This is a genomic window from Pseudomonas sp. EA_15y_Pfl1_P101 (genome assembly GCF_963970835.1).
Lineage (GTDB): Bacteria > Pseudomonadota > Gammaproteobacteria > Pseudomonadales > Pseudomonadaceae > Aquipseudomonas > Aquipseudomonas tritici.
This window is the reverse complement of sequence record NZ_CAXAPA010000003.1, coordinates 397,132-453,472: the sequence shown is the minus strand read 5'-3', so window position 1 is coordinate 453,472 and position 56,341 is coordinate 397,132. Positions and strand designations below refer to the sequence as shown.

Annotated in this window: 51 protein-coding genes and 2 pseudogenes (2 of these 53 running past the window's edge); 34 read left to right on the top strand and 19 right to left on the bottom strand. The window is 60.1% G+C overall.

Annotated elements, in window-relative coordinates; all coding sequences use genetic code 11:
* The 8 genes from recB to AACY36_RS06800 form a co-directional block, all read left to right on the top strand.
* Positions 1 to 1,068, top strand: partial view of an exodeoxyribonuclease V subunit beta gene (recB, locus tag AACY36_RS06835; RefSeq protein ID WP_339420509.1) — the 3' portion only. Its footprint begins 2,607 nt before the window's first position; 1,068 of the gene's 3,675 nt are visible here — the last part of the coding sequence; its start codon lies beyond the left edge, outside the window; its stop codon occupies positions 1,066 to 1,068.
* On the top strand, positions 1,065 to 3,137 hold the full coding sequence (recD, locus tag AACY36_RS06830) for an exodeoxyribonuclease V subunit alpha (protein ID WP_339420510.1): 2,073 nt from the start codon (positions 1,065 to 1,067) through the stop codon (positions 3,135 to 3,137). The genes recB and recD overlap by 4 nt, the downstream gene beginning before the upstream one ends.
* Positions 3,138 to 3,278: 141 nt before the next feature.
* On the top strand, positions 3,279 to 3,854 hold the full coding sequence (locus AACY36_RS06825; protein WP_339420511.1) for a YfiR family protein: 576 nt from the start codon (positions 3,279 to 3,281) through the stop codon (positions 3,852 to 3,854).
* Positions 3,851 to 5,113: a diguanylate cyclase domain-containing protein gene (locus AACY36_RS06820; RefSeq protein WP_339420512.1), complete on the top strand. Its 1,263-nt coding sequence runs from the start codon at positions 3,851 to 3,853 to the stop codon at positions 5,111 to 5,113. The genes AACY36_RS06825 and AACY36_RS06820 overlap by 4 nt, the downstream gene beginning before the upstream one ends.
* A gap of 3 nt (positions 5,114 to 5,116) precedes the next feature.
* Positions 5,117 to 5,608: an OmpA family protein gene (locus AACY36_RS06815; RefSeq protein ID WP_339420513.1), complete on the top strand. Its 492-nt coding sequence runs from the start codon at positions 5,117 to 5,119 to the stop codon at positions 5,606 to 5,608.
* Between the two features lie 345 nt (positions 5,609 to 5,953).
* Positions 5,954 to 6,901 carry a TauD/TfdA family dioxygenase gene (locus tag AACY36_RS06810; RefSeq protein WP_339420514.1) on the top strand — a complete coding sequence of 316 codons (948 nt, stop codon included), beginning with the start codon at positions 5,954 to 5,956 and terminating at the stop codon, positions 6,899 to 6,901.
* Positions 6,902 to 6,956: 55 nt separating this feature from the next.
* Complete coding sequence (locus AACY36_RS06805) at positions 6,957 to 7,805, top strand: EamA family transporter (protein ID WP_339420515.1); 849 nt, start codon at positions 6,957 to 6,959, stop codon at positions 7,803 to 7,805.
* A complete protein-coding gene (locus AACY36_RS06800; protein WP_339427501.1) occupies positions 7,805 to 8,752 on the top strand; it encodes a LysR substrate-binding domain-containing protein in 948 nt (315 codons plus the stop codon). Before AACY36_RS06805 ends, AACY36_RS06800 begins: the two co-directional genes overlap by 1 nt.
* 45 nt (positions 8,753 to 8,797) lie before the next feature.
* Here AACY36_RS06800 and AACY36_RS06795 read toward each other — a convergent pair whose 3' ends face one another.
* Positions 8,798 to 9,088, bottom strand: coding sequence for a DUF3077 domain-containing protein (locus AACY36_RS06795; protein WP_339420517.1), 291 nt, complete (start codon positions 9,086 to 9,088; stop codon positions 8,798 to 8,800).
* Between the two features lie 314 nt (positions 9,089 to 9,402).
* Positions 9,403 to 10,350, bottom strand: coding sequence for a LysR family transcriptional regulator (locus AACY36_RS06790; protein WP_339420518.1), 948 nt, complete (start codon positions 10,348 to 10,350; stop codon positions 9,403 to 9,405).
* 131 nt (positions 10,351 to 10,481) lie between these two features.
* On the opposite strand from AACY36_RS06790, the gene AACY36_RS06785 reads away from it, so the two are divergent.
* Together AACY36_RS06785 and mmsB are read left to right on the top strand one after the other, a co-directional pair.
* Positions 10,482 to 11,999, top strand: a complete 1,518-nt coding sequence (locus AACY36_RS06785; protein ID WP_339437465.1) for a CoA-acylating methylmalonate-semialdehyde dehydrogenase — start codon at positions 10,482 to 10,484, stop codon at positions 11,997 to 11,999.
* Positions 12,000 to 12,013: 14 nt separating this feature from the next.
* Positions 12,014 to 12,901 (top strand): 3-hydroxyisobutyrate dehydrogenase, encoded by an 888-nt coding sequence (mmsB, locus tag AACY36_RS06780; RefSeq protein ID WP_339420520.1) that lies wholly within the window; start codon positions 12,014 to 12,016, stop codon positions 12,899 to 12,901.
* 64 nt (positions 12,902 to 12,965) lie between these two features.
* Here the strand turns inward: mmsB and AACY36_RS06775 are convergent, their stop codons facing one another.
* A complete protein-coding gene (locus AACY36_RS06775) occupies positions 12,966 to 13,310 on the bottom strand; it encodes a cupin domain-containing protein (protein WP_049711538.1) in 345 nt (114 codons plus the stop codon).
* A 299-nt stretch (positions 13,311 to 13,609) separates the two neighbouring features.
* Here AACY36_RS06775 and kynB point away from each other — a divergent pair, with 299 nt between their 5' ends.
* Together kynB and kynA are read left to right on the top strand one after the other, a co-directional pair.
* The gene (kynB, locus tag AACY36_RS06770; RefSeq protein WP_339420521.1) at positions 13,610 to 14,260 is read left to right on the top strand and encodes an arylformamidase; all 651 of its coding nucleotides are present in this window, start codon (positions 13,610 to 13,612) and stop codon (positions 14,258 to 14,260) included.
* Complete coding sequence (kynA, locus tag AACY36_RS06765; RefSeq protein WP_219269019.1) at positions 14,257 to 15,114, top strand: tryptophan 2,3-dioxygenase; 858 nt, start codon at positions 14,257 to 14,259, stop codon at positions 15,112 to 15,114. Before kynB ends, kynA begins: the two co-directional genes overlap by 4 nt.
* Before the next feature lie 82 nt (positions 15,115 to 15,196).
* Here the strand turns inward: kynA and AACY36_RS06760 are convergent, their stop codons facing one another.
* From AACY36_RS06760 to antA, 4 genes are all read right to left on the bottom strand, one after another.
* Entirely contained in the window at positions 15,197 to 16,597 is a 1,401-nt protein-coding gene (locus tag AACY36_RS06760; protein ID WP_339427499.1) for an amino acid permease, read from the bottom strand.
* A gap of 72 nt (positions 16,598 to 16,669) precedes the next feature.
* Positions 16,670 to 17,677 (bottom strand): anthranilate 1,2-dioxygenase electron transfer component AntC, encoded by a 1,008-nt coding sequence (gene antC, locus AACY36_RS06755; protein ID WP_339420523.1) that lies wholly within the window; start codon positions 17,675 to 17,677, stop codon positions 16,670 to 16,672.
* Between the two features lie 41 nt (positions 17,678 to 17,718).
* The gene (gene antB / locus AACY36_RS06750) at positions 17,719 to 18,210 is read right to left on the bottom strand and encodes an anthranilate 1,2-dioxygenase small subunit (RefSeq protein WP_339420524.1); all 492 of its coding nucleotides are present in this window, start codon (positions 18,208 to 18,210) and stop codon (positions 17,719 to 17,721) included.
* Positions 18,210 to 19,601: an anthranilate 1,2-dioxygenase large subunit gene (gene antA, locus AACY36_RS06745; protein ID WP_339420525.1), complete on the bottom strand. Its 1,392-nt coding sequence runs from the start codon at positions 19,599 to 19,601 to the stop codon at positions 18,210 to 18,212. Before antA ends, antB begins: the two co-directional genes overlap by 1 nt.
* Before the next feature lie 311 nt (positions 19,602 to 19,912).
* Here antA and AACY36_RS06740 point away from each other — a divergent pair, with 311 nt between their 5' ends.
* A complete protein-coding gene (locus AACY36_RS06740; RefSeq protein ID WP_339420526.1) occupies positions 19,913 to 20,893 on the top strand; it encodes an AraC family transcriptional regulator in 981 nt (326 codons plus the stop codon).
* 63 nt (positions 20,894 to 20,956) lie between these two features.
* Here the strand turns inward: AACY36_RS06740 and AACY36_RS06735 are convergent, their stop codons facing one another.
* On the bottom strand, positions 20,957 to 21,832 hold the full coding sequence (locus tag AACY36_RS06735) for a LysR family transcriptional regulator (RefSeq protein ID WP_339420527.1): 876 nt from the start codon (positions 21,830 to 21,832) through the stop codon (positions 20,957 to 20,959).
* A 114-nt stretch (positions 21,833 to 21,946) separates the two neighbouring features.
* On the opposite strand from AACY36_RS06735, the gene AACY36_RS06730 reads away from it, so the two are divergent.
* The 3 genes from AACY36_RS06730 to catA are packed head-to-tail and all read left to right on the top strand — an operon-like array spanning position 21,947 to position 24,348.
* The gene (locus AACY36_RS06730; protein ID WP_339420528.1) at positions 21,947 to 23,074 is read left to right on the top strand and encodes a muconate cycloisomerase family protein; all 1,128 of its coding nucleotides are present in this window, start codon (positions 21,947 to 21,949) and stop codon (positions 23,072 to 23,074) included.
* Between the two features lie 12 nt (positions 23,075 to 23,086).
* The gene (gene catC / locus AACY36_RS06725) at positions 23,087 to 23,377 is read left to right on the top strand and encodes a muconolactone Delta-isomerase (protein ID WP_065874670.1); all 291 of its coding nucleotides are present in this window, start codon (positions 23,087 to 23,089) and stop codon (positions 23,375 to 23,377) included.
* Positions 23,378 to 23,418: 41 nt separating this feature from the next.
* Positions 23,419 to 24,348: a catechol 1,2-dioxygenase gene (gene catA / locus AACY36_RS06720; protein WP_339420529.1), complete on the top strand. Its 930-nt coding sequence runs from the start codon at positions 23,419 to 23,421 to the stop codon at positions 24,346 to 24,348.
* Positions 24,349 to 24,465: 117 nt separating this feature from the next.
* Here the strand turns inward: catA and AACY36_RS06715 are convergent, their stop codons facing one another.
* Positions 24,466 to 24,939, bottom strand: coding sequence for an Lrp/AsnC family transcriptional regulator (locus AACY36_RS06715; protein WP_339437464.1), 474 nt, complete (start codon positions 24,937 to 24,939; stop codon positions 24,466 to 24,468).
* 144 nt (positions 24,940 to 25,083) lie between these two features.
* Here AACY36_RS06715 and kynU point away from each other — a divergent pair, with 144 nt between their 5' ends.
* Both kynU and AACY36_RS06705 read left to right on the top strand, forming a co-directional pair.
* Positions 25,084 to 26,334, top strand: a complete 1,251-nt coding sequence (gene kynU, locus AACY36_RS06710; protein ID WP_339437463.1) for a kynureninase — start codon at positions 25,084 to 25,086, stop codon at positions 26,332 to 26,334.
* Positions 26,335 to 26,471: 137 nt separating this feature from the next.
* Entirely contained in the window at positions 26,472 to 27,878 is a 1,407-nt protein-coding gene (locus AACY36_RS06705; protein ID WP_339420532.1) for an amino acid permease, read from the top strand.
* Here the strand turns inward: AACY36_RS06705 and AACY36_RS06700 are convergent.
* Complete coding sequence (locus AACY36_RS06700) at positions 27,824 to 28,720, bottom strand: LysR family transcriptional regulator (RefSeq protein WP_339438156.1); 897 nt, start codon at positions 28,718 to 28,720, stop codon at positions 27,824 to 27,826. The two genes, AACY36_RS06705 and AACY36_RS06700, sit on opposite strands and share 55 nt — an antisense overlap.
* Positions 28,721 to 28,838: 118 nt before the next feature.
* On the opposite strand from AACY36_RS06700, the gene AACY36_RS06695 reads away from it, so the two are divergent.
* The 3 genes and pseudogenes from AACY36_RS06695 (at position 28,839) to AACY36_RS06685 (ending at position 31,558) form a co-directional block, all read left to right on the top strand.
* Complete coding sequence (locus AACY36_RS06695) at positions 28,839 to 29,603, top strand: sulfite exporter TauE/SafE family protein (RefSeq protein ID WP_339496836.1); 765 nt, start codon at positions 28,839 to 28,841, stop codon at positions 29,601 to 29,603.
* Between the two features lie 60 nt (positions 29,604 to 29,663).
* Positions 29,664 to 29,909, top strand: a pseudogene (locus AACY36_RS06690) (LysR family transcriptional regulator); the annotation flags it as partial.
* A gap of 203 nt (positions 29,910 to 30,112) precedes the next feature.
* On the top strand, positions 30,113 to 31,558 hold the full coding sequence (locus tag AACY36_RS06685; protein ID WP_339420535.1) for a SulP family inorganic anion transporter: 1,446 nt from the start codon (positions 30,113 to 30,115) through the stop codon (positions 31,556 to 31,558).
* A gap of 4 nt (positions 31,559 to 31,562) precedes the next feature.
* On the opposite strand, the gene AACY36_RS06680 is transcribed toward AACY36_RS06685, so the two are convergent.
* Complete coding sequence (locus AACY36_RS06680; protein ID WP_339420536.1) at positions 31,563 to 31,943, bottom strand: lysozyme inhibitor LprI family protein; 381 nt, start codon at positions 31,941 to 31,943, stop codon at positions 31,563 to 31,565.
* Between the two features lie 248 nt (positions 31,944 to 32,191).
* On the opposite strand from AACY36_RS06680, the gene AACY36_RS06675 reads away from it, so the two are divergent.
* From AACY36_RS06675 to AACY36_RS06660, 4 genes are all read left to right on the top strand, one after another.
* Positions 32,192 to 33,541, top strand: a complete 1,350-nt coding sequence (locus tag AACY36_RS06675; protein WP_339420538.1) for a GntT/GntP/DsdX family permease — start codon at positions 32,192 to 32,194, stop codon at positions 33,539 to 33,541.
* A 12-nt stretch (positions 33,542 to 33,553) separates the two neighbouring features.
* Positions 33,554 to 34,414: a MurR/RpiR family transcriptional regulator gene (locus tag AACY36_RS06670; protein ID WP_339420539.1), complete on the top strand. Its 861-nt coding sequence runs from the start codon at positions 33,554 to 33,556 to the stop codon at positions 34,412 to 34,414.
* A 1-nt stretch (position 34,415) separates the two neighbouring features.
* On the top strand, positions 34,416 to 35,882 hold the full coding sequence (locus AACY36_RS06665; protein ID WP_339420540.1) for an N-acyl-D-amino-acid deacylase family protein: 1,467 nt from the start codon (positions 34,416 to 34,418) through the stop codon (positions 35,880 to 35,882).
* Positions 35,883 to 35,982: 100 nt separating this feature from the next.
* Positions 35,983 to 36,351, top strand: coding sequence for a glyoxalase superfamily protein (locus AACY36_RS06660; RefSeq protein ID WP_339420541.1), 369 nt, complete (start codon positions 35,983 to 35,985; stop codon positions 36,349 to 36,351).
* A gap of 319 nt (positions 36,352 to 36,670) precedes the next feature.
* On the opposite strand, the gene AACY36_RS28220 is transcribed toward AACY36_RS06660, so the two are convergent.
* The 3 genes and pseudogenes from AACY36_RS28220 to AACY36_RS06650 form a co-directional block, all read right to left on the bottom strand.
* The gene (locus AACY36_RS28220; protein WP_370467837.1) at positions 36,671 to 37,534 is read right to left on the bottom strand and encodes a methyl-accepting chemotaxis protein; all 864 of its coding nucleotides are present in this window, start codon (positions 37,532 to 37,534) and stop codon (positions 36,671 to 36,673) included.
* Positions 37,526 to 38,455, bottom strand: a pseudogene (locus AACY36_RS28215) (methyl-accepting chemotaxis protein); the annotation flags it as partial. The pseudogene AACY36_RS28215 and the gene AACY36_RS28220, both read right to left, overlap by 9 nt.
* A 300-nt stretch (positions 38,456 to 38,755) precedes the next feature.
* A complete protein-coding gene (locus AACY36_RS06650) occupies positions 38,756 to 44,425 on the bottom strand; it encodes a membrane-targeted effector domain-containing toxin (RefSeq protein WP_339427497.1) in 5,670 nt (1,889 codons plus the stop codon).
* Positions 44,426 to 44,629: 204 nt separating this feature from the next.
* Between AACY36_RS06650 and AACY36_RS06645 the strand changes: the two genes are divergently transcribed.
* Complete coding sequence (locus AACY36_RS06645; RefSeq protein ID WP_003176055.1) at positions 44,630 to 45,247, top strand: FKBP-type peptidyl-prolyl cis-trans isomerase; 618 nt, start codon at positions 44,630 to 44,632, stop codon at positions 45,245 to 45,247.
* A 154-nt stretch (positions 45,248 to 45,401) separates the two neighbouring features.
* On the opposite strand, the gene AACY36_RS06640 is transcribed toward AACY36_RS06645, so the two are convergent.
* From AACY36_RS06640 to AACY36_RS06630, 3 genes are all read right to left on the bottom strand, one after another.
* A complete protein-coding gene (locus tag AACY36_RS06640; protein WP_003194088.1) occupies positions 45,402 to 45,659 on the bottom strand; it encodes a PA4570 family protein in 258 nt (85 codons plus the stop codon).
* Between the two features lie 161 nt (positions 45,660 to 45,820).
* Positions 45,821 to 46,162, bottom strand: a complete 342-nt coding sequence (locus AACY36_RS06635; RefSeq protein ID WP_339420544.1) for a zinc ribbon domain-containing protein YjdM — start codon at positions 46,160 to 46,162, stop codon at positions 45,821 to 45,823.
* 167 nt (positions 46,163 to 46,329) lie between these two features.
* Positions 46,330 to 47,298 carry a polyprenyl synthetase family protein gene (locus AACY36_RS06630; protein WP_339420545.1) on the bottom strand — a complete coding sequence of 323 codons (969 nt, stop codon included), beginning with the start codon at positions 47,296 to 47,298 and terminating at the stop codon, positions 46,330 to 46,332.
* Between the two features lie 239 nt (positions 47,299 to 47,537).
* Here AACY36_RS06630 and rplU point away from each other — a divergent pair, with 239 nt between their 5' ends.
* From rplU to AACY36_RS06595, 7 genes are all read left to right on the top strand, one after another.
* A complete protein-coding gene (gene rplU, locus AACY36_RS06625) occupies positions 47,538 to 47,852 on the top strand; it encodes a 50S ribosomal protein L21 (RefSeq protein ID WP_003176051.1) in 315 nt (104 codons plus the stop codon).
* A gap of 34 nt (positions 47,853 to 47,886) precedes the next feature.
* Positions 47,887 to 48,144 carry a 50S ribosomal protein L27 gene (rpmA, locus tag AACY36_RS06620; RefSeq protein ID WP_003176049.1) on the top strand — a complete coding sequence of 86 codons (258 nt, stop codon included), beginning with the start codon at positions 47,887 to 47,889 and terminating at the stop codon, positions 48,142 to 48,144.
* A gap of 193 nt (positions 48,145 to 48,337) precedes the next feature.
* A complete protein-coding gene (gene cgtA / locus AACY36_RS06615) occupies positions 48,338 to 49,561 on the top strand; it encodes an Obg family GTPase CgtA (protein WP_339420546.1) in 1,224 nt (407 codons plus the stop codon).
* 111 nt (positions 49,562 to 49,672) lie between these two features.
* Positions 49,673 to 50,791 (top strand): glutamate 5-kinase, encoded by a 1,119-nt coding sequence (gene proB, locus AACY36_RS06610; protein ID WP_339420551.1) that lies wholly within the window; start codon positions 49,673 to 49,675, stop codon positions 50,789 to 50,791.
* Between the two features lie 15 nt (positions 50,792 to 50,806).
* Complete coding sequence (locus tag AACY36_RS06605; protein ID WP_065874460.1) at positions 50,807 to 51,271, top strand: CreA family protein; 465 nt, start codon at positions 50,807 to 50,809, stop codon at positions 51,269 to 51,271.
* Between the two features lie 101 nt (positions 51,272 to 51,372).
* Positions 51,373 to 51,855 (top strand): glutathione peroxidase, encoded by a 483-nt coding sequence (locus AACY36_RS06600; protein WP_339420547.1) that lies wholly within the window; start codon positions 51,373 to 51,375, stop codon positions 51,853 to 51,855.
* A gap of 193 nt (positions 51,856 to 52,048) precedes the next feature.
* Complete coding sequence (locus AACY36_RS06595; protein WP_339420548.1) at positions 52,049 to 53,152, top strand: NADH:flavin oxidoreductase; 1,104 nt, start codon at positions 52,049 to 52,051, stop codon at positions 53,150 to 53,152.
* Here AACY36_RS06595 and AACY36_RS06590 read toward each other — a convergent pair.
* Together AACY36_RS06590 and cysZ are read right to left on the bottom strand one after the other, a co-directional pair.
* A complete protein-coding gene (locus AACY36_RS06590) occupies positions 53,121 to 54,323 on the bottom strand; it encodes a glycosyltransferase family 4 protein (RefSeq protein ID WP_339420549.1) in 1,203 nt (400 codons plus the stop codon). The genes AACY36_RS06595 and AACY36_RS06590 overlap by 32 nt on opposite strands.
* Positions 54,324 to 54,377: 54 nt before the next feature.
* Positions 54,378 to 55,145, bottom strand: coding sequence for a sulfate transporter CysZ (gene cysZ / locus AACY36_RS06585; protein ID WP_339496835.1), 768 nt, complete (start codon positions 55,143 to 55,145; stop codon positions 54,378 to 54,380).
* A gap of 283 nt (positions 55,146 to 55,428) precedes the next feature.
* On the opposite strand from cysZ, the gene trxB reads away from it, so the two are divergent.
* Positions 55,429 to 56,341, top strand: the 5' portion of a protein-coding gene (gene trxB, locus AACY36_RS06580; RefSeq protein WP_003176041.1) for a thioredoxin-disulfide reductase. It continues 50 nt past the right edge of the window; 913 of the gene's 963 nt are visible here — the first part of the coding sequence; the start codon lies at positions 55,429 to 55,431; the stop codon falls past the right edge of the window.

The following is a 56,341-nucleotide window of genomic DNA, read 5'->3' as shown; positions in this document are numbered from 1 at the left end:
TCCGCGGGTCTGGCGCGCTGGTTGTTGGATCTGCAAGAGGGTTGCACCGCAATCCACTATGCCCACGTGCCCGACGCGCAAGACATCATCTTCCACCCGCCGCGCAACGAAGCCCTGCTTAGAGCGCCCTTGCTGCCCAAACGCAAAGCGGCCGAAAACTGGTGGATCGCCTCCTACAGCGCCTTGCGCATTGGCGACAGCATGAGTGCCGCCAGTCTCGAAGCGCCGGAAAGCGCACAAGCCCAGAAGCTGTTCGATGACGAACGCCTCGATCCGGACGCACCCCGCGAGGTGGCGGCGTCCGGCGGCGACATTCACCGGTTCCCACGTGGCCCGAACCCTGGGACCTTTCTCCACGGTCTGCTGGAGTGGGCGGGGGAGGAGGGCTTCAACGTCACCCCCGAGGCTATCGAAAAAGCAGTAGGGGCTCGTTGCAATCGCCGCAACTGGGAAGGTTGGATCGTCACCCTCAGCAGTTGGCTGGGCCACTTGCTGCAAGCGGCGCTGCCTGTGGACAACAACCACGTCAGCCTGAAAAGCCTGCAGCATTACCAGGTCGAAATGGAGTTCTGGTTCGCCAGCCATAAAGTCGACGTACTCGCCCTCGACAAACTGGTGTGTCAGTACACCCACAACGGCGTTTCCCGCGTCGCCGCCGAACCCGTGCTGCTCAACGGTATGTTCAAGGGCTTTATCGATTTGACGTTCGAACATGACGGCCGCTATTACGTGGCCGACTACAAATCCAACTGGCTCGGCCCCGACGATTCGGCCTACACACAGGACGCCATGGAACAGTCGATCCTCGAGCATCGGTACGACCTGCAATACGTACTTTACCTGCTGGCCCTGCACCGCCAACTCAAGGCGCGCCTGCCGGACTACGACTACGACCGCCATGTCGGCGGTGCGCTTTACCTGTTCCTGCGCGGCACCCAGTCCGTGAGCCAGGGCGCGTATTTCACCCGGCCACCACGGGAACTGATCGAAGGCCTGGACCTGCTGTTCCAGGGCAAGCCTATCCCGCCCAAGGTTGAGCCCGCCTGGGAACAAGGAGTGCTGCTATGAGCCTGTCGCCGTTACCGCTTGAGGACCTGATGCCTCTCAGCCGTGCCAATGACCTGGTGCAACTGCTGGAGCGTTGGGTGGATCGCGGTTGGTTGCGCGCCCTGGACAAAGCCTTCGTCGGCTTCCTGCACGAACTTGATCCGGACGCTGACCCGCTGGTGCTGCTGGCCGCTGCGCTGACCAGCCATCAATTGGGCCATGGTCATGTTTGCCTCGACCTGTTCGAAACCCTCAAGGCGCCGGATTTCGCTCTATCCTTGCCGCCTGAAGGCGACCAGCAAACCGGTGCCATGTTGCTGCCGTCGCAATTGCTTGATGGCCTCGACGGCGCCCATTGGTGCCATGCGCTGGCCGCCAGCCATCTGGTCGCGTTGGCAATTGATGGCAGCGAGGCCGCCCAGCGTCGCCCATTGGTCCTGTCCGGCAAGCGCCTGTACCTGCGCCGCTACTGGACCTACGAGCGACGCATCGACACAGCCTTGCGGCTGCGTCTCGCCAGCCAGGAAAGTGTCGCCGCCGATTTGCCGCAGCGCCTGAACAACCTGTTCGACCAACCCCCGCCCGATGGCGTGATCGACTGGCAGAAACTTGCCTGCGCCCTGGCCACTCGCGGTGCATTCAGTATCGTCACTGGCGGCCCCGGCACTGGCAAGACCACCACCGTGGTGCGCCTGCTCGCGCTGTTGCAGGCGCCGGCGGTGGAAACTGGCAGTCCATTGCGCATTCGCCTGGCTGCGCCCACCGGCAAGGCCGCTGCACGCCTCACCGAGTCCATCAGCCAGCAAGTGCTGTCGCTGAAAGTGCCGGACAACGTGAAGGAAAAAATCCCGACTCAGGTCACCACCGTTCACCGCTTGCTCGGCAGTCGCCCGGGCACGCGGCATTTTCGTCATCACATCGGCAACCCGTTGCCCTTGGATGTGCTGGTGGTGGACGAAGCCTCGATGATCGACCTGGAAATGATGGCCAACCTGCTCGACGCCTTGGCGCCCCATGCGCGTCTGGTATTGCTCGGTGACAAAGACCAACTCGCGTCGGTGGAAGCGGGCGCTGTTCTCGGTGATTTGTGCCGAGACGCCGAAGCCGGCTTTTATAACGCCCAGACCCGCCAATGGCTGCAAGCCGTCAGTGGCGAAGACCTCAGCACCAGTGGCCTGCAGGCAGACCTCGACGGCAACCATCCCCTGGCCCAGCAAGTGGTGATGCTGCGTTACTCGCGACGTTTTGGCGAAGGCAGTGGTATCGGCCAACTGGCGCGCTGGGTCAACCAGCAAAACGCTGAGGAAGCCCGCAAGCTGCTGACGGCACGCAGCCACAGTGACCTGTTCTGCCTCAGCCTGAAGGGCGAGCACGATCACGCCCTTGAGCGTCTGGTCCTGGACGGGCAGGGCAGCGACGGCGCCCAAGGTTACCGTTACTACCTCAACCTGCTGCAAAGCGCGCGTCCATCTCCCGACACCCCACGTGAAGCCCCCGCCTGGACCCACTGGGCGCAACAACTGCTGCAAGCCTTCGACGCTTTCCAACTGCTCTGCGCGGTCCGCAAAGGCCCTTGGGGTGTGGAAGGCCTGAATCTGCGCATCACCGCAGCCTTGCGCAAGGTGCGGCTGGTAGAGGGTGACGAGCAATGGTACGAAGGCCGCCCGGTGCTCATGACCCGCAACGATTACGGGCTGGGCTTGATGAACGGCGACATCGGCATCGCCCTCAAATTGCCCGAAAGCGATGGCGGCCCGCAGGTACTGCGCGTGGCCTTCCCACGTAACGATGGTCAGCGCGGCGTACGCTTTGTGCTGCCCAGCCGTCTGAATGATGTGGAAACCGTGTACGCCATGACCGTGCATAAATCCCAGGGCTCTGAGTTCACCCACACGGCATTGATCCTGCCGGATGCGCTCAACCCGGTGCTCACCAAAGAACTGATCTACACCGGCATCACCCGGGCCAAGCGCTGGTTCAGCCTGATCGAACCGCGTGGTGGCGTGTTTGAAGAAGCGGTAAGGCGCAAGGTCAAGCGCCTGAGTGGGTTGATGCTTGAACTGGGGCACGAATCAGAAAAAGCTGACTGACAGGTCATGCAATATTTCTTATTCAGGCGTCTGATTTTTCTGAAAAAAGAGCGGGCCACGTGAAGACCCATTCCGCTGAGGGGTTCCACCACTGTGCTATCGTTGCGGCATGATCTGAAAAAAAACTGAGAGTGTCTCTGCATGAACATGGCTGTCTCGCCCACAGAGCGCAGTTTGAGCTGGAGACGCATGTTGCTGGTGGCGGCCCTGTGCGTGCTCGCACCACGCGCCTTCGCCCAGGCGCCCGAGCCCATTGACCTTGCCGCCCACCGTGCCCAAGCGGTCACCCAGGTGGTGCTCGGTATCCTCAGTTATGCGCGCTGGCCGGCTGAGCCTGCGCAATTGCGCCTGTGTATCGTCGGCCCGACCCAATACACCGACGACCTGGTCAAAGGCACCACCCAGGCCACCGGCCGTCCGGTCGTGGTGCAGCGCCTGCTGGCCAGCCATCCTGATATCGTCGACGCCTGCGATGCGGTGTACATCGGCAAACTCAGTGCCGACGAGCGCAGCCAGCTGTTTACCTCATTGATCGGCCACCCGGTGCTTAGCATCAGCGAAGGCGGTGACGAGTGCACCGTGGGCAGCCTGTTCTGCCTGCGGGTGAGTGATGAGCAAGTGTCATTCGACGTCAATCTCGACTCCGTCGCCCGCAGTGGCGTACGTATTCACCCCAGCGTGCTGCAGTTGTCACGTCGCCGAGCGCCCGCGCCATGAAGGCCGATAAAGTGCGACCGACGCTGCGCTCGGTCATCGGCCGGGGGCACCTGATCCTGGCGCTGGTCGCGGTGATCCTGGCCAGTGTTTCCCTGACGCTGCTCGGCGTGCTGGCGCTGAGGGTCTACGCCGAACACAACCTGCACCTGATCGCGCGCTCTATCAGCTACACCGTTGAGGCGGCGGTGGTGTTCAACGACAGCGCGGCGGCCACCGAGGCCCTTAGCCTGATTGCCTCCACCGAAGAGGTGGCGCGGGCAGACGTCTTCGATATCAACGGCAGGTTGTTGGCGCAGTGGATACGTCCGGAAACGGGCATGCTTTCGCGAGTTGAATTGGCGCTGGCGCATACCTTGCTCGAACAACCCATCAGCCAGCCGATTCTGCATCAAGGTCGCGCCGTCGGCAGCGTTAATCTCACCGGTCACGGCGGCAGTCTGCTGCGGTTCCTGCTCAGCGGGCTGGCTGGAATTCTCATGTGCACCGCGCTCAGCGCGTGGGTCGCCCTGCACCTTGCGCGACGCTTGTTACGTGGCATCACAGGTCCCCTGCAAAGCCTTGCCGCCGTGGCCCATGCCGCTCGCAGCGAACGTGACTTCGACCGCCGCGTACCGCCGGCGCAAATCGCTGAGCTCGACAGCCTGGGCAGTGACTTCAATGCCTTGCTCGGCGAGATGGAAGCCTGGCAAAGCCACCTGCAGAGCGAAAACGAATTCCTCGCCCACCAGGCCAACCACGACAGCCTCACCGGTTTGCCCAACCGGGCGTTCTTCGAAGGCCGTCTGATTCGTGCTCTGCGCAGCGCCGCCAAGGCCAAAGAGCAAGTGGCGGTGCTCTACCTCGACAGCGACCGCTTCAAAGAGGTCAATGACAGCTTTGGTCATGCCGCCGGCGATGCCGTCCTCGTGGCCGTCGCCCAGCGTGTGCGTGCGCAATTGCGTGAAGATGACCTGGTAGCGCGCCTGGGGGGGGATGAGTTCGCCGTCCTGCTGGCGCCGTTGCACGAGGTGGCAGACGCTAAGCGTATCGCCGACAAGATCATTGCCAGCATGGACCTGCCGATCCCCGTGCCCGGCAATACCGAGGTATTGACCTCCCTCAGTATCGGCATCGCCATCTACCCCGATCATGGTGCCACCCCCGGCACCCTGCTCAATGCGGCCGACGCGGCGATGTACCAGGCCAAGCGCCTGTCCTCGGGCGGCCAGCACACGGCGGAGTCGGAGCACGCCGCCGTCAATCTTCAACACAGGAGTTGACCATTGTTCACCACCGCACGTTTTATGTTTATCTCCCTGCTGATGGCACTGCTCGCCCTCGGCGGCTGTCAGACGCCCCCACCCAAAGGCCTGACCCCGGCGCAGGTCGCGGTCCTCAAGCTGCAAGGCTTTGAAATGACCGACGAAGGCTGGTCATTCGGCCTGTCCGGCAAAGTGCTGTTTGGCAGCGATGTCGAGACCCTCAACCGACCCAGCACCGACATCGTCCAGCGCATCGGCAAGGCCCTGCTTGGCGTAGGTATCGAACGCGTTCGTGTCGATGGCCACACCGATGCGTCTGGCAAGGAAACCTACAACCAACAACTGTCCCTGCGTCGTGCCAAAAGCGTGGCCACGGTGCTGACCGGCGTGGGCATGAAAGAAGAAAACATCCAGCTACGCGGCTTGGGCAGTAGCAAACCGGTAGCCTCCAATGACACCGCTGAAGGGCGCACCGAGAATCGGCGGGTGTCGATTGTTGTGATCGCGGATTGAGCCCGTCCCGCCGACCTCAATGTGAAACCCCATCAACTGTGGGAGCTGGCCGGCGATAGCGGTGTCTCAGTACTGGATGTACTGACGGACATACTGCCATCGCAGGCAAGCCAGCTCCCACAGTGGGTTTTGCGGTGCCTTGCTACAGCGTTCGCTTAGCGGCCCGGTGTCATCGCCTGCGTTGACGCACCATCACCGTATCTCAGCAAAGACCGTCAAGCATGTTTCCTGTAGGAGAAGTCTGCCATGACGAATCTTGATGGCTAGGCTGACGAGGTTTCGCTTTTTCGCAAAGGGTGGGCTTAGTTAAATGGCCGCTCGAACTAACCACCGTAAAGGACTGCGATGAGCATAAACGTCAGTAATTTCCGCCAGGAAGTTTCTAAAACTAGACTTTCAAACATTGCTTTTGACGAGCTGTTGAGCGCAAGAGAGTTGTTCGAGTCTGAGCGTCAGGGAATTCGATTCGATACCAACGCCGCGCACATCAATCCTCTACACTTACCCGTCCTGAATAGGGAGCTAGATAGAATCCGAACCATGATCGATCATGAAAGCCATATCTTGATTCTTGATGGCTTTAAGGTCGACAAGCTTTCGATTTTCAAGTCGCTGATATGGACATTTGGCTCTCTACTCGGTGTGCCAATGGTGCAGAACCATCTCGGTCATAAGGTGATTGAGGTTTATGACAGGGGCGGTAAGAGCATTGAGGACGGTGCGAGATACCATCAAACCCGCCAAGGTGCCTATGTGCACAACGATGGAGTGAGCGACCCGTTGCCTATCGATTACTTGATCCTGGCTTGCGGACAAAAAGCGCTTTTGGGAGGTGAGAGTATTCTGATTGATGCAAGCGCGGTATACGCGGAGCTGATGGCGTTTCCAGAAATATTGGAAGAGCTTAAGTGCGACTTCTTTTTTGAAAACCGCGGTATGTCAGATGAGGAACAGTTGTTCAAAGCACCTATTCTGAGCTTCTCCAATGAAGGTATTCCGCTGATCAGATACTTTCGCGTCTACATTGAGTCCGCTCACCTTAAAGCGGGAGTGCCATTAACAGTGGCCCCATCCCAAGCGCTAGACTTTCTTGACACCGCTCTCGATCAGTCATCGGTTCAGCATCGAGTGTTGCTGGAACCAGGGCAGGTACTCATTTCAGCCGATAACAAGTTTCTCCACACCCGCACGCACTTTATAGATATGAATACTCCACGTTGCGTGATTGATGATGCGAAGTCCTTGAACGATCTAAATCGCTACTTGCTACGGATGTGGTTGCGCAAGCAGTGATGCCCCGATGCTCATAACTTACATCCCCCCCACTATCCGCCATAAGCCGAACCCCATGGACAACTCCGATATCGCGATCACGCTGGTCCTGATCTCTGCCTTTATGCATGCCACTTGGAACGCCGTAGTCCGCGCCGGTAGCAGTCGCTTCATGACCTTGGCCATGGTGGATGGCACCGCGCTGGTGATATGCCTGTTGGCGTTGCCGCTTGTCAGTGTGCCCAGCCTGGAGGTAGGGGGTTATATCCTCGTCTCCGTGGTACTCAATACGGTCTATCGGTTATTTCTGATCAAAGCTTACGAAACGGGTGACTTCGGTCAGGTTTATCCGGTGATGCGTGGGGTACCGCCGGTATTTGTCGCATTGTTTTCCTACTTTCTGTTGCATGAACAGTTGTCACTGCAGGCGCTGGTGGGGGGGGCGCTGATATGTGTGGGAATTATCAGCCTGACCTTTGTGCGCAGGATGACGGCGCAGATGTTCAAGCCGATTCTGATGGCGGTGTGCGCTGGAGCATTTATCGCGTCTTACACGGTAGTGGACGCCAAAGGTGTAAGAGCCAGTGAGACGGTGCTGCAGTACATCATCTACCTGACGGTGTTCCAGAGTATTCCGATCCCACTGCTGGCGTTTTCCAAAGAGCGCTCGGCTTTGGCTCAAGCGATACGTGGGCATTGGCGAGTTGGCCTATTAGGCGGCGTTTTTTACTTGGCGTCCTACGCACTGGTGTTGTTTGCGTTGTCGCTGGACGCGGTGGCCAAGGTCTCAGCGCTGCGGGAAACCAGTGTTATTATCGGCGCCATTATTGCCGCGCTGTTCTTTCATGAACGGTTCGGTTGGCGACGGATGCTGTCGGCATTCGTCATTGTTAGCGGGATCATCTTGATCAAAGTGAGCACCTGATGGCTCAGCGTCCGCCTCCCACACCGATGCTTCAAGCGTTCGTCAGCGCTGCGCAAACCGGTAGTTTTGCGCGTGCGGCGTCTGAGCTTAACCTCACTGCCAGCGCCATTAGTCATCAAATTGCAGGCCTGGAGGAATGGTGGGGCGTGCAGTTGTTTGAGCGGCATTCACGCGGCGTCAAGCTGACCCAGGCGGGGCAAGCCTTGTTGCCGGTTACCGATGGTTTTTTCAAGGCGCTGGATGGGGTACTGCAATCTCTCAACCCCGGTAAATCCCGACCGTTGTACCTCTCATGCACGTCTTCTCTCTGTTCGACGTGGCTAATCCCCAGGATGCATGGGTCGCACACAGAGGCCTCGTTCAACCTTGATCTGGTGTTGACTAGCGCCGATATGAACAGCACCAGCCTGGAAGCTCATCAATACGATGTCGCGGTGGTGATGGGGTACGGCGATTATCCGGATCACCATGTTGAACTGCTGATGTGCGACGCAGTATTTCCCGTTTGCTCGCCGGAATTTCTACGGTTGAAGGGGGATATTTCACTGGAGGATGTCGCCCGGTACCCGCTGATTCATCGGGTGGACGATCAGGTGTGTCCAGGGTGGGAAAGTTGGTTTGCGTTTCAGGGGCTGGCGGCGCCTCCTTATCACCATGGGCCACGATTTCCGGATTCGAGCTTGGCGATCAGCCTGGCGGTGAAGGGCACAGGCATCGCACTGGGCAGGACTGCGTTGGTATACGACCAATTGGAAGACGGCGCGTTGGTTGCGTTGAAAAGCCCCGCGATGATGTCGCCAGCGGCGTACTACATCATTTGTCGAAACGGGCGGCAATTAGAGCCGGATATCGCTCGGCTGATTGAATGGCTCAAGACCAGTGCGAGTAAGTTTCTGCGCGAAGTTCGGGCTCGGTATCCGCAAATTGCCGGGGCTGGTGCGGTTTAAATGTAGGAAGGAGCAAGGCTCCTCCCGCATTCGAACGGTATTTGCTTATCGGCCCGCTGTCATCGCCTGCGTCAGGTCATCCACCACGGCCTTGCCCATTTCACACAGGTAATGCGCAGCCCATGCGTAGTGCTCGCCGCGTACATCCATGGCGGCTTCCATCGCGAGTTTCTTGGAGTAAAAAAGTAGGGTGGAGGCGTGTTCCAAAGCTTCCTCAATCGGCATGCCGGAGTTGACGCGGAACAGGGTTTTTTCGTTTTCGCCGTAGTCGCCGAATGTGACTACGCCGAGGGTGGTGATGGAGGAACGCGGTGGGTCGGGGACGATTTTAGTCATGATTCATACCTGGGAGTTTTAGGAACCACCCATTCATGTCGCTAAACATGAAAGGGTGGCAGCTGTACGCAGGTTAGCGAACCGGACCCAGGACCCGGCAGACCCGAGGGTCTCCCACGCACAGCCGCCATAACACGAGAACGACGAGCACGAAGCTCTTGCCGTTGGAGGCTGTGTCCGGGTTCGGGTCGCTAAACCCGTTCGCTGATGTCAGCGAAGTACGGAGGCTAATGACTCGAACCCTACGGCACAATAGGCCGGAGATTCTCTAGGAAACGTCCTGCAAATTAAAGCGAATCGTCGTTGATGGCGCTTTAATCCGCAAACCTAATCTCCCGCGTCTCCCCCATCAACAACCCCTGATTCTGCTCCGTCACTTCCCTGATGTAATCCCACAACAACGTAATCCGCTTCAGCTTCCTCAAGTCCTCCCGGCAATACATCCAGAACTGCCGCGTAATCGCAATCTGCTCCCCCAACACCGGCAGCAACCGCGGATCCTGCGCCGCCAGAAAGCACGGCAATATCGCCATCGACCGCCCCTGTTGCGCCGCCACGTACTGCGCGATCACGCTGGTACTGCGCAAACTGGCGCTGGCGCCGGGCACCACATTCGCCAGGTAAAGCAGTTCCGAACTGAACGCCAGGTCATCCACGTAGCTGATGAACGGATGCTCAGCCAAATCCGCCGGGCGTTGTATCGGCGGGTGTTGATCGAGGTATTCCTGGGTCGCGTACAGCTGCAGTTTGTAATCACACAGTTTGCAGCACACATAGGGCCCGTGTTCCGGGCGCTCCAGGGCGATGACGATATCGGCTTCGCGCTTGGACAGGCTAATGAAGTGGGGCAGGGGCAGGATATCCACTGAGATCGCCGGGTAGGTGTCGACGAAGTGGCTCAATTGCGGGGTGACGAAAAAGCTGCCGAAGCCTTCGGTGCAGCCCATGCGCACATGGCCGGACAGTGCCACGCCGGAGCCGGACACCTGTTCGCAGGCCATATGCAGGGTGCTTTCGATGGACTCCGCATAGCCCAGTAAACGCTGGCCCTCGGGGGTGAGGACGAAACCGTTGGTCCGGGATTTTTCGAAGAGCAGGGTACCGAGTGACATTTCCAGCGAACTGATGCGCCGTGACACGGTGGTGTAGTCCACCGCCAGGCGCTTGGCGGCGACGCTGGCCTTGCGGGTGCGGGCCACCTCAAGGAAAAACTTCAGGTCATCCCAGTTCAGGGAGCCCAGTGACGTGATGTTTTTTTGCATATTGGTCCGGCTTTTATGTGCGTTCTTATTAGAGATTTGCACATCTATACTCCAAAAACAGTCCGAACGCCTCATTCTTCAAGGCGATTCAACGCCTTGGTTCTCTGCATAAATATAAGATTGGAGACCACATGAACGCATCTGCCGATATTTCCGTGCAACAGGTCAAGTTGCTGATCAACGGCGAGTGGGTCGAGTCCAAGACCACCGAATGGCAAGACATCGTCAACCCGGCCACCCAGCAGGTGCTGGCCAAAGTTCCGTTCGCCACGGCCGATGAAGTGAACGCCGCCATCGACGCCGCGCATCGCGCCTTCCAGACCTGGAAGCTGACGCCGATCGGCGCACGCATGCGCATCATGCTCAAGCTGCAAGCCTTGATCCGCGAACATTCCAAGCGCATTGCGGTGGTCCTCAGCAACGAGCAGGGCAAGACCATTGCCGATGCCGAAGGCGATATTTTTCGTGGCCTGGAAGTGGTGGAACACGCCTGTTCCATCGGCACCCTGCAAATGGGCGAGTTCGCTGAAAACGTCGCCGGTGGCGTCGACACCTACACCCTGCGCCAGCCTATCGGCGTGTGCGCCGGTATTACGCCGTTCAACTTCCCGGCGATGATTCCACTGTGGATGTTCCCGATGGCGATTGCCTGCGGTAACACCTTCGTCCTCAAGCCTTCCGAGCAGGACCCGCTGTCGACCATGCTGCTGGTGGAGTTGGCGCTGGAAGCCGGGGTGCCTGCCGGCGTGCTCAACGTGGTGCACGGCGGTAAGGATGTGGTGGATGCGCTGTGCACCCATAAAGACATCAAGGCTGTGTCCTTCGTTGGTTCGACCGCCGTGGGCACTCACGTCTACGACCTGGCCGGCAAACACGGCAAGCGCGTGCAATCGATGATGGGCGCCAAGAACCACGCGGTGGTGCTGCCGGATGCCAACCGTGAACACACCCTCAACGCCCTGGTCGGCGCCGGTTTCGGCGCGGCAGGCCAGCGTTGCATGGCCACCTCGGTGGTGGTGCTGGTGGGCGCGTCGAAGCAGTGGCTGCCGGATCTCAAGGCGCTGGCGCAAAAGCTCAAGGTCAATGCCGGCAGCGAAGCCGGTACCGATGTCGGCCCGGTGATTTCCAAGCGCGCCAAGGCGCGAATCCTGGAACTGATCGAAAGCGGCGTGAAAGAAGGCGCCAAGCTGGAACTGGACGGCCGTGACATCAAGGTGCCGGGCTATGAGCAAGGCAACTTTGTCGGCCCGACCCTGTTCTCGGGCGTGACCACCGATATGCAAATCTACACCCAGGAAATTTTCGGGCCGGTGCTTGTGGTGCTGGAAGTCGACACCCTGGATGAGGCCATCGCACTGGTCAACGCCAACCCGTTCGGCAACGGCACCGGCCTGTTCACCCAGAGCGGCGCGGCGGCGCGTAAGTTCCAGAGCGAAATCGATGTAGGCCAAGTCGGCATCAACATCCCGATTCCGGTGCCGGTGCCGTTCTTCAGTTTCACCGGTTCCCGTGGTTCCAAACTCGGCGACCTTGGCCCGTACGGCAAGCAAGTGGTGCAGTTCTACACCCAGACCAAAACCGTCACCAGCCGCTGGTTTGATGACGACACAGTCAACGATGGCGTCAACACCACCATCAACCTGCGCTGATTCGGGAGACGACCATGAAGATTGCATTTATCGGCTTGGGCAACATGGGCGCGCCCATGGCCCGCAACCTGATCAAGGCCGGCCACGCGTTGAACCTGTTCGACTTGAACCAGACGGTGCTCAAGGAGCTGGCCGAGCTGGGCGGCGCTATCAGCGACTCACCGCGTGATGCGGCCAACGGCGCGGAGCTAGTGATCACGATGCTGCCCGCTGCTGCGCATGTGCGCAGCGTCTGGCTGAATGAAGACGGCGTGCTCGCCGGCATCGGCAAAGGCGTGCCGGCGGTGGACTGCAGCACCATCGACCCGCAAACCATCCGCGATGTGGCGGCTGCAGCGGCGAAGCAAGGCGTGGCCGTGGCTGACGCGCCAGTCTCTGGCGGCACGGGCGGCGCCCAGGCCGGTACGCTGACCTTCATGGTCGGCGCCAACCCTGAACTGTTCGCCACCCTGCAACCGGTGCTGGCGCAGATGGGCCGCAACATCGTGCATTGCGGCGACGTGGGCACCGGGCAAATCGCCAAAATCTGCAACAACCTGTTGCTGGGGATCAGCATGGTTGGCGTCAGCGAAGCCATGGCCCTAGGCGATGCCTTGGGTATCGACACGCAAGTGCTGGCGGGAATTATCAACAGCTCCACCGGGCGTTGCTGGAGTTCCGACACCTACAACCCATGGCCGGGCGTGATTGAAACCGCGCCGTCGTCCCGTGGCTACACCGGCGGGTTTGGTGCCGACTTGATGCTCAAGGATTTGGGCCTGGCTACTGAAGCGGCGCGCCAGGCCAAGCAGCCGGTGATCCTCGGCGCTGTGGCCCAGCAGTTGTATCAATCAATGAGCCAGCGTGGGGAAGGGGGCAAGGACTTCTCGGCGATTATCAACAGCTATCGCAAGCCCAAATAAGGTGCCGCTACGCGTAGTGAGCGGGCTTGCCCAGCGCGGGGCAAGCCCGCTCACTACAACAACTTCAAGCAAACACAAAATACTTACGCACCGTCTCGACCACTTCCCACGTCCCCTTCATCCCCGGTTCCACCACAAAGATATCCCCAGCCCGCAAATGAATCGGTTCCAGGCCTTCTGGTGTGATGATGCAGTAGCCTTCCTGGAAGTGGCAGTATTCCCACTTCACGTAGTCCACGTACCACTTGCCCGGTGTACAGATCCAGGTACCCATGATTTTGCTGCCGTCTTCGCTGGTGTAAGCGTTGAGGTTCACGGTGTGCGGGTCGCCTTCGAGCTTTTCCCATTTGCACGCGTCCAGGACCGGCAGGGGGTGGGTGTCGCGCAGTACGGTGATGGGCGTGGACATGATGACTCCAGGGCAGGGAATGGACAGATGAACCCTAAGGCCTCTGGCGTTGCGCCAGTGGTCTGAACTCGACATTGGGATGCTCAGAAGCGCAGGCGAATGCGATCCCTCTGGCACCCTGCGCTCCCACATTGGATCTTCAGTGGCTGATCCACCGTGCCGGAATGATATATCTAAGCGCCAATCCACCCATTCCTCGCAGTAAGTGCGAAAGATTTCCCGCTTCGCGCCAGAATTCGCAAGAAAATTCGCAGCAGGCCCTCGTATCATTCACCCCAGTAACCGCCGAGAGCCTTCAAATGAACCCAATAAAAACGTGGTGGGACATCAGCCCACCCTTGAGCACGGCGACCCCGACCTGGCCGGGCGATACGCCGTTCCAGGAAGAACGCGTGTGGCAGTTCGGCCCGGAGTGCCCGGTGAATGTCGGGCGCATTACCCTATCGCCGCACACCGGTGCCCATGTGGATGCACCGCTGCATTACAGCGCAGACGGCGCGCCGATTGGCGAGGTGTCGTTGGAGGTGTACATGGGGCCGTGCCGTGTGCTGCATTGCCTGGACAGCGTTGCGCTGGTGCAGCCGCATCAGCTGGAAGGCCGTGTGGATAACGTGCCGGAGCGTGTGTTGCTGCGCACTTATCCAAAAGCGCCACTCACCGAATGGGACTCGAACTTCACCGCCATTGCCCCGCAAACCATCGAGCTGCTGGCCAGCCTGGGTGTGCGTTTGATCGGTATCGACACCCCGTCCCTGGACCCGCAGCAGTCCAAGACCATGGATTCCCACAACGCCGTGTTCCGCCATGGCATGGCGATTCTGGAAGGCATCGTGCTCGATGACGTGCCGGAGGGCGACTATGAGCTGATCGCGCTGCCGCTGCGTTTCGCCAACCTCGACGCCAGCCCGGTCCGCGCTATTCTCCGTCCGCTCAAGGAACCCACGCGATGAGCCAATGTCCTTTCTCGCCTGATTACCAACCCCCGGAAGAATGGCATAACGCCGAACTGAATTTTTCCGAGTCCATGAGCTACGGCGATTACCTGGACCTGGGCAAAGTCCTCAGCGCCCAGCATCCGCTGTCGCCGGACCACAATGAAATGCTCTTCATCATCCAGCACCAGACCTCTGAGCTGTGGATGAAACTGATGCTCCACGAACTCAAGGCCGCCCGCGAGCACGTGCGCCTGGGCGAGTTGCCGCCGGCGTTCAAGATGCTGGCGCGGGTCTCGCGGATCTTTGATCAATTGGTGCACGCCTGGGCGGTGCTGGCGACGATGACGCCATCGGAGTACAAAGCCATTCGGCCGTTCCTCGGGCAGTCGTCTGGGTTCCAGTCGTTCCAGTACCGTGAGATCGAATTTATCCTCGGCAATAAAAGCGCGGCGCTGTTGCGGCCCCACGCCCATCGGCCGGAGCTGTTGAATCAGTTGAAAGTGGCGATTGCTACGCCGTCGCTGTATGACGAAGCGATCAACCTGATGGTTAAGGCAGGTTTGGCGATTGACCCGAAACGTGCCGAGCGCGACCCGACGGCGGCGACGGTTCACGATGAATCCGTGGAGGCGGCGTGGCGCGAGGTGTATCGCGATCCAAGCCGGTACTGGGATTTGTATCAGTTGGCCGAGAAATTTATCGACCTGGAGGATTCGTTCCGTCAGTGGCGCTTCCGCCATGTGACCACGGTGGAGCGGATTATCGGCTTCCAGCCGGGTACTGGCGGCACCGAAGGCGTGGGCTATTTGCGCAAGATGCTCGATACCGTGCTGTTCCCCGAACTCTGGCGAGTTCGCTCCACGCTGTAAACAAAAAGCCCCGGATCACCGGGGCTTTTCAGTTGGAACACATTCAAAACGGTGGGAGCTGGCTTGCCCGCTCCCACAGGGGTTATTGCATCACGGCTACTTTGGCGTTTTTCATCCGCAACCGGTAGGCAATGTAGATAATCCCCACCCACACCGGCATCGCATACACCGACTCGCGAATACCCGGGATCGCCAGCATCACGCTGATGATCATCAGCATGAACGCCAGGCACAGGTAGTTGCTGAACGGGAACCAGAAGGTCTTGAACGACGGCGTCACGCCTTGCTCGCCCATGGCCTTACGGAACTTGATATGGGTGATGCTGATTAGCGCCCAGTTGATCATCAGCGAGGCGACCACCAGCGCAAACAGCAACTCCAGCGCACTCTGCGGCGCGACGTAGTTGACCACCACGCACAGCATCGTCACCAGTGCCGAAATCGCCAGCGCCCGCAGCGGCACGCCTTGCTTGTTGAGTTTCATCAACGCTTTTGGCGCATCGCCTTGCTCGGCCAGGCCGAACAGCATGCGACTGTTGCAGTACACGCCGCTGTTGTACACCGACAGCGCCGCGGTCAGCACCACGAAGTTGAGGATGTGCGCAGCGGTGTCGTTGCCGATCAGCGAGAAGATCTGCACAAACGGGCTGCCGCTGTAGGGATCGCCCGACGCGCCGAGGGTTTGCAACAGTTGGTCCCACGGGTACAGCGACAGCAACACGGTGAGCGCGCCGACGTAGAAGATCAGGATCCGGTAGACGACTTGGTTGATCGCTTTCGGGATCACTTTGCGCGGCTCGCTGGCCTCGGCGGCGGTGATACCCACCAGCTCCAGGCCACCAAACGAGAACATGATGAATGCCATGGACATCAACAGCCCCATGCCGCCATTCGGGAAGAACCCGCCGTGGCTCCACAGGTTGCTGACGGACGCTTGCGGGCCGCCGGTACCGCTGAACAGCAGGTAGCAGCCAAGCACGATCATGCCGACAATCGCCACCACCTTGATGATCGCGAACCAGAACTCGGTCTCACCGAAGAACTTCACGTTCAGGGTGTTGATCAAGTTCACCGCGACAAAGAACACCAGCGCACTGACCCAGGTCGGGATCTCTGGCCACCAGAACTGGATGTACTTGCCCACGGCCGTCAGTTCGGCCATGCCCACCAGCACGTAGAGTACCCAGTAGTTCCAGCCCGCCAGGAAGCCTGCGTAACCGCCCCAGTATTTGTGGGCGAAGTGGCTGAAGGACCCGGCCACCGGCTCTTCGACGATCATTTCACCGAGCTGGCGCATGATCAGGAACGCGATAAAACCGGCAATCGCGTAACCGAGGATCATCGACGGCCCCGCCGACTTGAGCACCCCGGCCGAGCCGAGGAACAACCCCGTGCCGATCGCCCCTCCCAAGGCGATCAGCTGAATGTGCCGGTTCTTCAGGCCACGCTTGAGGCCTACCGGGTTAACCATGTCATCCGCCATTAACATTCCCTTCTACTTGTTTTTCTCAGGGTTGATTGCACGCAGCACCAACCCCTCAGAAGTGCTGAGGGGTCAGATATTACTCTGCGTAAACTTTTCGTAATACAGCTGAACGCCATCAAGTGCCTGATCCGCCAGCCATTGTTGGATGGACTCGACCATTGGAGGGGGGCCGCACAGGTACATATCCGCCGATCTGTCCCGCAATTCAGCCAAGTCGAAATGCTCGGTGAGGTAGCCCCGTTTGCCGGGCCATTCATCTGACGGGGCACTCAATACTTCGGTGTAGCGAAAATCAGCGATTTTTGTGGCATAGCCTTGGATGCGTGCCACCTCACATAAGTCTTCGGCGCCGCGCACGCCGTAGTACAGGTGCACGGGCTGGTTGCAGCCATTGGCAGCCAGTTCATCGAGCATCCCCAGCAAGGCCGAAAGCCCGGTTCCACCCGCCACCAGCACCAGCGGTTGGGTGACGTGGCGCAGGTAGAAGGCACCGAGTGGCGCTTCCATCAACAGCTCATCGCCCACCTGGCAGCGCTCGCGGATGTAGTTGCTCATCACCCCATCGGGCAACAGGCGGATCAGAAACTGCAGTTGATTGCCCGCAAGGTTGGCGAAGGAGTAAGACCGCCAACTGTCCGTGCCAGGCACCGACAGGCGTGCGTATTGACCCGGCAGAAAATCCAGCGCCTGATCCAACTGCACCTGCAGGATCGCCGTACTCGCCGACACCTGCTGCACCGCGCTCACCGTGCCTCGCACCTGCACCGGACCGGGCGCATTGCACAGGCTTGAATCAAAGTCGAAATAGAACGTTGCGTCGGACTTCACCCGCGTCTGGCAACTGAGCATCTTGCGCTGTTGCAGATCGAGGCTCGACAGTGCTTCTTCGTCCACATAATCCTGGCTGTAATCGCCTGACTCGCAACGACCCTGGCAGGTGCCGCACACGCCTTCGCGACAGTCCAGAGGGATCTTGATGCCGTTGCGCAGTGCTGCGTCCAGCAGGATTTCATGGGGGCCTACCGGGAAAAACAGCGTCTTGCCATCGGCAAAACTGAAGGCCACTTTGTGATTCATCTGATTGCTCTCCAAACACCCCGTAGCAGCTGTGGAGGTGTTCACAGGTGATAGAAGTCCAGCACCGAGTTGATGGTGTCGTTGAGCAGCAACGCGTGCTTGCGCGTAATCAACCAACTGTCGCCATGGGGCTTGAGGCTGTAGGTGGCATGCCCGTAAAACTGCTCCGAAGTGGCCAACCGACAAAACAACGTGTGCCAGTTCAGCCGCACTTCCAGCATGCCATCCGCCTGCTCGGCGATGCGTACGTTGTTGATCAGGTGAACGGTACGCGGCATGGGTGTCGCCGACGCGGCTTTGCCCGTGCGCAACCGGAACACGCGGTCTTCCAGGCCCGAACGGTTGGCGTAATAGATCAACGACATCTCGCGCTTGGGGTCGCGGGTGTAGACGTGTTCCGAGTCCCATTGCGGCAGGTGGAATTCACTCTGCGGATCGAACAGTTGCACATAGGCATCCCAGTCCTGGGCGTCGCACAGCTCGGATTTGCGGTAGAAAAACTGCTCTATCTGGTATTGCAGGTGCGCGTTCATCATTCCACCTCCCGCAGTTTCAGCGCTTGCCGGTCCAGGCCATCCAACAGAAATCGCTGCCAGTTGCGGTGTTGGTTCACGTAGAGGCCTTCGTGGGTGAACTCGGTGCCGGTCATGGCCGGCTGGATGCCGATGGCTTCGCTGTTGGGCGTGGGGCCGCTTTCCCAGCGATGGCTGCCGCGCGAGATATCGCTCCAGCGCTCCAGCCGGCCCTGGAAACCGCGCTGGGCTTCGCGAAACTCCACCAGGTCGTCCGGCGTGCCCATGCCCGAAACGTTGAAAAAATCTTCAAACTGACGAATACGGTTTTCGCGGTCGGCGTCGGATTCGTTTTTCACCCCCAGGCACTGGCTGATAATTTCGGTCTTGTTCCAGGCCACCGGCCGGATAATGCGCAGTTGCGAGCTGATCTGGTCGAGGAAGAACAGGCTCGGGTAGATGTTCAGGTTGCGCAGGCGGTGCATCATCCACTCGGCCTTTTGCTGGCCGTGCTCTTCGATCAGGCGCGGCATGATGGTGGCGTAGCCGGAACGTACGCTGGGGTTGGGCATGTCACTGAACAGCAGGCTGTGGCCGTTGTTGAAGGCGAACCAACCGTCGTCGGTATTCGCGTCGCCGGCGCCGAGTTTGCTGTAGTCCAGCGTGGTGCCGGACGCGCTGCCGTTCTCGGTATTCACCTGTTGGCGGTGCTGCACCGTGGCCACGTAGTTGTAGTGCACGGTGCTGACGTGATAACCGTCCAGGCCGTTTTCGTTCTGCAATTTCCAGTTGCCATCGTAGGTGTAGGCGGACTTGCCCGGCAGCACTTCCAGCTCACCGGTGGCGGACTGGGCGACCATCATGTCGAAAAACACGTTCGCATCGCCGAGGAAGTCTTCCAGGCTGTCCGTGCCATTCACGTCCAGGCTGATAAACACGAACCCTTTGTAGCTTTCGATGCGGGCCTTTTTCAGGCCGCGTGTGGCTTTGTCGAAACCTTCCGGGTATTCCCCTGGCGCCTTGACCTTCACCAGCCGGCCATCGCTCTTGTAGCACCAGGCGTGGAATGGGCACGTGAAGGTCGACTGATTACCTTTGCCGACTCGCGTCAACGTGGTGCCGCGATGCTGGCAGGCGTTGATCAGCGCGTTGAGCTGGCCGTCGCCATCGCGGGTGATGATCATTGGCTGGCGCCCGGCACGCATCGTCACGAAGTCGTGGTTGTTCGCCAGTTCGCTTTCGTGGCAGGCGTAGATCCAGTTTTTCTCGAAGATCAGTTCCATCTCCAGGTCGAACAGTTCCGGTTCAGTGAACATGTCGCGGGCGATGCGGAACACTTCATCTGCCGGGCGAAAATCCAGGCAACTGTCGATAAAGCTTTTCCATTGCTCGACGCTTCTTGCACCACTCATGGGAGGCACCTTTTTGATTGGGGCTAAACGGTGGTTCATTAGAGGCAGCGGGGCAGGGCGCGGGCTATCCACTTAATGGGGGAACCTGAGCCGGATAGTTGGGCAGCAAATACCCAACCCGGTGCAGGCCGGTGACGGGATGCGCTACTGTCTGGCAGGGCAAGAGGCGAAAAAAGCCGGCTACTTATCCACATAGTCGACCGTTGCTATCCATCGGGTTGCGATACGGCAGGTGTGGCTTGGAACTTGCCTTGATCGACAGGACGCGCCGTCAGAGCGCGCAAATGCCTAACCGCCGTGGGTGCACCCTGATGAGCAGCCAAACGATTCAACGCTTCGACCTGGAAGGCGCCCGCAGCTGGATGTCCGGCATCTGCGGGCCCCATCGCCTGGCCACCGCCACGCCCGAACGCCTGCGTTTTCATCACAGCGCCAACGTGTTCAAGTCGCGCGCCACTACCTTGGGCATGATCGAATACGGCACCGACGTGACCATCGACATCGAAGACGCCGAGCACTTCAGCAGCTATAGCCTGAGCCTGCCGCTGGTGGGCGAGCAGGAATTGAGCAAGAACGGCGAGCGCCTGAGTTCCAACCGTGACCAAGGGGTGATCATCTCGCCTAACGAGCACCAGGTGCTGGCGATTTCCGGTGACTGTCGCAAGTTGCAGGTGGTGATCACGCGCGCAGCGATGAGCGAGTCCCTGGAAGGGTTGCTGCATCGGCCGATTGAGGCGCCGTTGCGCTTTGAGTCAGTGATGGACGCGGTGGACGGCGCTTCAGCGTCGTGGTGGCGCATGGCGCGTTACTTCATTGCGGAGCTGGAACACGGCAGCGAGTTGTATGAGCAGGCTGCGTTCACCCGCGACCTGGAAAGTTCGTTGATTAAGGGCCTGATCCTGGCCCAGCCGAACAATTACTCCGAAGAACTGCGCGACGTATTGGGCGTGAAACTGCCGCACTACCTGATCCGTGCGCGCCAGTACATCCACGACAACGCTCGCGAAGCCGTGCATCTGGAAGACCTCGAAGCGGCCGCAGGGGTGTCGCGGTTCAAGCTGTTCGATGCGTTTCGTAAGTATTTCGCACTGTCGCCGATGGCTTATTTGAAGAAGTACCGACTGAGTTCGGTTCGCCAGGAAATCCTTGAGCATGGCTCCACTCGCACCATTTCCGAAATCGCTCTAGGTTGGGGGTTCACTCATCTGGGCCGGTTTTCAGCCGAATACCGAAAACTGTTCGACGAGTCCCCCAGCCAGACCCAGCAGCGCAAGCGCATGCGCAGTATCTGAAGGCAATGAACATCAAACTGTGGCTTGCCTGCTCCCACATTGGATTCTCAGTGTTTGGGAGGCTCAGATCAGTTCTTCCACCAGGTGCAGGCAATGATTCAGCCCCGGCGACTGATCATTCACTCGTCGGCTGAGGATGATCGGCGACGTCGCCGTGGCTTCCACAATCGGCGTGTAGCCAATATCCGCCCGGTGCAGCACCTGCACCGAAGCCGGCACCAACGTCACCCCCATCCCTGCCCCGACCAGCCCGATAGCGGTCTGCAGTTCGTTGGTCCACTGCGCCACTTTGAGGCTCAGGCCATGGGCGTCGAACAGCGCAATCACATGGTCGGCATAGCTGGGGCGCGGGTTGCCGGGGTAAAGCACAAACGGCTCGGCGGCGAGTTGAGTGAGGGTGGCGGGCGCGCCCAGCAAGGGGTGACCGGCGGGCAACACGGCGACCAGCCGATCCTGCACCAGCACACGCTGGACGATGGCCGGATCGTCGATACGAATCCGCCCGAACCCCACATCAATCCGCCCGGCCTTGAGCGCCTCGACCTGCTGCAAGGTGGTCATCTCCGAGAGCCCCAATTCCAGCTCCAGCGCCTCATGACTGCGCAATCGCCGAATCAATTCAGGCAGCACGCCGTACAAGGTCGAGGGTGCAAAACCGATACCCAGCCAGGTCTTTTCACCCTGGCCGATGCGGCGCGTGTTGTCGCAGACTTTGTTCAGTTGCTCCAGCAGCACATTGGCGTGCTCATAGAAGAACCGCCCGGCCTCGGTCAGCCGCAGCGGACGGCCACGCTCCAGCAAAATCACGCCCAGCTCATCCTCCAATTGCTGGATCTGCCGACTCAACGGCGGCTGAGCGATGTGCAGACGTTCGGCGGCGCGGGTGAAGTTCAGGGTTTCTCCCAGCACCTGGAAATAGCGCAAGTGACGCAGTTCCATGACGGCTCCTTTCATACCTTTGGGGTATTGGTCGAGACTAATTCTATATTGGAAGCCTCGAAAGATGCGGAACAGAATCGGCTCAACTCTAAAAATAACCCAACGGGTATAGCCATGCCGATTTGCGCCATCGAGTCGATCGACACTGTCATCGTCGACCTCCCCACTATTCGCCCGCACAAGTTGGCGATGCACACGATGCAAAACCAGACGCTGGTGATCATCCGCCTGCGCTGCGCCGACGGCATCGAAGGCATCGGCGAAGCCACTACCATTGGCGGCCTGAGCTACGGCAATGAAAGCCCCGACAGCATTAAGGTCAACATCGACCGCCATTTCGCACCGCTGTTGATTGGCCAGGACGCGAGCAATATCAACGCGGCCATGTTGCGCCTGGAGCGCAGCATTCGCGGCAACACCTTTGCCAAGTCCGGTATCGAAAGCGCCTTGCTCGACGCGCTGGGCAAACGCCTGAACCTGCCGGTCAGCGAGTTGCTCGGCGGCCGTGTGCGTGACGCGTTGCCGGTGGCCTGGACCCTGGCCAGCGGCAACACCGAAAAGGACATTGCCGAGGCAGAAAAGATGCTCGACCTGCGCCGCCACCGCATCTTCAAATTGAAGATTGGTGCGGGCGAAGTCAGCCATGACCTGGCCCATGTGATCGCGATCAAAAAGGCCCTTGGCGAGCGTGCCAGTGTGCGTGTCGACGTCAACCAGGCGTGGGATGAAGCCGTGGCACTGCGGGCATGCAAGGTGCTCGGCGACAACGGGATCGACCTGATCGAACAACCGATCTCACGCAATAACCGTGGCGGCATGGCGCGGCTCAACCTGTCGAGCCCGGCGCCGATCATGGCCGATGAGTCCATTGAGTGTGTCGAGGATGCCTTCAACCTGGCCCGCGAAGGCGCGGCGTCGGTGTTCGCCCTCAAAATCGCCAAGAACGGCGGCCCCCGTGCGGTGTTGCGCACTGCTGCGATTGCCGAGGCGGCGGGTATTGGCCTGTACGGCGGTACCATGCTCGAGGGCGGTATCGGCACCCTGGCTTCTGCACATGCCTTTCTCACGCTGAACAAACTGGCGTGGGACACCGAACTGTTTGGTCCGTTGTTGCTGACCGAAGACATCCTCACCGCGCCACCGGTTTATCGCGACTTTCAGCTGCATGTCTCCAACGCACCGGGCCTGGGCCTGGCCATTGATGAGGAGCGCCTGGCGTTCTTCCGTCGTGACAAACACTAAGAGGCGTCTGCCATGTTGTTCCACGTAAAAATGACCGTGAACCTGCCCGTCGACATGAACCCCGAACGTGCAGCCAGCCTCAAGGCCGATGAGAAAGCCTTGGCGCAACGCCTGCAACAAGACGGCAAATGGCGCCACCTGTGGCGCATCGCCGGGCACTACGCCAACTACAGCGTGTTTGACGTCGACAGTGTGCAAGAACTGCACGACCTGCTGATGCAACTGCCGCTTTACCCCTACATGGCTATCGAAGTGAATGCCTTGTGCCGGCACCCGTCGTCGATCCATGAGGATGACCGCTAGGTCGATTTTCAAACTAATAACTACAAGATGAGGAATGCACCATGTCCATCCGACTGTCCCAGACTGCCCATGCCCAACAGTTTCTCGAAGAAGCCAGCGGCAACCTTAACGACCGCGGCAATCCGCGCACTAAATCGCTGATCTACCGGATCCTGCGTGACGCCGTGAACATTATCGAAGACCTGGAGGTGACCCCGGAAGAGTTCTGGAAGGCCGTCAACTACCTCAACGAACTGGGCAAAAACCAGGAAGCCGGTTTACTTGCCGCCGGGTTGGGCCTGGAACATTACCTGGACCTGTTGATGGACGCCGCCGATGAAGAGGCCGGTAAGTCCGGCGGTACCCCGCGCACCATCGAAGGCCCGTTGTACGTGGCCGGGGCGCCGTTGTCGAAGTACGAGGCACGGCTGGATGATGGCAAGGATGATGCGGTGCCGCTGTTCATGCGCGGGCAGGTGCGTGACATCGATGGCAAGCCGGTGGCGGGGGCGATTGTGGATGTGTGGCAGGCCAACACCGCGGGTACGTATTCGTGGTTCGACCCGACGCAATCCGAATTCAACCTGCGCCGTCGCATCGAGACCGATGCCCAGGGCAACTACCGTTTTCGCAGCATCGTGCCGTCGGGTTACGGTTGCCCGCCGAGCGGGCCGACCCAGCAACTGCTCGATCAACTCGGGCGTCACGGACAGCGGCCGGCGCATATCCACTTCTTTATCTCGGCGCCGGGGCATCGGCACTTGACCACGCAGATCAACCTGTCGGACGACCCGTACCTGCATGATGATTTTGCCTATGCCACGCGGGATGAATTGATTGCGCAGATTCGCTTCAGTGACGACCCGCAACTGGCGCGCGGGTTTGGCGTGGAGGGTCGGTTTGCGCAGATTGATTTTGACTTTGAATTGCACGTGGCTGACGCGCCGGTAGAGCAAAAACGCATGCAACGCGTACGCGCTTTGGAAGATTAAACGCGGTTAAAAATGTGGGAGCGGGCTTGCTCGCGAATGCGGTATCTCAGTCAATATATTCGGCGACTGATACATCGCATTCGCGAGCAAGCCCGCTTGGGTTCTGGGGTGTTACGGTTATTTGCGGATGACCAGATCCAGCACCTCATCCCGATCCTTGATCTTCTGCAACACAATCTCCGAACGGATATCCATCACCCCCGCCGTGCGGTTCAAGTGGTTCACGATAAAGTCGGAAAAGTGCTTCAGATTCCTCGCCTGCACGCGCAGCACATAGTTGCTGGCACCCGTGATCACATAGGCACTGGCGACTTCCGGCCAGCCCTGCACCTTTTTGATAAACGTCTCATGCCAATCCTCCACGTCCTGGCGTAACGACAGGTGGACGATGGCTTCCAGCTCGATTCCCAATTGCTCGGCATTCAGCACTGCGCGATAGCCGCTGACGATTCCCTCACTCTCCAACAGGCGCAAACGGCGCAGGCAGGCGGAAGGCGACAATGCAACTTTTTCCGCCAGCTCCTGGTTGCTGATACGACCATCCTGTTGCAGGAAATGCAGGAGGCGCAGGTCGGTGGCGTCAAGAATCATGGTTAGAATAAATCCGCGTGTTTGGGGGTTAAATTCGAATTTCCTACAGCTTAATTAGCCTGTTACCCACCACTTTGCACGAAAATTCTCTAAAACTTCGTTCATTATTTGGTCCATTCTCACTTATAAAAGCCAGGACAACCCATGACCACTCGAAGCCATTGCCAAGCCCTCGATGCCCAGGATTCGCTGGCAGCGTTGCGTCGTCAGTTCGCCTTGCCTGAGGGCGTGATCTACCTCGACGGCAACTCCCTCGGCGCGCGTCCGGTGGCGGCGCTGGCGCGGGCGCAGGCGGTGATTGCCGAAGAATGGGGCAATGGCCTGATTCGCAGCTGGAACAGCGCCGGTTGGGCGGACTTGTCCCAGCGCCTGGGCAACCGCCTGGCGCCGCTGATGGGTGCGCATGACGGCGAAGTGGTGATCACCGATACCACCTCGATCAACCTGTTCAAGGTGCTCAGCGCGGCGTTGACTGTGCAACGTCAACGCCAGCCTCATCGCAAAGTGATCGTCAGCGAAGCGAGCAACTTTCCTACCGATTTGTACATTGCCGAGGGCCTGGCCGAGCTGCTGCAGCAAGGTTATTCCCTGCGCCTGGTAAACAGCCCGGACGAATTGCCCCAGGCCATCGATGAGGACGTGGCGGTGGTGATGCTTACCCACGTCAACTACAAGACCGGCTACATGTACGACATGCAGTCGCTGACCGCCCTGAGCCATGAAGGTGGCGCGTTGAGTATTTGGGACCTGGCGCATTCGGCAGGCGCCGTGCCCATCGACCTGCATCAGGCGGGTGCCGACTATGCGATTGGCTGCACCTACAAATACCTTAACGGTGGCCCGGGCTCCCAGGCGTTTGTGTGGGTCAACCCGGCGTTGGTGGATGTGGTGCGTCAGCCGTTGTCCGGCTGGTTCGGGCACAACCGCCAGTTCGCCATGGAGTCGACTTACGCACCGAGCGCAGGCATCGCGCGTTACTTGTGCGGCACCCAGCCGATTACCTCGCTGGCCATGGTGGAATGCGGCCTGGAGATTTTTGCCCAGACCGACATGGCGAGTCTGCGCAGCAAATCCCTGGCGTTGACCGACCTGTTCATCGCGCTGGTCGAGGCCCGTTGCGGCGCCCACGGCCTGGAACTGATCACCCCGCGTGAACACGCCAGGCGCGGCAGTCATGTGAGCTTTGAACACCCCGAAGGCTACGCGGTGATCCAGGCCTTGATCGCCCGTGGAGTGATCGGCGATTACCGTGAACCTCGCATCATGCGCTTTGGTTTTACCCCGCTGTACACCAGCTTTACCGAGGTATTCGATGCGGTGGAAATCCTCGGCGACATCCTCGACAACCACACCTGGGACCAGCCGCAATACAAAGTCCGAAACAGCGTCACTTAAGCACAACCCAAATCCAATGTGGGAGCTGGCTTGCCTGCGAAGACGGTAGTGAATTCACCATCGCCATCGCAGGCAAGCCAGCTCTCACAGGGTTCAGCGCCAGCAACAACCCTCACAATAATAAAGGGGCACACCACGTGACCACGCCAGACAACGGCTTTGCAGAGATCACCCACCGCGAACTCGGCCTGCGGCGCCAGCTCACTTGCGGCCAGATGAGCATGATCGCCATCGGTGGCGCCATCGGCACCGGGCTGTTCATGGGCAGCGCCTACGCCATCGGTTATGCCGGGCCCAGTGTGCTGGTGAGCTACGCCATTGGTGCGTTGATCACCTTGCTGTTGATGGGCTGTCTGGCGGAAATGACCGTGGCGCATTCCACCTCGGGCTCCTTTGGCGCCTACGCCGAGTTCTATATCAGCCCGCTGGCGGGCTTTCTGGTGCGGTATGCCTACTGGGCAGCGATAGTACTGGCGGTGGGGGCCGAGGTCACGGCGGTGGCGATGTACATGAAGTACTGGTTCGCCAACGTACCGGAATGGGTGTGGATCGTGTCGTTTTCCAGCGTGTTGATTGTGCTCAATGCGATCAGCGTGAAGACCTTCGGCAACTTCGAATACTGGTTCTCGACGATCAAAATCAGCGCGATCGTCGGCTTCATTATTCTCGCGGTGTACGTAGTATTCGGCTCCGGTAACCCGGACTACGGGGTGCAGAACTACACCGCCCATGACGGCTTTTTTCCCCATGGCTTGAGCGGCATGTGGGTCGCGGTGATCGTGTCGATCTTCAGCTACTTGAGCGTGGAGATGATCGCGGTGGCCGCCGGTGAAGCGGCGGACCCGCAACAAGCAGTGAAGAAAGCGTTCCGCGCCACCATCGTGCGCCTCGTGGTGTTTTACCTGCTGACCCTGGCGCTGATGCTCGCCATCGTGCCGTGGAACCAGGCCGGGCAAACCCAGAGCCCATTCGTCACAGTGATGCAGACCATCGGCATTCCCGGCGCCACCGGGGTGATGAATTTTGTGATCCTGATTGCGGCGCTGTCGGCCATGAACAGCCAGCTCTACATCACCACGCGCATGATGTTCAGTTTGTCCCGCGCCGGCTTTGCGCCCAAGTCCATGGGCGCCTTGAGTAAGAGCGGCATTCCGTTGAACGCGTTGTTGCTGTCCAGCTCGGGCATCGCCCTGGCGACGTTGCTCAATGTGGTGTACCCGGAAAGCTCGTTCACCCTGATGATGGCGATTTCGATGTTTGGCGCGATCTTCACCTGGTTCATGATCTTCCTCACGCACCTGTTTTTCCGGCGCTATCGCACGCGTCACGGCGGGCCGACGTTATCCTTCCAGATGCGGCTGTTCCCGTACAGCACCCTGCTGGGGCTGGTGCTGATGGGCGCGGTGATGATCACCACCTATTTCACCGAGGCGTTCAAGATGACGTTGGTGTTTGGTGTGCCGTTTCTATTGATTCTGTCGGCGGTTTACTACGGGTTTTTCCGCAAAGGCAGGGCCAAGGCGTCGAACAAGGCCTTGGCGTAGCCCGGCAGCTGTTCGAACGAGCGCGCACATAGCAGCAGCTTTCGGCAGGCCCAATCCTCTTGCAACGGTTGGGCCTTGAAGCGACGTTCCGGCTGCCCACGCTCCAGTGCGGCCTGGGGCACGATACCCAGGCCGGCGCCACCGGCGACCATGCGAATGACGCCATCAAAACCCTCGGCACGGATGCGCGTCTGCAAGCGAAAGCCTGCGTGCAGCGCCTGTTCTTCCAGGTACACCGACAGCGCGCTGTTGGCGGCGAGGCCTACGTAGTCGTGTTGCAGGCTGTCGATGAAGCTCACGTGTTGCGTCGTCAGTGGATGATCCAGCGGCATGATCAGCGCCAGCGGATCGTCACGAAACGCCAGGGTCTGCAGGCCGTGGGTGTCTACGGCGTCGGAAATGATCCCAAGGTCCGCCGTGCCCTGACGCAAGGCCTGGGTAATGCGCAGGCTCGGAAGCTCTTGCAGGTCGATATCGAGGTTGGGGTGCTCGCGCAAAAAGTCCGCCAGCAACTCGGGTAAGTATTCGCTGAGGGCGGTGGTGTTGCACAGCAGGCGCACCTGGCCTTTGATGCCGTTGGCGTATTCCGCCAGGTCCTGTTGCAGTTGCTCGGCCTGTTGCAAGAGCAGGCGGGCGTGGCGGGCCAGCGCTTTGCCGGCGGGCGTAGGGGTGACACCCCGGCGCCCGCGTTCGAGGAACTCGATGCCCAGCGAGGCCTCCATTGCGCGAATGCGGGCGCTGGCGGCGGCCAGTGAAAGATGGCTGCGGGCCGCACCGGCGGTGATATTGCCGGTGTCAAGGATGTGCAGGTAGAGGCGCAGGTCGATCAGGTCAAAGTGCATGGCTGTTTCTCGGGTGACTGGACCGGCGTGATCGCAGGCATCAGCCTCACACAAAACAAGAGGCTGCCTCAGTATATGGCGAATTTCAGCCCTCATCGAAAAGCTCCACAATCCCTCCATGAATACCTTTCTCGCCTTCTACCAAACGATCGGCCCAGCCCTGACTCTGCTGGTCATCGGCACCTTCCTACTGGCCGGCACCGTCAAAGGTGTGATCGGCCTCGGACTTCCCACTGTAGCCATGGGCCTGCTCGGCCTGGCTATGCTGCCGGCGCAGGCTGCGGCATTGCTGATCATTCCGTCGACGGTCACCAACCTCTGGCAATTGGCGGTCGGCGGCCACTTGAGCGCGTTGGCCGAACGCCTGTGGCCGATGCTGCTGCTGATATTTCTCGGCACCGGGTTTGGTACTTTGTGGCTGGGCATGGACGGTGGTGGCTGGGTGGTCCATGCATTGGGCGGGGCGTTGCTACTTTACGCACTCAGCGGATTGTTCCTGCCCACGGTCAAGGTCAAGCCCCAGACCGAACGCTGGCTTGGTCCTCTGTGCGGAGTAATCACAGGCGTCATTACCTCGGCGACTGGCGTATTCGTGATTCCTGCGGTGCCGTATCTGCAAGCCCTGGGCTTGAGCCGCGACCAGTTGGTGCAGGCGCTGGGGCTGTCGTTCACCGTATCGACCCTGGCGCTGGCGGCCGGGTTAGCCTGGCGCGGCACCCTGGGCGGTGGCGAAATCAACGCGTCGCTGCTGGCGCTGGTGCCGGCGCTGCTGGGCATGTGGCTCGGCGAGGCGCTGCGCCAGCGCATCAGTGCGGTGCTGTTCAAACGCGTATTTTTCATCGGCATGGCGCTATTGGGCGGTCACTTGCTGATCAGTGGTTAAAGGCGCAACAGTTCAATCTCTCGGTGTAAGCTGCTGCGAACGGATAAGAGAGAACGCCGTGTGAAAGCCCGATCCGATGAGCTACAGATCTTCGTCAGCGTGATTGAGTGCGGTTCGATTTCCGCCGCCGCCGAACAGGTCGGGTATACGCCCTCGGCGGTCAGCCGCACCTTGTCGCGCCTGGAAGCCAAGCTCGACACCACGCTGATCAACCGCACCACGCGGCGCATGGACCTGACCGAGGAGGGCAAGTACTTCTTCGAGCAGGCCAAGGTGATCCTGGCGCAGATGGATGAGGAGAGGGTGTGATGTTCGCTTGAGACCGAGCTGCTGCCTTCGCGAGCAAGCCCACACATTTGACTGCATTCCAACGTTGAAACTCGGTCAAGTGTGCGCGGGCTTGCTCGCGAAAGGGGCCACTCGGTCTGTCTGGTTCACCCGACACTGGCCCCGCCGCGCTCAATTCCGTACCATTCCCCGCCTTATCCCCCGCATTACCCTGGTACCTCATGAACCTCACCCGTCTGCGCGCCGATGCCCTGGCTGGCCTCACCACCTCTTTTGCGTTGCTGCCCGAATGCATCGCCTTTGCCCTGGTGGCCCATCTCAACCCGCTGATGGGGCTCTACGGCGCTTTTATCATCTGCACCCTCACGGCATTGTTTGGTGGTCGACCCGGCATGGTGTCCGGTGCGGCAGGCTCGATGGCTGTCGTGATTGTTGCGTTGGTGGTGCAACACGGCGTGGAGTATCTGCTGGCCACGGTATTGCTGGGCGGGTTAATCATGGTTGCCTTCGGCCTGCTGCGCCTGGGCAAGCTGGTGCGCATGGTGCCGCACCCGGTGATGCTCGGCTTCGTCAACGGCCTGGCGATTATCATCGCCCTGGCACAGTTGGAGCATTTCAAAAGCGGTGAAACCTGGCTCAGCGGTACGCCGCTGTACGTGATGGCCGGCCTGGTGCTGGTGACCATGGCCATCGTCTACCTGCTGCCGCGCATCACCCGCGCCGTGCCGCCCGCGTTGGTGGCGATCCTCGGCGTCGGCCTGGCGGTCTACCTGCTTGGCCTGCCAACCCGCACCCTTGGCGACATGGCCCACATCGCCGGTGGCCTGCCAACGTTCGCGCTGCCGCAAATCCCCTGGACCCTGGAAACCCTCGGCATCATCGCGCCCTACGCGTTCCTGATGGCGATGGTTGGGCTGTTGGAAACCCTGCTCACCCTCAACCTCACCGACGAAATCACTGAGACCCGTGGCTACCCCGACCGCGAAAGCGTGGCCCTGGGCGCAGCGAATATGGTTTCGGGCCTGTTCGGCGGCATGGGCGGTTGCGCGATGATCGGGCAAACCGTGATCAATCTCAGCTCCGGCGGGCGCGGGCGTTTCTCCGGGGTGTTTGCCGGGGTGATGATCTTGCTGTTCATTCTGTTTCTGTCACCGTTTATCGAGCGGATTCCGCTGGCGGCGCTGGTGGGGGTGATGTTTGTGGTGTCGCAACAGACTTTCGCCTGGGCGTCGCTGCGCGTGATCAACAAGGTGCCGCTCAATGACGTGCTGGTGATTATCGCGGTGACGGTGATCACCGTGTTCACCGACCTGGCCACGGCGGTGCTGTGCGGCATTGTGATCGCAGCGTTGAATTTCGCCTGGCAACAAGCGCGCGAGTTGTATGCCGATGAACATCTTGAGGCCGATGGCAGCAAGCTCTATCGCCTGCACGGCACGCTGTTCTTTGCCTCGACCACACCGTTCCTGAATCAATTCGATACGCCCAATGATCCGGACCGGGTGACACTGGATTGCCGCCACCTGAGCTTTGTCGATTACTCGGCGATTGCTGCACTGATGACCCTGCGCGAGCGCTACACCAAGGCTGGCAAGCATCTGCGGGTGCTGCATTTGTCCGAGCGCTGCAAGAAGTTGCTCAAGCGCGCCCGGGTACATCATGAGTAAGTGATCAAGGCCCGACCAGGGTTTCCAGTTCCTGGGCGCGGGTCTGGGTCATGTCCAGCATGCAGCCGGTACCGTTGACCTGGTCGATGGTGCCGCCGGTGGCGGACCCTGCGAAGCCGCAATTGGCGTCACGGTACTTTATCCACAGGCGCTGCACGTCTTGCAGTTGTTGCTTGCGCGCGCCTTTCTGGGCGGCGAGGGCGGTTTTGTAGGCCTTGTTCAGGCGCGTGTCCTGGACCTTGGCTTCCTTGACGTTGCAACTGACCATTTCTACGGTCGTGTTGGCGCCGTCCATGCATTTTTTCCAGGCCGCGTTGTCGGCGGCTGAAGCAGTGCCACACAGGGCTAGAAGCACGGCACCGGCAGCAAGGGATGTGCGAATCATGGTCGATATTCCTGAGCTTAAAGGGATGTGCATTCTATGACTCAAGCGCTCGCGCTGAGTTTCCAGCCTTTTCTGAACCTCATGTAAGAACACCCCCCGAGTTTTCATGTACGGCTGTCGCGCATACCCCAACGCGACAGCGCTTACTCGTGGGCGAAAATCACTTTCATAGCATTTGAAAATGCCCTTCGGTAATGATTTATGAGTTTCACAACCCACTCGACGTGACCCTTTCCGAGGAGTACCGCATGGCCGCATCACCGGGCTTCGGGCTATTGGCATACGCTGCCATCGCTATCATTGCTTTGATCGTGCTGATTGCACGTTACCGGCTCAACCCGTTTATCGTCATCACCCTGGTGTCCATCGGCCTGGCGCTGATGGCCGGGATGCCGGCGGATACCATCATGGGCTCCTACGAGGCGGGCGTCGGCAAGACCCTGGGACATATAGCTTTGGTGGTTGCACTGGGCACCATGCTGGGCAAGATGATGGCCGAGTCTGGCGGTGCCGAGCAGGTGGCGCGCACGCTGATCAACCGGTTTGGCGAACGCAACGCGCACTGGGCGATGGTGTGCATCGCGTTCCTGGTGGGGCTGCCGCTGTTTTTCGAAGTCGGTTTTGTGTTGCTGGTGCCGATCGCCTTTACCGTAGCGCGGCGCGTGGGCGTGTCGATCCTGATGGTCGGCTTGCCGATGGTCGCCGGTTTGTCGGTGGTGCATGCGCTGGTGCCGCCGCACCCGGCGGCGATGATGGCGGTACTGGCGTACAACGCCTCGGTAGGGCAGACCGTGCTGTATGCGATTTTGATCGGCATTCCCACGGCAATCATTGCCGGCCCGGTCTATGCCAAATTCATCGTGCCGCGTATTCATCTGCCGGCGGAAAACCCGCTGGAACGCCAGTTCATCGAGCGCGAACCGCGCACGCGCCTGCCGAGCTTCGCGCTGACCATGGGCACTATCCTGTTGCCGGTAGTGTTGATGATGATTGGCGGCTGGGCCAACGTGATTTCCACCCCGGGCACGGGCTTTAATCAATTCCTGCTGTTTATCGGTAACTCGGTGATCGCGTTGTTGGTGGCGACGTTGGTCAGTTTCTGGACCTTGGGCCTGGCCCAGGGCTTCAACCGCGAGTCGATCCTCAGGTTTACCAATGAGTGCCTGGCGCCGACCGCCAGTATCACCTTGCTGGTGGGGGCGGGCGGCGGGTTGAATCGAATCCTTGTGGACGCTGGCGTCACCCACGAAATCCTCGGGTTGGCCCATGCCTTCCATCTGTCGCCGCTGGTGATGGGTTGGCTGTTCGCTGCACTGATGCGTATTGCTACAGGCTCTGCCACTGTCGCTATGACCACCGCCTCCGGCGTGGTGGCGCCGGTCGCCATGGGCCTGGGTTATCCACACCCCGAATTGCTGGTGCTGGCCACCGGCGCGGGTTCGGTGATCTTTTCCCACGTGAACGACGGCGGCTTCTGGCTGATCAAGGAATACTTCAATATGACGGTGATCCAGACATTCAAGACCTGGACCGTGCTGGAGACATTGATCTCTCTTGTCGCCTTTGGTCTGACGTACGGTCTGTCCTGCATTTTGTAACCCGGAGACCCCATGGACATCCTCTACCAGATCCGCGCCCGCCAGGATTCCTTCAGCGCCGGTGAAGGGCGTATCGCCAGGCTGATGCTGGAGGACGTGGGCTTTGCCGCTTCGGCCAGCCTGGAAGCGTTGTCCCAGCGGGCCGAGGTCAGCACGGCGACCTTGTCGCGGTTTGCGCGCAGTGTGGGGTGCCGGGATTTGCGCGACTTGCGCCTGCAATTGGCCCAAGCCAGTGGCGTCGGCAGCCGCTTCCTGGACCCGGCGGGGTTGCCGGAGCAATCGGCGTTTCATCGGCAGATTCTGGGTGATATCGAGGCGACTTTGCGTCAGCACTTGTCGGGGTTCAACCAGGCGAGTTTCGTTGACGCGGTCAGCCTGCTGGGCAAGGCACGGATGATCCACGCGTTCGGCATGGGCGGCCCGTCGAGCCTGTGCAGTGATGAATTACAGGTGCGCTTGGTGCGCCTGGGCTATCCGATTGCGGCTTGTCATGACCCGCTGATGATGCGCGTCACGGCAGCGACCTTGGGCCCGGACCATGCATTGATTGTGTGTTCCCTGACCGGCCTCACCCCCGAGTTACTGGACGTGGTGGAACTGGCGCGCAACTACGACGCGCGTGTCGTCGCCATCACCCTGGCCGATTCGCCCTTGGCCCAGTTGGCGGATGTGCTGCTGCCGTTGCAACCGGCCGAAACCAGTTTTATCTACAAGCCCACCGCCGCGCGCTACGGCATGCTGCTGGCCATCGACCTGCTCGCCACCGAGCTGGCGCTGGCTATGCCCGACGACAACCAGGAACGCCTGCGCCGGATCAAGCTGGCCCTGGACGATTACCGCGGCGGCCCCGATAGCCTGCCGCTTGGAGACTGATATGAAGTACGACACGTTGATACGCCAGGCGCTGATCATCGATGGCCGCAATACGCCCGGCTACGTTGCTGATGTAGGGTTACGCGACGGGCGCATCGAGACGATCGGTGACTTGTCGGCGGCCGTGGCCGAGCATGAAATCGACGCCATGGGGCGCGTGCTGGCGCCGGGTTTTATCGACGTGCACACCCACGATGACACCGTGGTGATTCGCCATCCGCAAATGCTGCCCAAGCTCAGCCAGGGTGTGACCACGGTGATCGTCGGCAATTGTGGCATCAGCGCCTCGCCGGTGGTTTTGCGCAGCGATCCGCCGGACCCGATGAACTTGTTGGGCACGCGCGAGGCGTTCACTTATCCACGTTTTGCCGACTACCGCGCGGCGGTGGACGCGGCGCATCCGGCGGTGAACGTTGCCGCACTGGTCGGTCATACGGCGCTACGCAACAACCATATGGACGACCTGCACCGCAGCGCCTCGCTGGATGAAATCACCGCCATGCGCGTGCAGTTGCAGGAAAGCCTTGAAGCCGGCGCCCTTGGTTTATCCACAGGCCTGGCCTATGCCAGTGCGTTCAATGCCGAGACTGATGAAGTGCTGCAACTGAGTGAAGAACTCACCGCGTTTGGCGCGGTGTACACCACCCATTTGCGCAGTGAATTCGAGCCGGTGCTGGAGGCGATGGACGAGGCGTTTTTGATTGGCCGGCATGCCAAGGCGCCGGTGATTATTTCCCACCTCAAATGCGCCGGCGCGGGGAATTGGGGGCGTAGCCCGCAGCTGCTGGCATCGCTGGAAGCGGCTGCTAAAACCCATCCAGTGGGGTGTGATTGTTATCCCTATGCGGCGAGTTCTTCGACCCTGGACCTCAAGCAGGTGACTGACGCGTTTCGGATCACCATCACCTGGTCGACACCGCACCCGGAGTTGGGCGGGCGCGACTTGCAGGACATCGCCGCCGAGTGGGACGTTTCGTTGATGGATGCAGCGCGTCGCCTGCAACCGGCAGGGGCTGTGTATTACGGGATGGATGAAGACGATGTGCGCAAGATCCTGGCGCATCCATTGTCGATGGTCGGGTCGGATGGGCTGCCGGAAGACCCGTTTCCACATCCGCGTTTGTGGGGGGCGTTTCCACGGGTATTGGGGCATTTCAGCCGGGATGTCGGGTTGTTTGCGCTGCACACGGCGGTGCACAAAATGACCGGCTTGTCGGCGGCGCGTTTTGGTTTGGCCGAGCGCGGTGAAATCCGTGAAGGGCACTGGGCCGACCTGGTGTTGTTCGATCCGCTGCGCGTGCGCGATGTGGCGGATTTCAAAGCACCGCAGCGGGCGGCGGAAGGCATCGATGGTGTGTGGGTCAACGGCGCGTTGAGCTACAGCAATGGGCGCGCGAATGGCCGGCGCGCAGGGCGCTTCCTGGCGCGCAGTGGGGATTTGCGCCGTGGATTCGTGGCGGGTGGATAGACCGGGTTATCGTTCATCGCAGGCTTGCCTGCGATTGCGATCTGTCATTCAACACGGGAAACCCTCTATAGTTTGGGTTTTCAGACACGGAGGCGGATACATGCACTTAGGAAAAGTTACCCCCATAGTGCGAATTTTCGACGAGGCCAAGGCGTTGGAATTCTACGTCGACTTCCTGGGGTTCAAGGTAGATTGGCAACACCGTTTCGAGGCGAATTATCCGTTGTACCTACAGGTGTCGCTGGGTGAGTGCGTGCTGCATTTGACTGAGCATCATGGCGACGCCTCGCCGGGCTCGGCAGTGCGTATTCAGGCGCAGGGAGTGGATGCGTATCAGCAGCAATTGGCGGGCAAGGATTACCGGTATGCCAAGCCTGAAGTTGAGGACACGCCTTGGGGCTCGCGCGAGATGAGCATCAAGGATCCGTTTGGGAATCGGGTGGTGTTTGTCGAGGAGAGCGAGGGCTGAGGGGTAAATCGCAGGCAATAAAAAACCGCCTTAGTAGGGCGGTTTTTTATTGCAATCCCAGTTAGTGGCTGGGGTTGCGACTTCATTGGAAGCTATGACCCGCATCCTAAGGCTCACGTGTTCCGGTAAGTGCGCTGGAGGTAAGGCCCAACTTACGGAGGGCCGAGTATGTTTAAGTTTGCACGACGTACATGGAACCTCGTAGTGAACTGCCTGCGTGCTTATCACGTATGGAAGTTCCTGCGGGACAGTTTTGATGACCGTTAAGGTCTGAGAAGGGGAGCCGCTTCGGTGTAGGCCGAGGCGGCTTTTTGGTTTCTTAAACCCGGAAGTGGCTGACCATCTGCTGCAACTGGCTACCCAACCGCGCCAGTTCCACACTCGACTTGGCCGTCTCATCACTCGCCGTCGCCGTCTGCTCCGAGACATCACGCACATTCACGATGCTGCGGCTGATCTCTTCGGCCACGGCGCTTTGCTGTTCGGCGGCGGCAGCGATCTGCTGGTTCATCGACTGGATGTTCGACACCGTCCGGGTGATGTTTTCCAGGGACACGCCAGCCTTGCGTGTCAGCTCGACGCTGCTGTCGGTGAGGCTGCGGCTGTTGTTCATCACTGAGGCGACTTGTTGAGTACCGTTCTGCAAACCGGCAACCAGGCCTTCGATTTCTTCAGTGGATTTCTGGGTGCGCTGGGCCAGGCCGCGCACTTCATCGGCTACCACGGCAAACCCACGACCGGCTTCACCGGCACGCGCCGCTTCAATCGCCGCGTTGAGGGCCAGCAGGTTGGTCTGTTCGGCCACGGCCTTGATCACGTCCATCACGCTGCCAATCTTGTTGCTCTCTTGTTGCAGGTGCGCCATGGCGTCGGTGGAACGCGCCACTTCGGCGGCGAGGCGCTCGATCTGGGCAATGGCCTCGGCGACCACTTTGTCGCCGGCGCGGGCTTGGCCGTCGGCCTCGGCCGCGGCCAGGGAAGCTTGCTCGGCGTTGCGCGCAACTTCCTGCACGGTGGCGGTCATTTCGTGCATCGCCGTAGCGACCTGATCGGTTTCGATCTTCTGGCTGTTCACACCGGCGCTGGTCTGCTCGGTCACGGCCGACAGTTCCTCGGCGGCGCTGGCGATCTGGGTTACGCCGTCGCGAATACCACTGATCAACTCGCGCAGGGTGGTGCCCATGCGCTGGATGCCTTGTTGCAGCACACCCAGTTCATCGCGGCGGGTCACTTGGATGGTGTGGCTCAGGTCGCCGGAGGCAATGCGTTCCACCACGGCCAGGGTGTCCTGGATGGGGCGAGTGATCTGGCGAGTGATGACCCATGCGGCGATAACGCCCACCAGCAGCGCCAGCAGTGTGCTGATCAACTGCAGGCTGCGCGCCTGGGTGCTTTCGGCGTCGCGACGGGTCAGCTGGATCTCGTACAGCTTGTCGCTGATCGTGACGATGTCGGCGCCCTGGGTGGTCATCTCGGCACGGGCGGATACGATGTTGGCGTTGGCGGCCTTGTAGTTCTGCACGGCGCTGCGATAGGCACCCAAGGCTGTTTCCAATGCGGTCAACGCGCTTTGCTGGCGGGTGCCAAAGGCAGTGTTCAGGCCTTTCAAGCCTGCAATGGCATTCTCGATTTGCGCTGCGGCGCGGGCTTCGGTCTCCGGACTGACGTTGGCGGTGTAGCCACGCACTTCGTAGCGGGCCAATTGGAATTGCATCTTCGCGTCGGTCACTGCCTGGAATTGTGCAAGGTACTCCGAACTGTCGGGCATCTGTTTAACGCTGGCTTCCAGCGCGTCGATCTGAGCATTGGCGATATCAGCCTTGTCGCCCATTACCTGGCGCGAGGCGTTGCCGTTACGGTAAGCCTCGCGCATTTTGTTCAGCGATTGCTGGTAAGCGGTGATGATGGATTTCTGCTCGTTGAGCAGCTTGAGGTTTGCCGGGCTCTTGAAGCTGTCCAGCAGTTTCTGCTGCTGGGCAGCGAAGGTATCCAGGCTCGTCTGTACGTTCTGCGCCACGGCTTCGTCGCCGTTGGCGAGCATGTACTGCAGGCGCACGATTCGCAGTTTGGTCAGGGAGGCGTTGAGCTGGGTGATGTCGCTCATCCAGTTGCTGCGGTCGATCAAGCCGCCCAGGCTGGTCCAGCCGGTGAGCGCCAGGATTGAGGTGAGAACCAGCACCAGGCCAAAGCCCAGGCCGAGTTTGAGGTTGACGCTGATGTTGCCGAACCAGCTGTTCATCGATACTCCGCAAGAATGATTTCGGTGTGCTGGACGGTGTTGTTGTTGGGGCCAGCTGAGTTATGTAGGCCTGTATCGGCGGCAATGCGTGAACCTGAAATACTTTTGTTGCCCGAATGACCAAACGGTCCCACCCTGGCAATGGGCGGGGCCTTCAGGTGTGAGTCAGGTCACCGGTCGCAGGCCCGGCCCAATGCCCAGGGGCGGATGGCTCTTGAGCGCCTCGATCAATTGCGACAGGTGCAGGAAGCGCTGTTCGTTGAGTCGGTCCCATCGATTGATGAAGTAGCGTCCGCGCTCGTCGATTTGAATGGCGGTGGTCACGATTTCATCGTTTCTGGAACGATGCACCAGGTTGATTTCAGTCGACGAACGCCGCTCAATCAGGAACTCACCGGCCTGCTTGAGTTTGCTCCGATCAGGTAGTGCTACTGGCGCCGGGAGCGCTCGGCCCGGCACGCCGACGGTCAGTTTGAAGTCGCTGCGCAAGGCTATTCCGCCGGCATCGTCAGCCGTTTCCCAGGCGCCGACGTGCAACGGCTTTGCGAGGCTTGGGGCTACATCGTGAATATGCAGGCTGACGGCGTTCTGCAATTGCGCAATCCCCGGTACCAGGTAATGGGTGTCGGTGTGGGCCGTGCCCATCAGCGCCACCCATTTATGCGCACCTTGCGCCGCCTGGTCGGCCTTGATCACTTCGTTGGCGAAATAGCTGAACAGCGTAGGCCGAACGTTGGCGCCGCCGATGCCCTTGGTGTGGTAGCTGGCGGTGCAATCAAGCGCTCGCACGCGGATCCCGTATTTATTGGCCGCGCTCAGCACACCGATGTAGGTATGGGGCCCGCTGTAGTTCCACATATGGCCGAGGTCTTGCCGCTTTACATAACGTTGCAAGCGCTCGGGCATTTTCAAACCGCTGTGGAAAGCGTCCAACTGTGCCTGATGCAAGTCCGTCAGCAGGTGTTCCACATAGAGGGTCCGGACCCCCTGTTTTTTCAGCCATTTCATGTGTTTGATTAGAAACTGCTTAGGTGATACGGCCGAATGCACTTCGCCAATCACCAGCCCGAGCCTTGACTGATAAAGGCGCTCCAGAAACGCCACTTCTGTGGTTGCCGTGGCCAGCAGCGTCAATGACGGGCGTTTCGTGAAGGTGTAATCGGCAACGAAACGGCTGGCTTGCCGATGAAGCTGTTCTCGCTGATCGATAAAGCTCTGGATAGCGGCCTGTTGCGTCTTCGACCGGTGCTGCGAGGCGTAGCGCGTGTCGAGGCCGCGGTGCTCGCTGGCCAGTTGCGTGATGTCCTCGTGAAGTGTCGCAGGGAGGTCGAACGTGTCGAAATGCGATGACACCGCCGCCGCCTGCACAACCCGTGACGAGCCGGGTGATGGCAGCACACGGGGGGCTGTCGTCATGGCGAGCCTGTAATCCCCTCGGGATTGGGCGGCACCGCTGACGTCGGGCCAGATACCGTTCACCCCGCCTGGCGGTACCTCCTCGACCCGTAAGGCCAGCGCATTTTGCAGGTCGGCCAGGCCCGGTATCTGATCATAGGTGCCTAGGCGATTTTGTTCGACCAAAGCGATCCAACCGTCTGCGGCATCGCGTTCCAGGATTTTGTGGGAATAGAAGTTTCTCAAGGTGCTGGCGCGAGGGATAAAACGCTCGCCGTCCCCCAACGCGAGTACGTGTTCCAGATGGTAGGAGGCAGAGCCATCCAACGCCTCCACCGCGATAGTGTGCCGGTGGGCGGCAAGCATCAGTTTGCGGTAAGTGAAGGGGGCGTCGCGGTGCAGTCCGAGCGCGCTGTCGACCTCGGCCAGGTGGTCTTCCACCTGCTTCAGTGCGCGTGCGATATCGCCCTTGGCCTGCTTGTTCAGCACCTGCAGTTTGCTGCGCAAAATATCCGCCGGCAGGTTTTCGAGATACAGGCGCTTCAAGCCTTGCTTGGCCAGCGCCGGCATGTGCTCGATGAGCAATTGCTTGCTGGCGATGGCGTTGTGTTGGGCCCCGATGATCAAGCGTTTGGTGGGCGCGAACAGGGTTTGCAAAATGCCCGCGTGGGAGGCGTCGGGGGCCAGTGCCGGCGCGGCGGTCCGGGCAGGACGCGGTCCTGGGGTCTGGAAGAACTGGTTGGCATCTTCAGTCAGGCGTAATACCTGCGCGGGGTACGTTTCTCTGAGCGGGGCCAGCGCTGCGCTGGCCTGTGTGCGGGACGCATCGGCCAGGCCGGCGCCCCAATCGCTCTGCTCCTTAAGGAAGTCGGGCGCCAGTACAGCCCTGAAATTCTTGCTCTGATCGGGAGCAATCTCATACGGGGCCAAGGGGTTATCGACGCCCTCCGCCAGCTTTTCGTATTTCGTCTTACCACCTCCCGTCAGGCCGGAACGCGTCCAGTTGCCGCTGGCGTCCTGATTGACCAGGCGTGCCGTTGAACGATAGTCGCCCGTTCGCGCGTCAAGGCGATAGAGCAGATGCCGGCCCAGCGCATCGGATTGTTGCGCGGCCCACAGTGACTGGCCATCAAACAGCACGGGTTGCAGGCCGGGTGGCACGGTGCTTTTGAGTGGCTTGAGTGCAGCGATTTTCAGGGCCTGCTTGCTGGCGGGAATCAACGGACGCAGGGGCGACAGCAAATTGAACGTCCCCTTCAGAACCTGGCGGTAATCAAACAGCAAGGCACCGCCGCTGTTAAGCAAGTAACCGAGAAAGTGCTGCAGCGCCAGGGCTTTATCGCGCTGCTGATAGGCGTTGAGCGCCAGCATGGCGTCCTTGAATGCCAGTAGGCCGCCCAGGCTCAGGCTCAGGGGCGGGAATGGGATCGTGGCGACGGCGGTGAGCCATTCCACGCAGGTCCAGAGAATGCCGGTGATTTTCTGCATGCGGTTGACGGTGGTGGCGTTGACCTCATCGATCTTGCGTTGCAGCGCCATGTTGTAGAACTCATGGCGCAGATCGGCCAGGGGGGCCGCGTGGGCGATCGCGTCATAGCGGGCCGGGCTTGGCGTAGTGCGGTTGATATCACTGGGCAGGCCTTTGCGCACGCTCTCCAGAAATCCGCTGACCCGCGATCGGGACTGTGTCGGCACGCGTCCACAGAAGTAGGCCGGCATGCCGTCGACCTGCTTGAGCAGATAGTTGAACAGCCTGGCCTCGCGAAAACTGATGCCATCCGGAGCATTCGGGGTATAGAGCAGCGTGGGGTTGTCGGCGTGACTGAGCAGGTAGTTGCCGATCGCCCATTCACCGTCGATGAACAAACGGTACACGCGGTAGCTGTTGCGTTGGCTGACGGCCTTGTCGCCCAGGCCATCGATGCCTCGCTCCAGCCAGGCCAGGTCGGCACTGGCGATGTGGCCTTGGAGGCGGGACTCGAGGGCGGCGCTTTTCATCTGCAATTGGTTGATCTTCAGGATGGCGTTGCGCCGGTCGTCATACCCTGGGCTTTCGGTTTGCAGTTGCAGGCGGACCCGCTCGGTGTAGCGCTGGCCGATCCACACCCCGGTCACTGAGCGAGCCACGTTCTGCGCGGTCAGCCGGCTCAGGTCCACGCCAGCGGGGCCGCGGAAAGTGGCGCTGGCGGAGAACTTTTCGTCGAGGAACCCCACGCCGTCTTCGTAACCGTCGCGGTACAACTGGGTGTAGGGCATTTCGGTTTTCGGCCCCAGCAACGGCTTGGGCGAGTAGACGAAAACCGTGTCTGGATCGACATCATTCTGCTGACGCCCCAACAGCCGATTGAGGCTGGCTTTGGCGTGCTCATGCACATACGCCTCAAAGGTCGGCAGACGCGCCTCCGAATCCGGCCGGGCATCGTAGGTGCGCTGTGCGCCCTGGGTATCCTCGGCCAGGCTGGTGAGTTTGATTCGGTTGGCTGCCGACGCTGCTCGATACCAGGGTGGGCTGCTGTGTTGGTAATCGTCCAGCGCCTGGGATTCGAGCCAATGGGCGACCATCGCGTCCAGGCAGTCGGCATGGTTACACGCCGGGCCGAAGGTGACTTCCTGATACTCGTCGTCCCCTGGCTTAAAGCTCAGGTTGTTCATAAAGGTCGCCATCTTGGGACGAAAGCGCACGGGGACTTGCTGGATCACATAGTCACGCATCGCCCCGGACGCTTCATCCGCCCAGCCGATGATGTGGGTCTGGCATTCCCGCAGGCTGTCGAAGGCCATGAACTGCCGAGCGCGCGGGGCTTCGGGAGTGCATAGCAGCAGGCGCTTGACCTGGCCGCTGGCAGCTTCGTCGCGCAGTAGCCACAGGTCCTTGAGTTGCGCGCCATGTACCAGCACCGGTTGCGCCCGCAGGTGCGGATGAAGATTGGCGCGCAGTTGTTCGAAGCGCCGGTAGTCGGCCGTGTCCAGATGGCCCTGGAGCCTGGCGAGGGTCGCCAGCGTGAGCAGGCGTTGATCGAGCAGCGCCCTAGTCGCCTGTTTGATTTCAGGCGTACCGAGCATGCTTTTTTGCTCGGCGGCGAAGTCCAGGCGCGGATGCAGGTGTTGTAACAGGAGGGACAAAGCTTGCGGAGTCAGTTGGGCATGATCACCCTGCAACGGCGCGTCGGCGTAGGTGAGTTGGCTGCGATGCAGGAAGTCGGAGCCAGGCAACCCGTCGTCGGTGTGCAGGCCTGCCAATGCCAACGCCACCAGGTCATGGCGTTGTGCATAGTCGCCGACGAGGGAGACCTTGCGCTGGGTGGTGATGTGCAGTTGGTGCGGATCGAGGTCGTGGATATCCATGTCGTCTGCCAGCCGCTCTACCAGTTGGTAGTGCGCCAGGGCCTGTGGTGTGGCGGCAGGGCCGAACAGGTCGAGGAATGACTGGCGAGCCTGATTGTAGTTCGCCAGTTTCGCGATTAACGCGTGTTGGTCAGTCGCTGCGGCATTGCGGTACCAGGCGGGCAAACGGTTGTAGAGGGCTTGTTCCAACAGGCGTTGGGCGCGAAATTCAAGGCGTTCGCTGAGGTCGGGCAGCGCCGCCTGAATGGCGGCGTCCAGCAATGGAACCCGCGTGGCAGGCGTTTGGTTCGCCAGGGCGGCTTCGATGTCGAGGCTGCGTTTGTTCAGCAGCGCCTGGTAGCTGAATTCGAACAGCGGCTGGCCGGTGATCGGTTGCAGTTCCAGGGGCCAGATACCGGCGCTGTGCACGTGTTGATAAGCCACAGGCAGGTGGCGAGTGAGCGCGTCCCGGTCGGTGGCGGTTGCCATGATTGTCAGCAGGCCCTGGTCGAGGTCGTGCAACGAGTCGAAGGGTTCCAGGCCACGGGATGGCGTGAATAGCAGTACCGGACCGACCGGCTCGCCGCAGGTCAAGTCGTTCACCACGGGGCTGGCCTGGCGCGTGAGCACGAAGGCGCCGGCAAAGGCCACGGTCTGTTCCTGATAGGTGAACGTCAGGGCATACATGCCTGGACGAAACGCCGGGCCGCGGGAGCAGTCTTCCACCATGCGCTGGTCGGACGGTGTGAGCAGGTAATCCTTGGCGTTGAGGCTCGCTTCCTGTTCCAGCGCGGTGCTGCCGGCGGTATAGATCATGTAGGCCTTGCGGCCCTGGCCGTCCACGCGGCTGGTTTCATCCAGGGTTTGCAGTTGCTGGTCTAGATTGGTTTTCAAGCGCGCGAGCGAGGTGTCGTCTTCGGCAAGGCCTTTGTAGAGCGCGCGGGCCTGGGTGAAGAAAGCCGCGTTGGCTTGCTTGAGCGTGGCGTTCACTTTTTCCAGCGCTTGGAGCGTGTGCGGCAATTGGACGGGGCGCAGCGTCTGGCCGCGCAGTGTCGGGTCGATCTCGAGCAGTTGGGTCTCGAGCTGCTCGAGGGTGGGTTCGGTCTGGGTGCTCATCGGCACAGTCCCCATGATGATGGAATGAATCCTCAGCATGAGGTAACGCCCGGGCGGCGCAGCGGTAGATAGCTAGGGGCAGGGGTGGGGCTCATCAGGGGCAGGTTTTCTGTGCTAGTCTGCTGGCCCTTTTAGTTCTGGATGGCACGGGAAGCGCAGCGCTCATGCAGCTTTTTCGGTGTCTTCCTACAGCGGAGCCTCTTCATGTCCGAAGTTAATCTGTCCACCGACGAAACCCGCGTCAGCTACGGTATTGGCCGTCAGTTGGGTGACCAACTGCGCGATAACCCGCCGCCGGGCGTGAGCCTTGACGCGATCCTGGCCGGCCTGACCGACGCCTTCGCCGGCAAGCCAAGCCGTGTGGACCAAGAGCAGATGGCCGCCAGCTTCAAAGTGATCCGCGAAATCATGCAAGCCGAAGCGGCTGCCAAGGCTGAAGCCGCAGCGGGCGCCGGCCTGGCGTTCCTGGCTGAAAACGCCAAGCGTGATGGCATCACCACCCTGGCTTCCGGCCTGCAATTCGAAGTGCTGACCGCAGGTGATGGCGCCAAGCCAACCCGTGAAGACCAAGTGCGTACTCACTACCACGGCACCCTGATCGACGGCACTGTGTTCGACAGCTCCTATGAGCGCGGCCAGCCTGCAGAATTCCCTGTTGGCGGCGTGATCGCCGGTTGGACCGAAGCCCTGCAATTGATGAATGCCGGCAGTAAATGGCGTCTGTATGTGCCGAGCGAACTGGCTTACGGCGCTCAAGGCGTTGGCAGCATCCCGCCGCACAGCGTTCTGGTGTTCGACGTCGAACTGCTCGACGTTCTGTAAGACTGGGTAGCATTGACGCCAGCTTGATGTGGGAGCTGGCTTGCCTGCGATAGCATCACCTCGGTAGCAAGGTTGACCGAGTCGTCTGCATCGTGGGCAAGTCGAACCGCCGACTCCCACATCAGGCCGGTGCATTCATGGCTTGTAGTGTCGCTCATGGATGAAACTTGCCATTGAGCTCCGTGGCCGGGCGCAACGCTCGGGCATAGCAGAACAGAAACAGATTGCGCACCACTTCCTTCAACACGCCAGGTTCACTTGAACTCAGCCCGTTGACGTCCAGGTCACCCTGATCCTGCAGTTCATTCAGGGCTTCTTCTTCCAGTACCGCACAGACTTCGCCGGTTTCCCGATGCAGGATCCGCAGGTAAGGGTGTGGGCGGTCCAGCCAGGCATCTATCAAATAAGTCATGGGTCGCATCTCCTTGATGGGTTTCAATGAGAATAATTCTTATTCGTAGAATAGCAAGTGACTATTGGCGGTTTCTGGTTTTTTCTGTGTGGATATTGCGTAGGCTCAACGTAGAGGGCGAAACGCCATCCCGCGGCGGGCGCGGGATGGAGGTAGCATATTCAGACTTTGCGCACGAACTCGGACTTGAGCTTCATCGGGCCGATACCGTCGATCTTGCAATCGATATCGTGGTCGCCGTCGCACAGGCGGATGTTCTTGACCTTGGTGCCGACCTTGACCACTAGGGAGGTGCCCTTGACCTTGAGGTCCTTGATCACGGTGATGGTGTCGCCGTCCTGCAGCACATTGCCGACGGAGTCTTTCTTCACGGTTTCGTCGCTGGCCGCTTCGGCCTCGCCATTGGCGGACCACTCATGGGCGCATTCCGGGCAGATCAGCTGGGTGCCGTCTTCGTAGGTGTATTCGGAGTTGCATTTCGGGCAGGGTGGCAACGTGCTCACTAAAGCTCCTTAAAAGTCAGGATGGCTAAAAGTCGCACATTATATAGGGTTTATCGCAAGGTTGGGGCGCCGCAGAACTCTGTGGGAGCTGGCTTGCCTGCGATAGCGGCAGTGAACTCACTAAAGTCATCGCTGGCAAGCCAGCTCCCACATGAAACCGGGCAGTATCAGTGCGTACGTGCGACCGCAAACTCACTCAGCTCAACCAGGGCGTCCCGGTATTCACTGGCCGGCAGGGCGTCCAGGCACTTGATCGCACGGGCGACATAATCACGCGCCAACTGCGCGGTGTACGCCAGCGAGCCTGACGCCTCGACGGCGGCACGGATGGCCTCCAGGTCTTCGATCCCGCCTTTCTGGATCGCCTTGCGCACCAAGGCGGCCTGTTCCGGCGTGCCTTCGCGCATGGTGTAGATCAGCGGCAAGGTCGGCTTGCCTTCGGCCAGGTCGTCGCCGACGTTCTTGCCCAAGGTCTCTGCGTCGCCAAGGTAGTCGAGCAGGTCGTCCACCAGTTGGAAGGCTACGCCCAGGTGGTCGCCAAACGTGCGCAGGGCTTCGGACTGTTCGGCCGTCGCGCCACACAGTGCAGCGGCGCTGTGTGTGGAGGCTTCGAAGAGCATCGCGGTTTTGCCGCGAATCACTTCCATGTAGGTTTCTTCGGTGGTGCTGGCGTCCCGGACCTTCGACAGTTGCAGCACTTCGCCCTCGGCGATGATGCGCGTGGCCTGTGAAAGAATTTTCATCACCGGCATCGAGCCAAGTTCAACCATCATTTCAAACGAGCGCGAGTACAGGAAGTCGCCCACCAGTACGCTAGGCGCATTGCCCCACATGGCATTGGCGGTCTCGCGGCCACGGCGCATGCCGGACATGTCGACCACGTCGTCATGCAGCAGGGTGGCGGTGTGCAGGAACTCGATAGTGGCCGCCAGCAGGCGCAGGTCATCGCCTTCGCGACCCAGGGCCTTGCCGCACAGCAACACTAATAAAGGACGCAGGCGTTTACCGCCCGCCGACGTAATATAGTCGCCAATTTTGGAGACCAGCGGCACTTTAGAAGTCAGCTGCTTCTTGATGATGCCGTCGACGGCGCTAAAATCGTCCGCGACCGCGCGGTAGAAAGCTTGGGGTTGCATCAGCGACAGTCGCTCCAGAAGGGTTGCGCGGCATGCTAGGACCCAGGCCCCCGGGTGTCAAGGCGCGATAGACGGCCACTTGCAACGCGTCAAAGCCTTGCGTACAATCGCGCACCCTGAACTTCCTGGGCAGCACCTGCCTTACGCAATTGCATTCGGGACGTCCATCCCATGCAGCCATGCCAGCCAATACCTCTTCTTATAAAGCGCTGGGTGAGCAGGATTATCGGAGAAATACCATGTCGTACGCAGTAATTGTTACTGGTGGCAAGCAATACAAAGTCGCCCCAGGTGAATACCTGAAGATCGAAAAACTGGAAATCGCTACCGGCGAATCCGTTACTTTTGATCGCGTTCTGTTGGTCGCCAATGGCGATGACGTGAACATCGGCGCTCCAGTTGTTGCTGGCGCTACCGTTGTGGCTGAAGTGATCTCCCAAGGTCGTCACGATAAAGTCCGCATCATCAAGTTCCGTCGTCGTAAGCACCACATGAAACGTATGGGCCACCGCCAGTGGTACACCGAGATCAAAATCACCGGTATTCAGGCTTAATTTCAGCCTAATTCCTCACTAGGAGAATTGACTCATGGCACACAAAAAAGCTGGTGGTAGTACCCGTAACGGTCGCGACTCAGAAGCCAAACGCCTTGGCGTTAAGATGTATGGCGGCCAGAAAATCATTCCGGGCAACATCATCGTGCGTCAGCGCGGCACCCAATTCCACGCCGGTTACGGTGTTGGCATGGGTAAAGATCACACCCTCTTCGCTAAAATCGAAGGCGTGATCAAGTTTGAAGTAAAAGGCGCGTTCAACCGCCGTTACGTGAGCGTTGTCGCAGCTTAACTGCGAGATCGCTGGAAAAGCCCTGTCTCGCGACGGGGCTTTTTCGTTTGTGGGGTGAGTCTCTTGCAAAGCTGTTTGTAATGGGCTCAGGCGCGGGATGTGCGGTCGTTGATTGAGGTCGCTGCGCTCATTTTTGCAAGAGTCTTATGTCTTGGTTTCTTAAGCTCGTCCGTGCGGCGAGAGGCGTTTTGTTATGAAGTTCGTTGATGAAGTTTCCATCCGAGTAAAAGCAGGCGACGGCGGTAACGGTTGCATGAGTTTCCGTCGCGAAAAATTCATCGAAAACGGTGGCCCTAACGGCGGTGATGGCGGTGACGGCGGTTCCATCTACATGATGGCCGACGAAAACCTCAACACCCTGGTCGACTACCGTTACACCCGGCACTTTGATGCCGAGCGTGGCTCCAACGGCGGCAGCACCGACTGCACCGGTAAAAAAGGCGAAGACCTGGTACTGCGCGTACCGGTTGGCACCACGATCATCGACTCGGCCACCCAGGAAGTGATTGGCGACCTGACCAAGGCCGGCCAGAAGCTGATGGTTGTGCAGGGCGGCTGGCACGGTCTGGGTAACACCCGATTCAAGTCCAGTACCAACCGCGCGCCACGCCAGACCACGCCAGGCAAGCCGGGCGAGCAGCGTGACCTAAAACTGGAAATGAAAGTCCTCGCCGACGTAGGTCTGTTGGGCCTGCCAAATGCCGGTAAAAGTACCTTCATTCGCTCAGTATCGGCCGCCAAGCCGAAGGTCGCCGACTACCCGTTCACCACCCTGGTACCTAACCTGGGCGTGGTCAGTGTCGACCGTTGGAAAAGCTTCGTGGTCGCCGACATTCCTGGCCTGATCGAAGGTGCTTCCGACGGTGCTGGCCTGGGGATTCGCTTCCTCAAGCACTTGTCGCGTACCCGTTTGCTGCTGCACCTCGTCGACATGGCGCCGCTGGATGACACCAGTGCACCGGACGCCGCCGAAGTGATCGTCAGCGAACTGACCAAGTTCAGCCCGGCCCTGGCCGAGCGTGATCGCTGGTTGGTGCTGAACAAGTGCGACCAGATCCTCGAAGAAGAGCACGAAGAGCGCGTCAAGGAAATCGTTGACCGCCTGGAATGGACTGGCCCGGTCTACGTGATCTCGGCTATCGCCAAAGAAGGCACCGAGCGCCTGACCCGCGACATCATGCGCTACCTCGAAGACCGTGCCGACCGCCTTGCGGCCGACCCGGTGTTCAAGGCCGAACTGGCTGAACTCGATCAGCAGGTCGAAGACGAAGCCCGTGCCCAGTTGCAGGCCCTGGACGACCAGCGTGCCCTGCGCCGCAGCGGCGTGAAGTCGGTCCATGACATCGGCGACGATGATTGGGACGAAGAAGACGTGGATGATGACGACGGTCCGGAAATCATTTACGTGCGCGACTGATCTGTTGCGATAAACTTGAACGCCGCTCCTTTTAGAGCGGCGTTTTAGTATCTGGGTATAACGTTATGGGCGGCGCTGGGTCGCGCAGCCATCACTCTAGGGTTGAAGATGATGCGGAGCAAAGTGACAGGTGCGCAGCGCTGGGTCGTAAAGATCGGAAGTGCGCTGCTGACGGCGGATGGCAAAGGTCTGGATCGCGCAGCCATGAGCGTCTGGGTCGAGCAGATGGTGGCCTTGCATGAAGCAGGCGTCGAGTTGGTGCTGGTGTCGTCCGGGGCCGTTGCTGCCGGGATGAGCCGTCTCGGCTGGACCGCGCGACCCAGCGCGATGCACGAGCTGCAAGCCGCCGCTGCCATCGGCCAGATGGGCCTGGTGCAAGCCTGGGAATCCAGCTTTGCCGAGCACGGTCGCCACACGGCGCAGATCCTGCTGACCCACGACGACCTGTCCGACCGCAAGCGCTACCTCAACGCCCGCAGCACCCTGCGTGCGCTGGTGGAGCTCAAGGTCATCCCGGTCATCAACGAAAACGACACGGTGGTCACCGACGAAATCCGCTTCGGTGACAACGACACCCTGGCCGCCCTGGTAGCCAACCTGGTGGAAGCCGACCTGCTGGTCATTCTTACCGACCGCGACGGCATGTTCGACGCCGACCCGCGCAATAACCCTGACGCCCAGCTTATCTACGAAGCGCGCGCCGATGATCCGGCGCTGGACGCCGTGGCCGGCAGTGTCGGCGGCGCCCTGGGCCGTGGCGGCATGCAGACCAAACTGCGTGCCGCACGCCTGGCCGCACGTTCCGGCGCGCACACCATCATCGTCGGCGGGCGCCTGGAGCACGTACTGGACCGCCTCAAGGCCGGTGAGCGCATCGGCACCCTGTTGTCGCCGGAACGCGGCATGCTGGCGGCGCGCAAACAGTGGCTGGCCGGTCATCTGCAAACCCGAGGCACGCTGGTGCTGGACGAGGGGGCCGTATCAGCGTTGTCCCAAGGCAACAAGAGCCTGCTGCCGGTGGGCGTCAAATTGGTGCAGGGCAGCTTCCGCCGTGGCGAGATGGTGGTCTGCGTTGCGCCGGACGGTCGTGAAATTGCCCGTGGCCTGGCCAACTACAGCGCCCTTGAAGCGCAGAAAATCATTGGACAATCCTCTGATGCGATTGTCGGACTATTGGGTTACATGGCGGAACCTGAACTGGTGCACCGCGACAACCTGATCCTGGTCTAACCAAAGGAATACACGATGCGTTTAATGAAGGGAATGCTCGGCCTGCTGTTGGCCATGCCGCTGCTGGCGTCCGCCGAGGAAGTCGGCCAGGTGTCGACGGTGTTCAAGTTTGTCGGCCCCAACGACCGGATCGTGGTCGAAGCGTTTGATGACCCCAAGGTCGACGGCGTGACGTGCTACCTCTCGCGCGCCAAGACCGGCGGCGTCAAAGGCGGCCTGGGCCTGGCTGAAGACCGCGCCGAAGCCTCGATCGCCTGCCGTCAGGTAGGGCCGATCCGCTTCAAGGGCGAGCTCAAGGATGGCGACGAAGTGTTCAAGGAGCGCACCTCGCTGGTGTTCAAGACCATGCAGGTGGTGCGTTTCCTCGACAAGAAGCGCAATACCCTGGTGTACCTGGTGTACAGCGACCGACTGATCGAAGGCAGCCCGCAGAACGCCGTGACGGCGATTCCGATTTTGCCCTGGCCGACCGCTCAGTAACCCGTAGGCGAGTTTTGCAATCGGCGTCTATGATTGCAGGCTTGCGGGCTGTAATCTCGAAGCGCCGCAATGCGAAGAATATGGGATATCTGGAGTTCGTCATGAGTGCTTTCCACGACCTGAAACTCAAAGCGTTGGACGGACACGAGCTGCCGCTTGCGCCCTTAAAGGGGCAAGTGGTGTTGGTGGTCAACGTGGCCTCCAAATGTGGTTTGACCCCGCAATACGCCGCGTTGGAAAAACTCTACCAGCAGTACAAGGGCCAGGGCTTTACCGTACTTGGCTTGCCGTGCAATCAGTTTGCCGGCCAGGAGCCGGGTACTGAGGAAGAGATCCAGGCGTTCTGCAGCCTGAACTACGGGGTAACGTTCCCGCTGGGCAGCAAGCTCGAGGTCAACGGCCCTGATCGGCATCAACTGTACCGCTTGCTGGCAGGTGAGGGCGCCGAGTTCCCCGGGGATATCACGTGGAATTTCGAAAAATTCCTGCTGGGTAAAGACGGCCGGGTGCTCGCGCGCTTTTCGCCGCGTACAGCGCCGGATGATCCGACGATCGTCCAGGCCATCGAAAAAGCCCTGAGCTGAACCCCTTCCGGTGTAGCTTCAAGTCTCAAGTTGAAGCCGCAAGAATAAGCGCCAGCGCTCCTCTTGCAGCTTCAAGCGTGTAGCTACTGACTGCTTTCATACCCCTTAATCACTCGGATCAATAGTGCTACTCAGCGCTGCGCACTCCCCATATTATCTGCGTCATAAACTAAGTCTCCCGTGGAGTGCTCCCATGCCTGTCCAAGCCTTGTTCAAACCGTTCCAGCTCGGTGCATTGCAACTGTCGACGCGCGTGGTCATGGCGCCGATGACCCGCTCGTTCTCCCCGGGTGGCGTCCCTAATTCCAACGTGATCGAGTACTACCGTCGCCGCGCCGCCGCAGGCGTGGGCCTGATCATCACCGAAGGTACGGTGGTCGGCCATCAAGCCTCAAACGGCTACCCCAATGTCCCGCATTTCTACGGTGAAGCCGCCCTGGCTGGCTGGAAGAAGGTAGTCGACGCGGTGCACGCTGAAGGTGGCAAGATCGTTCCGCAATTGTGGCACGTAGGCAGCGTGCGTCGTATCGGCACCGAGCCAGATGCCAGCGTGCCAGCCTATGGCCCGATGGAAAAACTCAAGGATGGCAACGTGGTCGTCCACGGCATGACCACTCAGGACATCAAAGAAGTGATCAACGCTTTCGCCCAGGCCGCCAGGGATGCCCAGAGCATCGGCATGGACGGTGTAGAGATCCACGGCGCCCACGGCTACCTGGTGGACCAGTTCTTCTGGGAAGGCAGCAACCAGCGCACCGACGAATACGGTGGCAGTCTGGCCAACCGTTCGCGCTTTGCGATCGAGCTGATCGAGGCCACCCGCGCCGCAGTTGGCCCGGACTTTCCGATCATCTTCCGTTTCTCCCAGTGGAAACAGCAGGACTACACCGCTCGCCTGGTGCAAACCCCGGAAGCGTTGGGCGAGTTCCTCAAGCCGTTGTCTGACGCCGGTGTGGACATTTTCCACTGCTCCACCCGTCGCTTCTGGGAACCGGAGTTTGAAGGCTCCAACCTCAACCTGGCCGGTTGGACCCGCAAGCTCAGCGGTAAGCCGACCATTACCGTGGGCAGCGTGGGCCTGGATGGCGAGTTCCTGCAGTTCATGGTCAACACCGACAAGGTCGCGCAACCGGCCAGTCTTGAGAAACTGCTGGAGCGCCTGAACAACGACGAGTTCGACCTGGTCGCCGTGGGCCGCGCACTGCTGGTTGATCCGGATTGGGCCGTGAAAGTGCGCGAAGGCCGGGAGAGCGATATCCTGCCATTCAGTCGTGAGGCGTTGACGACCCTGGTGTAAGCGGCGACAGGGCGGGCACTGGGGGCCCGTCCTTGCATACCCCGCGCAGTTGGCGCTCAAACTGTTCGATAATCGCCGGCCAACCCTGGCGGCTCGCATGCTGACGGGCATTCAGGCGCATGCGGCGCAAGCTTTCTGCGTCCTCCAGTAACCAGTTAGCGGCCTCACAAAACGCATTCTCATCTCCCGGCATCGCCAGCACACCGTTGTAGCCATGGCGAATATGCTGGGTCGCAGCCGCCTGATCGTAGGCCACCACACCCAAGCCCGAGGCCATCGCCTCCAACACCACGTTGCCGAAGGTTTCGGTCAGGCTGGGGAACAGGAACACATCGCCTGACGCGTAATGCCGCGCCAGTTCCTCGCCTCGCAAGGTGCCGCAAAAGATCGCTTCCGGCAGTTCCTTTTCCATCATCGCCCGTTGCGGGCCATCGCCGACGATGATCAGCTTCATCTGACACTGGGGATAAGTGTCCTGCAACGTCTCAAAGCAACGTTTGAGCAATCCCAGGTTCTTCTCCTGCGCAAGTCTGCCTACGTAGAGCACGGCAGTTTGCTCACTGTTCAATGCCCAGCTTTCCCGCAGCGCGTTGTCGCGTCTGGCCGGGTGGAACAACTGGCTGTCCACCCCGCGTGACAACATCCCCAGACGCTCGAAATGCCTGCGCTCCAACTCCAGGCGCTGGCTGGCGCTGGGCACCAGGGTCAAGGTCGAACGGTTATGAAACCAGCGTAGGTAGTGAGTGACCATTCGGCTCAGCATGCTCAAGCCGTATTGGTTCGAGTACTGCTGGAAATTGGTATGAAAGCCACTGACCACGCTGATCCCCAGGCGCCGCGCGGCGCGCAGGGCAGAGAGACCCAATGGCCCTTCGGTGGCGATGTACAGCACGTCCGGACGCTGACGGGTCCAGCGTCGCAGCAATTTGTGCATCGACGACTGTCCCCATTGCAGGCCCGGGTACCCGGGTAGCGGCCAGCCACGGCACAGCAGCAACTCATCGTCGCTGGGGCGGCTCTGGTCGACGCCCTGGCGCGGGCGCACCAGCTCGACTTGATGGCCGCGCGCCCGCAAACCCTCGCACAAGCGGCCAAGGGTATTGGCCACCCCGTTGATCTCTGGCGGGAAGGTTTCGGTAATCAGAGTGATGTGAAGCGAGGCTGTCATCATGACCCACAGTGTCGCCGTGGGCCATGTCGTCATTGTGTCATCGGCATGATGGATTTATGACTGGGTCACTTTTTTCGGCTGCGCCATCGCTTCGGCACCTTGCTCTCGCACCCAGAACAACGTGGCCCCGGCTACTGCCGCCGGCATCATCAGCAGGTTGACCACTGGCACCAGCAGCACCAGGTAGACGATGCCGCCGAAACTCATGCTCTGCCAACGTTTCTGGCGCAGCCAGGCGAGCATCTCGTTCCAGCCCAGCTTGTGGTTGTCTGCCGGGTAGTCGATGTACTGGATCGCCATCATCCACACGCCAAACAACAGCCATAGTGGCGCGGCGATCAGGTTGACCACCGGAATGAACGACAGGATAAACAAGCCGATGGCCCGTGGCAGGAAGTAGCCCAGCTTGCGCATTTCCCGGGCCAGCGTGCGCGGGACCATGGCGACCAACTCGCCCCAGCTGAAGGCCGGAAAATCGTCCGTGCCACGTACCACCACTTCGACCTTCTCCGAGAGAAAGCCGTTAAAGGGCGCGGCGATGATGTTGGCCAGCATGGTGAAGGTGAAAAACACCATCAGCACCACTAGCACCACAAACAGAGGCCAGATGAGGTAATTCAGAAAACTCAGCCAGCTCGGCAGCGTCGGCATCAAATGGTCGACCCACAAACTGAATTGATGACCGGCGAAATAGATCAAGCCGACGAACAGCACCAGGTTGATCGCCAGCGGTAGCAAAACAAACAGGCGCAGGCCAGGGCTCAACACCAGTTTGAGGCCTTCACGCAGGTATTGCGGGCCGGAAAGAGCAGGGTCGGGCATGGAGAACTCCGAGCAAAGGGGCGAACGCGCCGACCTTACCGACTTTGCACCTTAGGCGAAAGCGGCGACATCAGCGGTAACAAACGTGTCGATGGACCAAGCCGACTGCATAGAGACCACCTATGAGCTGGATTGTTATTCCGTATTTCCTTAATCTTGCCCCCCTCGATACGCTGCACCCATTATTTTTCAGGGTCTGCGAGTTCAAGCCTTCCCCAAGTGCTTCGTGGTCCCTTTTTTATTCCAGCCGCCTTGTAGTCCGGGCGGTCGATAGGAGTGAGTCATGTCTGATACCCGTCATTCGCGAGTGATTATTCTCGGTTCCGGCCCTGCCGGTTATAGCGCTGCTGTCTACGCTGCCCGGGCCAACCTCAAGCCGCTGCTGATCACCGGCATGCAGGCGGGTGGTCAGTTGACCACCACCACCGAAGTCGACAACTGGCCGGGCGACGTCCATGGCCTCACCGGCCCGGTGCTGATGGAGCGTATGAAAGAACACGCCGAGCGCTTTGAAACCGAAATCGTGTTTGATCACATCAACAAAGTCGACTTCTCGAAAAAGCCTTACAGCCTGACCGGCGACAGCGGCGTATACACCTGTGACGCGCTGATCATCGCCACTGGTGCCAGCGCCCGCTACCTGGGCCTGCCATCGGAAGAAGCGTTCATGGGCAAGGGCGTATCCGCCTGCGCGACCTGCGATGGTTTCTTCTATCGCAACAAACCGGTCGCCGTGGTCGGCGGCGGCAACACGGCCGTGGAAGAGGCGCTGTACCTGGCGAACATCGCCAGCACCGTGACCCTGGTTCACCGCCGCGAGACCTTCCGCGCCGAGAAGATCCTGATCGACAAGCTGCACGCCCGTGTCGCTGAAGGTAAGATTATCCTCAAGCTCAACGCCACCCTGGACGAAGTCCTGGGCGACAACATGGGCGTGACCGGCGCCCGTCTGAAAAACAATGACGGCAGCTTTGACGAACTGAAAGTCGACGGCGTGTTCATCGCCATCGGCCACACCCCGAACACCTCGCTGTTCGAAGGCGTGCTGGAAGCCAAAGACGGTTATCTGGTGGTGCAGGGCGGCCGTGAAGGCAACGCCACCGCCACCAACATCGAAGGTATCTTCGCTGCCGGTGACGTAGCCGACCACGTTTACCGCCAGGCCATCACCTCGGCCGGCGCCGGTTGCATGGCGG

What these genes read in the sequence shown, in the direction of transcription:
- AACY36_RS06600 (WP_339420547.1), top strand. Translation starts at nt 51,373, where the DNA reads ATGAGTGCTTTCCACGACCTGAAACTCAAAGCGTTGGACGGACACGAG.
- AACY36_RS06605 (WP_065874460.1), top strand. Translation starts at nt 50,807, where the DNA reads ATGCGTTTAATGAAGGGAATGCTCGGCCTGCTGTTGGCCATGCCGCTG.
- AACY36_RS06790 (WP_339420518.1), bottom strand. Translation starts at nt 10,350, where the DNA reads ATGCAAAAAAACATCACGTCACTGGGCTCCCTGAACTGGGATGACCTG.
- cysZ (WP_339496835.1), bottom strand. Translation starts at nt 55,145, where the DNA reads ATGCCCGACCCTGCTCTTTCCGGCCCGCAATACCTGCGTGAAGGCCTC.
- rplU (WP_003176051.1), top strand. Translation starts at nt 47,538, where the DNA reads ATGTCGTACGCAGTAATTGTTACTGGTGGCAAGCAATACAAAGTCGCC.
- AACY36_RS06590 (WP_339420549.1), bottom strand. Translation starts at nt 54,323, where the DNA reads ATGATGACAGCCTCGCTTCACATCACTCTGATTACCGAAACCTTCCCG.
- AACY36_RS06665 (WP_339420540.1), top strand. Translation starts at nt 34,416, where the DNA reads ATGAAGTACGACACGTTGATACGCCAGGCGCTGATCATCGATGGCCGC.
- catC (WP_065874670.1), top strand. Translation starts at nt 23,087, where the DNA reads ATGTTGTTCCACGTAAAAATGACCGTGAACCTGCCCGTCGACATGAAC.
- proB (WP_339420551.1), top strand. Translation starts at nt 49,673, where the DNA reads ATGCGGAGCAAAGTGACAGGTGCGCAGCGCTGGGTCGTAAAGATCGGA.
- AACY36_RS06670 (WP_339420539.1), top strand. Translation starts at nt 33,554, where the DNA reads ATGGACATCCTCTACCAGATCCGCGCCCGCCAGGATTCCTTCAGCGCC.
- AACY36_RS06760 (WP_339427499.1), bottom strand. Translation starts at nt 16,597, where the DNA reads ATGGCGGATGACATGGTTAACCCGGTAGGCCTCAAGCGTGGCCTGAAG.
- antC (WP_339420523.1), bottom strand. Translation starts at nt 17,677, where the DNA reads ATGAATCACAAAGTGGCCTTCAGTTTTGCCGATGGCAAGACGCTGTTT.
- AACY36_RS06715 (WP_339437464.1), bottom strand. Translation starts at nt 24,939, where the DNA reads ATGATTCTTGACGCCACCGACCTGCGCCTCCTGCATTTCCTGCAACAG.
- AACY36_RS06810 (WP_339420514.1), top strand. Translation starts at nt 5,954, where the DNA reads ATGAGCATAAACGTCAGTAATTTCCGCCAGGAAGTTTCTAAAACTAGA.
- AACY36_RS06645 (WP_003176055.1), top strand. Translation starts at nt 44,630, where the DNA reads ATGTCCGAAGTTAATCTGTCCACCGACGAAACCCGCGTCAGCTACGGT.
- AACY36_RS06595 (WP_339420548.1), top strand. Translation starts at nt 52,049, where the DNA reads ATGCCTGTCCAAGCCTTGTTCAAACCGTTCCAGCTCGGTGCATTGCAA.
- AACY36_RS06675 (WP_339420538.1), top strand. Translation starts at nt 32,192, where the DNA reads ATGGCCGCATCACCGGGCTTCGGGCTATTGGCATACGCTGCCATCGCT.
- AACY36_RS06630 (WP_339420545.1), bottom strand. Translation starts at nt 47,298, where the DNA reads ATGCAACCCCAAGCTTTCTACCGCGCGGTCGCGGACGATTTTAGCGCC.
- AACY36_RS06700 (WP_339438156.1), bottom strand. Translation starts at nt 28,720, where the DNA reads ATGCACTTTGACCTGATCGACCTGCGCCTCTACCTGCACATCCTTGAC.
- AACY36_RS06685 (WP_339420535.1), top strand. Translation starts at nt 30,113, where the DNA reads ATGAACCTCACCCGTCTGCGCGCCGATGCCCTGGCTGGCCTCACCACC.
- AACY36_RS06785 (WP_339437465.1), top strand. Translation starts at nt 10,482, where the DNA reads ATGAACGCATCTGCCGATATTTCCGTGCAACAGGTCAAGTTGCTGATC.
- cgtA (WP_339420546.1), top strand. Translation starts at nt 48,338, where the DNA reads ATGAAGTTCGTTGATGAAGTTTCCATCCGAGTAAAAGCAGGCGACGGC.
- kynB (WP_339420521.1), top strand. Translation starts at nt 13,610, where the DNA reads ATGAACCCAATAAAAACGTGGTGGGACATCAGCCCACCCTTGAGCACG.
- AACY36_RS06740 (WP_339420526.1), top strand. Translation starts at nt 19,913, where the DNA reads ATGAGCAGCCAAACGATTCAACGCTTCGACCTGGAAGGCGCCCGCAGC.
- rpmA (WP_003176049.1), top strand. Translation starts at nt 47,887, where the DNA reads ATGGCACACAAAAAAGCTGGTGGTAGTACCCGTAACGGTCGCGACTCA.
- AACY36_RS06800 (WP_339427501.1), top strand. Translation starts at nt 7,805, where the DNA reads ATGGCTCAGCGTCCGCCTCCCACACCGATGCTTCAAGCGTTCGTCAGC.
- AACY36_RS06660 (WP_339420541.1), top strand. Translation starts at nt 35,983, where the DNA reads ATGCACTTAGGAAAAGTTACCCCCATAGTGCGAATTTTCGACGAGGCC.
- AACY36_RS06695 (WP_339496836.1), top strand. Translation starts at nt 28,839, where the DNA reads ATGAATACCTTTCTCGCCTTCTACCAAACGATCGGCCCAGCCCTGACT.
- antB (WP_339420524.1), bottom strand. Translation starts at nt 18,210, where the DNA reads ATGAACGCGCACCTGCAATACCAGATAGAGCAGTTTTTCTACCGCAAA.
- AACY36_RS06640 (WP_003194088.1), bottom strand. Translation starts at nt 45,659, where the DNA reads ATGACTTATTTGATAGATGCCTGGCTGGACCGCCCACACCCTTACCTG.
- antA (WP_339420525.1), bottom strand. Translation starts at nt 19,601, where the DNA reads ATGAGTGGTGCAAGAAGCGTCGAGCAATGGAAAAGCTTTATCGACAGT.
- recD (WP_339420510.1), top strand. Translation starts at nt 1,065, where the DNA reads ATGAGCCTGTCGCCGTTACCGCTTGAGGACCTGATGCCTCTCAGCCGT.
- AACY36_RS06730 (WP_339420528.1), top strand. Translation starts at nt 21,947, where the DNA reads ATGCCGATTTGCGCCATCGAGTCGATCGACACTGTCATCGTCGACCTC.
- mmsB (WP_339420520.1), top strand. Translation starts at nt 12,014, where the DNA reads ATGAAGATTGCATTTATCGGCTTGGGCAACATGGGCGCGCCCATGGCC.
- AACY36_RS06805 (WP_339420515.1), top strand. Translation starts at nt 6,957, where the DNA reads ATGGACAACTCCGATATCGCGATCACGCTGGTCCTGATCTCTGCCTTT.
- AACY36_RS06820 (WP_339420512.1), top strand. Translation starts at nt 3,851, where the DNA reads ATGAAGGCCGATAAAGTGCGACCGACGCTGCGCTCGGTCATCGGCCGG.
- kynU (WP_339437463.1), top strand. Translation starts at nt 25,084, where the DNA reads ATGACCACTCGAAGCCATTGCCAAGCCCTCGATGCCCAGGATTCGCTG.
- kynA (WP_219269019.1), top strand. Translation starts at nt 14,257, where the DNA reads ATGAGCCAATGTCCTTTCTCGCCTGATTACCAACCCCCGGAAGAATGG.
- AACY36_RS06825 (WP_339420511.1), top strand. Translation starts at nt 3,279, where the DNA reads ATGAACATGGCTGTCTCGCCCACAGAGCGCAGTTTGAGCTGGAGACGC.
- catA (WP_339420529.1), top strand. Translation starts at nt 23,419, where the DNA reads ATGTCCATCCGACTGTCCCAGACTGCCCATGCCCAACAGTTTCTCGAA.
- AACY36_RS06735 (WP_339420527.1), bottom strand. Translation starts at nt 21,832, where the DNA reads ATGGAACTGCGTCACTTGCGCTATTTCCAGGTGCTGGGAGAAACCCTG.
- AACY36_RS06775 (WP_049711538.1), bottom strand. Translation starts at nt 13,310, where the DNA reads ATGTCCACGCCCATCACCGTACTGCGCGACACCCACCCCCTGCCGGTC.
- AACY36_RS06795 (WP_339420517.1), bottom strand. Translation starts at nt 9,088, where the DNA reads ATGACTAAAATCGTCCCCGACCCACCGCGTTCCTCCATCACCACCCTC.
- AACY36_RS28220 (WP_370467837.1), bottom strand. Translation starts at nt 37,534, where the DNA reads ATGGGCACCACCCTGCGCGAGTTGATCAGTGGTATTCGCGACGGCGTA.
- AACY36_RS06650 (WP_339427497.1), bottom strand. Translation starts at nt 44,425, where the DNA reads ATGAGCACCCAGACCGAACCCACCCTCGAGCAGCTCGAGACCCAACTG.
- AACY36_RS06680 (WP_339420536.1), bottom strand. Translation starts at nt 31,943, where the DNA reads ATGATTCGCACATCCCTTGCTGCCGGTGCCGTGCTTCTAGCCCTGTGT.